Raw genomic sequence first — 55,632 nt, 5'->3', positions numbered from 1 at the left:
TAGACCGCGGCGATGTTGTTCTTGCCGATCTGGCCGATCGCCTTGGCCATGTTGGCCTCGGCGTTCTCCGGCTTCCAGTCGGTGGTGTCGTACGACGCGGCGATCGTCACCTTGCCGTTGAGCTCGGAGAGCGCGCCCTGCTTGAACTGCTTGGCGTTCGGGTCGGTGGGCGAGCCGTTCACCATGACGATCTTGTCGGAGGTGTCGGCGTGCGAGCCCAGCGCCTCCAGCAGGCTGCGGCCCTGCACCTCGCCGACCAGTTCGTTGTCGAAGGAGACGTACGCCTCGATCGGGCCCTCGGCGAGCCGGTCGTAGGCGATGACCGGGATGCCCGCGTCCTTGGCCTTCTGCACCTCGGGGGCGATCGCGTGCGCGTCGACCGCGTCGAGCAGGACGACGTCGACCTTGTCGTCGATCATCGTCTGGAGCTGCTGGGCCTGTCTGGACGCGTCCGCGCCGGCGTTGGCGTACTCGACCTTGCCCCGCTTGTTGGTGAGCTCGGCGACCTGGGACTTGATGATGGGGTAGTCGAACTTGTCGTAGCGGGTGTTCGTCGTCTCCGGCAGCAGCAGGCCCACGGTCAGGTCGTTGCCCTTGCTCGGGCTCGCGCTCGCCCCGCCCCCCGTCGCGTTCAGCATGCCGCAGCCGGCAAGCGAGAGGGTCATCGTGGACGCGGCCACGGTTATGGCGATACGGCGCATGCGAGGGCTCACTTCAGGTGCGTTTGAGGTGTCTGAAAAGACAACGCGGAGGGCATACCCGGCGTCAAGAAGAACTACTTAACGAGTGCGCAACACCACGCTCCGCTGCACCTGTGAAGGAGCAGCGGAATCACCTTCAAACGCCCTTTACGGACCCTCCATCCAAGGGGAGTTCATGAGAGGGCAAAGAAAGGGGCCCGGAATCCGGGCCCCTTTCGGAGATGTCTGCGTGCGGACGCGTCAGTCGTTGCGCTGCCGCTTCGGCCGCCACACCACCAGCGCGCTGGTCTGCTGCACCTCCTGGTACGGCACCAGGTCGCGGCGGTAGGAGGCGTGGACGGCGGCCTCGCGCTGCTGCATCGCGGCCGCCGCGCCGTCCAGGGCCGCCTCCAGCTCCGCGACGCGGGACTGGAGCGCGACGACCTGGTTCTCCAGTTCGATGATGCGCTTGATTCCGGCCAGGTTGATGCCCTCGTCCTGCGACAACGCCTGCACCTGGCGGAGCAGTTCGATGTCGCGGGCCGAGTAGCGGCGGCCCCGGCCCGCGGTGCGGTCCGGGGAGACCAGGCCGAGCCGGTCGTACTGGCGCAGCGTCTGCGGGTGGAGTCCGGAGAGCTGGGCCGCCACCGAGATGACGTAGACCGGGGTCTCCTCGGTCAGTTCATACGGGTTACGTCGACGGCCGTCCATCTCTCTCAGTCTCCCTTCGCCGCCTCGAACAGCTCCGCCCGCGGATCCTCGCCCGCGGTCGCCTCGCGATACGCCTCCAGCGCATCACGAGCCTTCCCCGACACGTCCTTCGGGACACGCACCTCGACGGTGACCAGCAGATCGCCGCGGGTGCCGTCCTTGCGGACCGCGCCCTTGCCGCGGGCGCGCATCGTCCGGCCGTTGGGCGTGCCGGGCGGCAGTTTCAGGGTGACGGCCGGGCCGCCGAGGGTCGGCACCCGGACCTCGCCGCCGAGGGCGGCCTCGGCGAACGTGACCGGCACGGTGACCGTGAGGTTGTCGTCCCTGCGCCCGAACACCGGGTGCTCGCCGACGTGCACGACCACGTAGAGGTCGCCCGCCGGTCCGCCCCGCTCGCCGGGCGCGCCCTTGCCGCGCAGCCGGATCCGCTGCCCGTCGGTGACACCCGCCGGGATGCGGACCTGCATCGTGCGGGACGACTTCGCCCGCCCGCTGCCCTTGCAATCCGCGCAGGGGTGCTCGGCGATCAGACCGCGGCCCTTGCAGTCGGGGCAGGGGTCGGTGAGCGAGAAGCCGCCGCCCGAGCCCCGCGCGACCTGGCCGGTGCCGACGCAGGTCGGGCACACGCGCGGTGTGCCGTTCTTGTCGCCGGTGCCCGAACAGGCCTTGCAGGGCGCCTGGGAGGACATCCGCAGCGGCACCGTGGCGCCCTCGATGGCCTCCGTGAAGCTGAGCGTCACCTCGGTGTCGATGTCCTGGCCGCGGCGCGGCTGAGTGCGGGTCGCACCGGTGCCGCCGCGGTTGAACAGGCCCCCGAAGACGTCACCGAGCCCGCCGCCGAAGCCTCCGCCCTGGGTGGTGGTGCTGCCCGCGCCTCCGAAGAGGTCGCCCAGGTCGAAGTTGAAGGAGCCGCCGGCGCCCGGCCCGGGGCGGAAGCCGCCGTTGCCGAACAGGGCGCGCGCGTCGTCGTACTCCTTGCGCTTCTTCGGGTCGCCGAGCACGTCGTTCGCCTCGGAGATCTCCTTGAAGCGCTCCTCGGCCTTGGCGTTGCCCTTGTTGGCGTCCGGGTGGAACTCGCGGGCGAGCTTCCGGTACGCCTTCTTGATCTCGGCCTCGGTGGCGTCCTTGGGGACGCCGAGGACCTTGTAGAAGTCCTTCTCGATGAAGTCCTTGGTGCTCATCCCCGACGTCCCTCCTTCCTGTCTGCGGTGATGACGTCAGCCCTCCTCCGGGCCACCGTTCTCCTTGTCGTCGCCGGCACCGGCCTTCTTCGCCTCGGACGTGTCCTCGGCTCCGTCGGCCTTGACGGTCTGCGCGCCGGGCTGCGGCTCGGCGACGGCCACCCGCGCGGGGCGGATGGTGCGCTCGCCGATGCGATACCCGGGCTGGAGAATCGCGACGCAGGTCGTCTCGGTGACGTCCGGCGCGTAGGAGTGCATCAGGGCCTCGTGGATCGTCGGGTCGAAGGGCTCGCCCTCCTTGCCGAACTGCTGGAGGCCCAGCTTGGCCGCCACGGTCTCCAGCGACTCGCCGACCGACTTGAAGCCGCCGACCAGTTCGCCGTGTTCCCGCGCGCGGCCGATGTCGTCGAGCACGGGCAGAAGCTCGGTCAGGAGGTTCGCGACGGCGATCTCCTTGACCGTGATCCGGTCCCGCTCGACCCGGCGGCGGTAGTTCTGGTACTCGGCCTGGAGGCGCTGGAGGTCCGCCGTGCGCTCGCCGAGCGCCGTGCGCACCTGGTCCAGCTGGGCCACCAGGCCCACGTCTGCGGTTCCGTCCCCGGCCGGGGCCGCCCCCTTCTCGGGGGCGGCCTTCGGCTCGGCGTCGTCGGGGGTCGCGCCGGAGGGGACGTCGGGCTTCTCCTCGAAGCCCGGGGTCTCCTCCGACATCACGCGGCACCCTTCGGCTTCTCGTCGTCCACGATCTCGGCGTCGACGACATCGTCCTCGGCCTTGGCCTGCTGGGCGCCCTCGGCACCCGCAGCGCCCTGCGCGGCCTGGGCGTCGGCGTACATGGCCTGGCCCAGCTTCTGCGAGACGGCCGCGACCTTCTCGGTGGCCGTGCGGATCTCGGCGGTGTCGTCGCCCTTGAGCTTCTCCTTCAGCTCGGCGACGGCGGCCTCGACCTCGGTCTTGATCTCGCCCGGGACCTTGTCCTCGTTGTCCTTGAGGAACTTCTCGGTCTGGTAGACGAGCTGCTCGCCCTGGTTGCGGGACTCGGCGGCCTCGCGGCGGCGGTGGTCCTCCTCCGCGTACTGCTCGGCCTCCTGGCGCATCCGGTCGACCTCGTCCTTCGGCAGCGAGGAGCCGCCGGTGACGGTCATCTTCTGCTCCTTGCCCGTGCCCAGGTCCTTGGCGGTCACGTGCATGATCCCGTTGGCGTCGATGTCGAAGGACACCTCGATCTGCGGGACACCGCGCGGGGCCGGCGGCAGACCGGTCAGCTCGAACATGCCGAGCTTCTTGTTGTACGCCGCGATCTCGCGCTCGCCCTGGTAGACCTGGATCTGCACCGACGGCTGGTTGTCCTCGGCCGTCGTGAAGATCTCCGAACGCTTCGTCGGGATCGTGGTGTTGCGCTCGATCAACTTGGTCATGATGCCGCCCTTGGTCTCGATGCCGAGGGACAGCGGGGTCACGTCGAGGAGCAGGACGTCCTTGACCTCACCCTTGAGGACACCGGCCTGGAGCGAGGCGCCGATGGCGACGACCTCGTCCGGGTTCACACCCTTGTTGGCCTCCTTGCCGCCGGTCAGCTCCTTGACGAGCTCGGCGACGGCGGGCATACGGGTGGAGCCACCGACGAGGACGACGTGGTCGATCTCGTTGATGGAGATGCCGGCGTCCTTGATGACGTTGTGGAACGGCGTCTTGCAGCGCTCCAGCAGGTCGGCCGTCAGCTGCTGGAACTGGGCGCGGGTGAGCTTCTCGTCCAGGTGCAGCGGGCCCTCGGCGGACGCCGTGATGTAGGGCAGGTTGATCGAGGTCTCGGTGGACGAGGACAGCTCGATCTTGGCCTTCTCGGCGGCCTCACGCAGGCGCTGGAGGGCCATCTTGTCCTTGGACAGGTCCACGCCGTGGCCGGACTGGAACTGCTTGACCAGGTAGTCGACGACGCGCTGGTCCCAGTCGTCACCACCGAGGTGGTTGTCGCCGTTGGTGGCCTTCACCTCGACGACGCCGTCGCCGATCTCCAGCAGGGACACGTCGAAGGTGCCGCCGCCGAGGTCGAACACGAGGATCGTCTGGTCGTCCTTGTCGAGGCCGTACGCCAGCGCGGCGGCGGTCGGCTCGTTGACGATGCGCAGGACGTTCAGGCCCGCGATCTCGCCGGCCTCCTTGGTCGCCTGACGCTCGGAGTCGTTGAAGTACGCCGGGACGGTGATGACCGCGTCGGTCACCTTCTCGCCCAGGTAGGCCTCGGCGTCGCGCTTCAGCTTCTGCAGGATGAAGGCGCTCATCTGCTGCGGGTTGAACTGCTTGCCGTCGAGCTCGATCTTCCAGTCCGTGCCCATGTGGCGCTTCACGGAGCGGATGGTCCGGTCCACGTTCGTGACCGCCTGACGCTTGGCGACCTCGCCGACGAGCACCTCGCCGTTCTTGGCGAAGGCGACGACGGACGGCGTGGTCCTGGCGCCCTCGGCGTTGGTGATGACGGTGGGCTCGCCGCCCTCCAGAACGCTGACGACGGAGTTAGTCGTGCCCAGGTCGATGCCGACCGCACGTGCCATGGTTGATTCCTCCAGCTGACTTGAGTGGAACGGACTCAAGTGTGCACGACTCCCCGCGCACGGTCAACAGACCTGAGTCGAGAGGGCTCAAGTCTTATCCGTTCCTTACACGCAACTGGCCGCTGACCTGCATGGTTTCCGTCCCCCGGGACCGCTGGACAGGGATACGAAGGAGTACGCCGACGACGAGCAACGCCCCTCCGGCCACCCACAGCGCGGCCTCCTCCCCCGTCCACCCGGTGTGCACGAGCACCCCCACGAGCACCGTGGAGAAGGAACCGGCGCCCAGCAGCACGACGGAGCCCGCCGGGGTGAGCCCGAGCCGGCGCAGCCGGTGTGCGAGATGGTCGGGGCCGCGCCGCAGCAGCGGCCGGCGGGCCAGCAGCCGGGCGAGCGCGACGAGCAGCGCGTCGGCGACGGCGACGGCGCCGAAGCACGCCGTCACGGCCGAGCTCGCCGCGAGGCCGTAGCCCGCGCGCGTGAGGACGAGCGACGACGCCAGCAGGAAGCCGGTGAACAGCGCGCCGCAGGAGCCGAGCCCGATCCGCGCGGGCGGCCAGTTGTGCATCAGGAAGCCGGTCAGGGCGGCGGCGAACACGCTCAGCAGCGCGGCGAGCCCGTCCAGCACCTCGGCGGCGGCACAGGCCCCGGCCCCGAAGGCGGTGATGACCCCGACGGTCCCCGCCAGCCCGTCCACGTGGTCGAGGCCCTTGAAGGCGAGGGAGGCGGCGACGATCCAGCCGATGGCGAGGAGCCCGCCCGCCGCGCCCGTCTCCTCGTACGGCACGACACAGACCGCCGCCACGGCCGTACCGGCGACGAGCACGCGCGCGCGTAGCCGCCACACGTCGGCGAACAGGCCGAGCGCGGCGAGCGCGGCGGCGACGACCAGCAGCCGGCCGACCCCGTCCCCGAGCGGGGCGATCCGGGTCGACTCCCCGACCCAGGCGACGAGACACGTGACGGTCACCACGGCGAGCCCGCCGAGCAGCGGCATCCGGCGCTGCATACGCCGGTCGACAATGCCCGCCCGCAGCGCGACCCCCCGCAGCAGCGCCGTGAGCACGGCGGTCAGCAGGAGGGCGGCGGTGGCGGCGGCGATCCCGTAGAGCACTGCACCACGGTAGGGGCGAAAGTATCAAATCGGTATGAATAACACGATCCGATTGCTGCTCGGCGACCCAGATCACCCCGTGCTGTACTGCATCCCGGCGGAAGATGGAGGTAGTCTCGGACGGACTCCATAAGTTACCGCTTAGTAATGTTGCCCAGCTGACTCAGGCCGCCTCAGGAGCCCCAATGCAACTCGCCGCGATCATCGTGTCGCTGGTCCTGATCGTGGTCGGCGTGGCACTGTTCGGCCGCGCCCTCCTCCAGATCTACAACTTCATGCGGCTCGGCCAGCCGGTGCCGGCCGGGACGCGGACCGACGACCCCGCTCAGCGCACCCTCACCGTGGCCCGGGAGTTCGTCGGCCACACCCGGATGAACCGCTGGGGCGTCATCGGCGTGGCGCACTGGTTCGTGGCGATCGGCTTCTACACGCTGCTGCTGACGATCGTCAACGCCATCGGCCAGCTCTTCAAGGCCGACTGGATCCTGCCGGTCATCGGCGACTGGGCGCCGTACAACGTCTTCGTCGAGTTCATCGGCACGACGACGATCCTCGGCATCGCGATCCTGGTCGTGGTCCGCCAGCTGAGCAAGGCGAACAAGCCGGGCCGCAAGTCCCGCTTCGCCGGCTCCAACACCGGCCAGGCGTACTTCGTCGAGACCGTCATCCTCATCGTGGGCGTCTGCATCTTCATGCTGCACGCCCTCGAAGGCGCCCAGCACCACGTCGACGGCTACGAGGCCTCCTTCTTCGTCTCGTACCCGGTCGTGGCGTGGCTGAAGGGCATGGACGCCGCCACGCTCCAGAACCTCACCTACTTCTTCGCCGGCCTGAAGATCGCGACCTCCTTCATCTGGATGATCGTGGTCGGCCTGAAGACCGACATGGGTGTCGCCTGGCACCGCTTCCTCGCGTTCCCGAACATCTGGTTCAAGCGCAACGCCACCGGCGAGACCTCGCTGGGCGCCCTGCTCCCGATGACCTCCGGCGGCAAGCCGATCAACTTCGAGGACCCGGGCGAGGACGACGTCTTCGGCGTCTCCCAGATAGAGCACTTCTCCTGGAAGGGCCTGCTGGACTTCTCCACCTGCACCGAGTGCGGCCGCTGCCAGTCGCAGTGCCCCGCCTGGAACACCGGCAAGCCGCTCTCCCCCAAGCTGCTGATCATGTCCCTGCGGGACCACGCCCACGCCAAGGCGCCGTACCTGCTGGCCGGCGGCGGCAAGAACGCGGAGGGCGAGGAGAAGGCGTCCGAGGAGCAGCTCAAGGACGTCCCCGCGTCGGCGCTCGCCGAGGCCGAGCGCCCGCTGATCGGCACCGCCGAGGAGAACGGCGTCATCGACCCGGACGTCCTGTGGTCCTGCACCACCTGCGGCGCCTGCGTCGAGCAGTGCCCCGTCGACATCGAGCACGTCGACCACATCGTCGACATGCGCCGCTACCAGGTCATGATCGAGTCCGCGTTCCCGTCCGAGGCGGGCACGATGCTCAAGAACCTGGAGAAGAAGGGCAACCCCTGGGGCCTGGCGAAGAAGCAGCGCCTGGAGTGGACCAAGGAGGTCGACTTCGAGATCCCGGTCGTCGGCAAGGACATCGAGGACCTCACCGAGGTCGAGTACCTGTACTGGGTCGGCTGCGCCGGTGCCCTGGAGGACCGCGCGAAGAAGACCACCAAGGCCTTCGCCGAGCTGCTGCACATCGCGGGCGTCAAGTTCGCGATCATGGGCGGGGACGAGAAGTGCACCGGTGACTCCGCCCGCCGCCTCGGCAACGAGCCCCTCTTCCAGGAGCTCGGCATGGAGAACGTGATGGCCCTCAACACCGCGTTCGGCGAGGAGCTGGACGACGAGGGCAAGGTCACCGCCGAGTCGAGGAAGCCGAAGTCGGCGAAGAAGATCGTCGCCACCTGCCCGCACTGCCTGAACACCATCGGCAACGAGTACCCGCAGCTCGGCGGCGACTACGAGGTCATCCACCACACCCAGCTGCTCCAGCACCTGGTCGACGAGGGCAAGCTCGTCCCCGTCACCCCGGTCGAGGGCATCATCACCTACCACGACCCCTGCTACCTGGGCCGCCACAACAAGATCTACACGCCCCCGCGCGAGATCATCGGCAAGGTCCCGGGCCTGCGGAACGAGGAGATGCACCGCCACAAGGAGCGCGGCTTCTGCTGCGGCGCCGGCGGCGCCCGGATGTGGATGGAGGAGCGCATCGGCAAGCGCATCAACAACGAGCGCGTCGACGAGGCCCTCTCCCTCAACCCGGACATCGTCTCCACCGCCTGCCCGTTCTGCCTCGTCATGCTGACCGACTCGGTCAACGGCAAGAAGAACGAGGGCAAGGCCAAGGAGTCCATCCAGGTCGTGGACGTCGCCCAGCTCCTCCTCGACTCCGTCAGGACGCCGGTCGACCCGGCGGGCGAGCCGGAGAGCGAGAACGAGCCGGAGCCCGAGCCGGTCAAGTAACAGCGGCTCGCTGACGTACGGCGCCCCCTGCCCGCACGGGCAGGGGGCGCCCTGTTTCACTCGCGCGGTGTGCCGTTCAGGTAGGCCAGGACGGCCAGCACCCGGCGGTTGGTCTCGTCCGAGGCGGTGATGCCGAGCTTGGCGAAGATGCTCGCCGAGTGCTTGCCGACGGCACTCTCGCTGACGAACAGCCGGGCGGCGACGGCCGCGTTGGAGTAGCCCTCGGCCATCAGCGCCAGCACCTCCCGCTCGCGCGGGGTGAGTGTGGCCAGCGGATCGTCGCGGCGCCGGCCGCCCAGCAGCTTGGCCACGACCTCCGGGTCCATCGCCGTACCACCGTCCGCGACGCGCCGTACGGCCTCCACGAACTCGGCGGCGCCGAGCACCCGGTCCTTGAGCAGATAGCCGACCCCGCCGGTGCCGTCCGCCAGCAACTCGCGCGCGTACAACTGCTCCACGTGCTGCGACAGCACGAGGACGGGCAGCCCCGGGCGGCTGCGCCGGGCCTCCAGCGCGGCCTGGAGGCCCTCGTCGGTGAAGGTGGGCGGCAGGCGTACGTCCACCACCGCGACGTCCGGCTCCTCCTCGGCCAGCGCCCGCCGCAGCTCCGGCCCGCTGGCCACGGCGGCGGCGACGGTGAACCCATGGGCCGTCAGGAGGGTGCAGAGCCCTTCCCTCAGGAGGAAGAGGTCTTCCGCGAGGACAACACGCACGGCAGCTCCATCGTCACCAGGGTGGGCCCTCCGTCCGGGCTGTCGATGCCGAGCGTACCGTCGAAGGCCGACAACCGGCGGCGGATGCCCCGCAGCCCGCTGCCGCCCGCCCCGAGCACGGGCCCGTCCTCCTCGTGCGCGCCCCCGCTCCCGTCGTCCCACACCGTGCAGCGCAACACCCCGCCGGTGTGGGCGAGTTCCACGCGCGCGTGCGTCGCGTCCCCGTGCCGGGCGGCGTTGGTGAGCAGTTCGGCGACGGCGAAGTACAGCGCCGCCTCGATCGGCCCCTCCGGGCGCCCCGGCAGCCCGTCGGCGTCCACCTCGGCCGCCAGCGGGGCGTCCAGGGCGAGCGCCCGCAGCGCGTCGACCAGCCCGCGCTCGGCCAGCACCGGCGGATGGATGCCCCGTACCAGCGCACGGAGTTCCGTGAGGGCGCGCGCCGAGCTCTCGCGCGTCTGCCGCACCAGCTCGCGCGCCCGCTCCGGATCGGTCTCCATCAGCGTCTCCAGCGCGCCGAGGGCGAGGCCCATCGCGACCAGCCGGGCCTGTGCGCCGTCGTGCAAGTCCCGTTCGATACGGCGTAGTTCGGCCTCACGGCTGTCCACGGCGGCCAGCCGGGTCTCGGTCAGCTCCGCGACCCGCTCGGCCAGCCGGCGCCGTTCCGCCTCGGCGGCGACCTCGGCGGCGACGGAGGGGGCCGGGCCGAGCAGCACGGGCAGCCAGCGGTCCGCGTGCAGCCGGGAGGCCGGACCGGACAGCCGCAGCGCCGCGTAGTACAGCAGCAGGCCGCCGGGGATCCCCACGGCCGGCCGGCTGGGCACGGGCCCGTCGAACAGGCCGCGATGGCTGTCGAAGAGCGCGGCGATGCCCGGGGCGAGCAGGCCGAACAGGCCGTACCAGGCCATCGCGGAGGGCACGAGCAGCAGCACCAGCGCGACCCAGGGCTCCAGCGCGAGGAAGACCAGGTCGCGGCGGTTCGCGGGGTCCTCGCGCGGCGGGCGGCCGGGGAGATAGGGGCTCGGCACCGCCGTACCGCCCCACCGTCCGGGCATCCTGCGGTAGTTGACGGTGAGCTTGCGCACGGCGCGCAGCGGCCCGCGCTCCGGGTCGTCTCCGCCGAGGAGCCGGACCGGCAGGGCGACACAGGCCACCGCGAGGGCCGCCAGGCCGCACCAGCCGATCGTCCAGCAGTACCCGAGCTGCCGGTGACGTCCGCCGAGGCGGCGCAGAGCGGCGGCACCGACGCGTCCGGCTGTGGTGGTCATGGGCCCAGTGTGGCGTGCCCGGCGGGCGGACGGGGTGTGCCCGGGCCCAGCGGGGGGTGGGCCTGGCCCCACCCCCGTTCGGCAGTTGGACACAAGGTCCGCGCGCCTCCTGCTCCGTAGCGTCGAAGACATCAAAACGCGAACGCGGAACTCGCAGGAGAGGGGAAGGACATGAGCGCGACGGACATGAACGCGGCGGAGGCGGCGGTGAACGAGCACGCGGGTTCCACGGGGGCGGGGTCCATCGGTGCGGGGTCGCCGAACAGGCTGCTGGTGCAGAGTCTGCTGCTGAACGTCGCCGCGCCGCTCGCCCTGTTCTACGGCCTGCGCGCGGCCGGCGTCGGCCTGTGGTGGGCGGTGGTGGCGAGCGCCGTACCGCCCACGGCGGAGGCGCTGCTGACCGTGGCGCGCGAGCGGCGCGTGGGGATGCTGGGCATCCTGGTGCTCAGCATGGTGGCCCTGGGCGCGGTGCTGTCGGCGGTGACGGGAAGCCCGCGGTTCATGTTCGCGAAGGACGGCTGGATGACGGGCGTCGTCGGGCTGGTGTTCCTGGGCACGCTGCTGCGCGGACAGCCGGTCATCTTCCGGCTCCTGTCATCCGTGGCACGCGGGGACCGGCGCGCCGAGCTGGAACGCAACTGGCGGACGTCACCGACCTTCCGCCGTCTGATGCGGCTGCTGACGGCGGTCTGGGGCGTGGGCCTGCTGCTGGACTCCGTCGTCCGGGTGGCGCTCGCCTACACCCTGCCGATCGACTCGGTGATGCTGGTCACCACGCTCCAGTACGTGGCGCTGTTCGTGGGCCTGGAGATCTTCAGCAGGCGCTACGGCCGGGCACCGTCCCGCATCGCCGCCATCCGCGACGAGGCCGCCACGGCGGCAGCGGCGTGAGCGGGGTGAGCGGGGTGAGCGGCAACCGACGAGAGAGGTCCGCGGACATGGCACAGGTGGTGGTGGTCACCGGGGCGGCGAGCGGGATCGGCGCGGCGGTCGCCCGGCACTTCGGCGGGCTGGGCGCGCGCGTGGTCGTCGCGGACGTCGACGAGGCGGGCGGCAGGGCCGTGGCTCGTGAGGTGGACGGCCTGTTCGTCCGCACCGACACCACGCGGGAGGCCGACAACCTCGCGCTGATCGACGCCGCCGTGGCGGCCTACGGCGGGCTGGACCTGGTGCACCTGAACGCCGGGATCGGCGACGGCGGCGGTTTCGGCGAGGACGACTACGACCCGGCACGCCAGCACCGGGTGCTGGCGGTCAACCTGCACGGCGTGATGTACGGCCTGCACGCGGCGCTGCCCGCGCTGGCCGCGCACGGCGGGGGCTCGCTGCTGGTGACCTCCAGCATGGCCGGGCTCGGGGCGGCACCCTTCGACCCGGTCTACGCGGCGACCAAGTACGGCGTGATCGGGCTGGTGCGCTCGCTCGCCCCGGCCTGGCAGGACAGGGGCGTGCGGATCAACGCGATCTGCCCGGGCCTGGTCCGCACGCCGATCCTGCGTCCGGAGGCCGTCGCATACGTCACCGGCCAGGGTCTCGCCCTGGCCGAGCCCGCCGAGATCGCGGCGTCGGTCGCCGGGATCACGGCGGGCGAGGAGACGGGACGGGCCTACGTCCTGCAAGCGGGCCGGTCTCCCGAGCCGGTGACCTTCCCGAAGCTGGAGCTGGCACGCGCCGACGACTGACCCGGGCCCCGGCCGGTCGCTTACGGCCTGTCGCTTACGACTGGTCGCGTGCGGCTAGTCCTGCTTGGGCCCCGCCTGCTGCACCACCTCGAAGGACCACAGGGTGGAACCGGAAGCAGCCGGCCGGGGCCGCTCGGCGCCCTCGCCGCCGCCCTGGTGCGCGGCCTTCATCGGCCCCTCCATCCAGGCCTGGAACGACGCGTCGTCCCGCCAGCGCGTGTACACGAGGTAGGTGTCGGTGCCCTCGACGGGCCGCAGCAGCTCGAACCACTCGAAGCCGTCGGAGTTCTCCACCGCGTGGGCGCGCGAGGCGAACCGCTTCTCCAGCACCTCCCGCTGCTCGGCGGGCACGGTCAGCACGTTGATCTTCACTACGCTCATGGCACCATCCTGGCCCAGTCCGCCCCGCCCGGCCCGGCCGGGGCGCCCTTCTCGGCCCCCGCCGGCCCGCCCCGCGGCGGTCCGGGGCCGGGCAAAACCGGGGGAACCCCTGATGAACCCCGGGACCGGTCCGCTGACGGCCCCTTAGGGGATGTCACAGGTCGGCCGCAAAGGCGGGCCCGGACGCCCGGGCCGGGCACGTCACTCTCCGGGACCAGGTACGTTCGATGACGTGGCTGGATTCAGGATCGGACGCGGGGGCCGGGACAACCGCACCCCCCAAGGACAGCAGGTACCGCAGGCACCGCAGGGGGCGCCGCACGGCCGCCCGGGACCGCGGTACGGGCAGCCGTCGGGGCCGTCGTACGGCTACCCGTCGGCGCCGCAGCCGCCGTACCCGCAGGCGCAGCAGTACGGCCGCCCGGGCCCGTCCCACGGCTACGCCGGCCCGGGCGAGGACGGCCCGGAGTACTTCGGCGACGGCGGCTACCAGAGCCCGCCCGGTGCCGGCCGCAGGGCGCCGCACGATCCGTACGCGGCCGACAACCCGGGCCACACCCAGGCGTTCTCGGTCGACGAGGCCGCCGACTACACCCGGGGCTCGACCTACCAGGCCGGCTCGGCCGCCGCGCCCGCGGCCCCGCTCGGCCCGCCCCTGCACTGGAAGGAACTGCTGAAGGGGATCATCACCTCCCCCAACCAGACCTTCCTGCGCATGCGGGACTACACGATGTGGGCGCCGGCCCTCATCACGACGTTCCTCTACGGCCTGCTCGCCGTCTTCGGCTTCGACACCGCCCGCAAGGACGCGATCGACTCCCCGTTCTCCACCACGGTGCCGATCGTCCTGATCACGGCGGTCGTGATGGTGCTGGGCCTGTTCGTCCTGGGCGTGGTCACCCACACCCTGGCCCGCCAGCTCGGCGGCGACGGCGCCTGGCAGCCGACGGTCGGCCTGTCCATGCTGATCACGGCCGTCACGGACGCGCCCCGCCTGCTGGTCGCGATGTTCGTCGGCGGCGACGCGAGCTTCGTCCAACTCCTCGGCTGGGCCACCTGGATCGGCGCGGGCGCCCTGCTGACCCTGATGGTCTCCCGCTCCCACGACCTGCCCTGGCCGAAGGCACTGGGCGCGTCGGCGATCCAGCTGATCGCCCTGCTGTCGATCGTGAAGCTGGGCACGTTCTAGATCCCGGGAACGGCATGCGAAAGGGCCCCCGGCACTGCCGCCGGAGGCCCTTTTCCGTACCCGGAACCGAACGGGTCAGGCGTCGAGAACCTGCCCGGCCCGCTTCACGACGGGCGGCAGGACACTCCACGGGAAGTTGATCCAGTCATCCGTCCGCTTCCACACGTACTCGCACTTCACGAGGGAGTGGGACTTCTCATAGATCACCGCGGAGCGCACCTCGGCGACGGTGTCGAGGCAGAAGTCGCGCACGAGCTTCAGGGTCTTGCCGGTGTCCGCGACGTCGTCGGTGATCAGCACCTTCTTGTCGGAGAAGTCGATCACGTTGGGGACGGGCGCGAGCATGACCGGCATTTCCAGGGTGGTCCCCACCCCGGTGTAGAACTCGACGTTCACGAGGTGGATGTTCTTGCAGTCCAGCGCGTAGGCCAGCCCACCGGCGACGAACACCCCGCCCCGGGCGATGCTGAGCACGATGTCGGGCTCGTACCCGTCGTCGGCGATGGTCTGCGCCAGTTCGCGCACGGCGCCGCCGAACGCGTCGTACGTCAGGTTCTCCCGCACGCCCCGGGTCTCCACGCCCTGCGTCTCACTCATGCTTCTGCTGCCCTCACACCTGGGTCCGATGGAAATTGACGTAGGACCGCGAGGCGGTCGGCCCGCGCTGCCCCTGGTAGCGGGAGCCGTAGCGCTCGCTGCCGTACGGGAACTCGGCGGGCGAGGTCAGCCGGAACATGCACAGCTGGCCGATCTTCATCCCCGGCCAGAGCTTGATCGGCAGCGTGGCGAGGTTGGAGAGCTCAAGCGTGACGTGACCGCTGAAGCCGGGGTCGATGAACCCGGCGGTGGAGTGCGTGACCAGCCCGAGCCGCCCCAGCGAGGACTTCCCCTCAAGTCGCGACGCGAGATCGTCGGGCAGGGAGATGACCTCGTACGTCGAGGCGAGCACGAACTCCCCGGGATGCAGGATGAACGGCTCGTCGCCCTCCGGCTCGACCAGCCGGGTCAGATCGGGCTGCTCGACCGAGGGGTCGATGTGCGGGTACCGGTGGTTCTCGAACACCCGGAAGTACCGGTCCAGCCGCACGTCAACGCTCGACGGCTGCACCATGGATTGGTCGTAGGGATCGATCCGTACCCGCCCGGCGTCGATCTCGGCCCGGATGTCCTTGTCTGAGAGAAGCACGTAGCGAGGATACGCAAGGCGCGCGGAGCCGTGACAATCGTGACGACTCCGCGCGCCAGGGTTACCGCCCGCGCCGCCTCCACGACGGCGCCCCTGCCTCTTCTGTCGCTTTCCTTCGCTACCGCTGCTTCTCCAGGGCGACCGGCACCACACTGCGGAGCCGGGTGCACCGGGGACACCTCATGAGCCGACCGGGGCCGAGCCGCTCGGCCTGCTGCATCGGGAACGAAGCGGCGCTGAAGACGTGCCCGTCCGCACAACGGACGACGGTGCGTTCCATCAAGTCCCTTAAGTCCCTTCCCCAAGAGCCCCGTCGGGCGTGACCGACCCGACGACAAAAGGCACATTACGGGATCAAAGAGACGACTCTCCAGGCGGCGCTCCGGCCCCGCCCGCGCCCTCCTCCAAGCCTCCACGGTACGCCCCAACTCCGGCCACCCGCAGCCGGATCCCACCCCTGAAACAGACTCAGACCCCTGGGCCCGGGCACCAGGGGTCTGCGATGTTGTACAGTGAGCATCGTCCGGACCTCGACTCCCCGAGCCGACCCGTCCGTACTTACGCGGGTGTAGTTTAATGGTAGAACATCAGCTTCCCAAGCTGAGAGCGCGAGTTCGATTCTCGTCACCCGCTCCACGCAAAACCCCCAGGTCAGAGACCCGGGGGTTCTTTGTTGTCTAGACCGGTGGGCGGGGGTTGCACCATTAGCCCGCCGATGACTCCGGCTTGTGGTGCAGGCCGTTGCCCTTGTGGTGCTTCGCACGCTCGGTGCGGACCATGCCGTCGAGGCCGGCGCGGACGATCGTGTCTTTCAGGGTGGCGCCCGATCGAGTCGAGAGCGTGTGTCCGGTGTGACGAAGGTCGTAGAAGCGGAAGCCGTCCGGCAGGCCGACGGCTAGACGCGCCCGCCGCCACTTCCGTCCGAAGGAGGTACGGCGGAAGGGCGCCCCCTCACCGACGAACAGAAGGCCGGCCGGTCCCTTCTCAGCGAACCAGTCGAGGTGCCGCCTCACGTCCTTGTGGAGGAAGGCCGGGAGGACGACGGTACGCACGCCTGCATCGGACTTGGTCTCGCCAGGAGCCCGCTTGCCGTTGGTGCGTTCCGGCTCGGCGACGCGGACGCGCATCACCAGATTGTCGAGGTCGACATCCCGACGGCGGAGGCCCGCCAGTTCCTCCGGGCGCATCGGGCCGTACGCGCCGAGGTGGGCCATGAGCCGCCGGCGGATCCCGGTCGCATCGGCGAGCGCATCAACCTGGGCGACGGCGGCGATACGGCGTTCGGTAGCCGACTCCTTGCCCGCGCCCTTGATCCGGCGCGGGTTGCGGCTGATCAACTCGTCACCGACGGCCGTCTCCATTTCAGCGGGCGATCGAGAGCGCCCGTCGCGGTCTCGGAACCCTTTCTGGCGTACTTGGCGATGTACGCCGCCACGGCTCGCGCGGTCAGCTCCTGGCCGTCGCTGAACTCGGCGGACCGGATGGTACGGACGTCGAGTTGGTGGCCGAAGGCGAAGGTGCGGGGTCGGCTGTCGATCACCGGGCCCTCGACGTGAACCTTGGCGGCAGCGGCCTTGATGAGCATGGTCAGCACGATCGCTCACCGGGTCGTGGTCCACGACAGCGACGGCGGCCACACGGTCACCGCGGAACTCTTTGCGCAGCCGGGCCCAGAGGGACGGCCATGCTGACGTCGGCCCTTGCTGAGGGCCTACCTGCGGGCGGGCAGTACGGCTCGTATCAGTGCTGGGCCGCCGCCTACCCCTTGCCCGAAGTCCGCTCCATCACGCTGGGGTCGCACGCGGCCGTGTCCGTAGTGGCGTACGGGATGGGAGCCGGGGGGCGTGGTGGGCTAGGGGGGCGACGCGGAGTTCTGCGCGGCTACTCCGTCCACTCCGTCAGGGTCCCGCCGGTCGCGGCGACCGTCCGGAAGTTGCTGCCATCCGCGTTGACCGCGTAGATGCCCTGTACACCGGCGTTCGGGTCGTAGCCGGAGAAGGCGATCTGGCTGCCGTCCGGGGAGAAGACGGGGGTCTGGACGTCCGTGAGCCCGGTGGGCCAGGTTGTGGGGTCGACGAGGTTCGTCACCTGTCCGGTGGCGACGTCGATGGCGTTCAGGCCGTTCTGCGTGGCGTACACGATGCGCGTACCGTCCGGGGACCAGGTGAGCGGTGTCGACCATGCCTGGTGATCGGTGGTGACCTGGACGACGGCCCGGGTGGCCAGGTCCATGACGTACACGTCGGGGCCGTACTGCGTGCTGCCGTCCGCTGCCACGTACGAGGTGTCGCGGATGAACGCGATCTCACCGCCGGCGGGCGAGAATTTTCCATCCCCGCCGTCGGTCAGCGTCTGGAGTCCGGTGCCGTCGGTGTTGACCATGCCGAGGCCGTGGGGGGAGTCGAAGATGATCTGCTTGCCGTTCGGCGACCAGTCCGGATGGATGACGTAGTCGTCTGTGGCGTCGCCCTCGCCCTGGATTGCGTGGACCAGGAGCTGCTGGTTGGTGCCGTCCGCGTTGGATGTCATCAGATCGGGTTGCCACACGCAGCCGCCTTCGGGCTGCTGGACGCATGGGCCGTTGTCGTAGAGGTAGGCGATCTGTTTGCCGTCGGAGGAGTAGACGGCTTGCTGGCCGTTCGCCACGGTGCCGGTCACCGAACCGCCGGCAGGGTTGATCGCGACGGTCGTCTGTCCGGCCGACACGATGAGACTGCCGTTGGTTGTCGAGTCGAGCGTTGCCGCCGATGCGCTGCCGATGACGGGCAGGCTCAGAGCGATTGCCAGGCTGATCGACAGCCCAGGGCGTGAAAGCCGCATGTGCGCTCTTTCTCTGAAGAGGCCCGGAGGCCTCCGGGTCTGGAGGGCCGATGTTTCGAACCCTCATACGATGAGCGCGACGGGACTCGCTGACGTCACACCATTCGCACAGGCCGCCGCTCCGACCCACTCCAACAGTGGCTATGTCTGCTTTGGTGTCCGTCCTCAAGGGGTGGTCAGCGATGGTGCTGTACAGCAGCGGAGTACAGCAACCACGGCAACCATCCATGGCCGGCAGTGATTTTGAGGGACCTCACAGCGACCTGCAGGGCCCGGTCGACCGATCTCTGTAGAGCTACGGATCAGATGGCGCTCGCGCCCTGCCCACCCGTTGCATCGCCCCCGGTCTTCGACCATCCGAGGAATTCGGCTCATCGGTTCGGGTGACTATCTGCGGCTCCTTCACCTCTCAGGCATATGCCGCGCGTGAACTGAGCCCTGTAACACGATGAGGCGGTCAGCCGGTCACCACAGCCGACCGACCGCCCCCACGCGGCGCCTGTCGGCGCCGGAAGAGAAAGGGAGACCGGATGCGCGTACTGCGCGCTTTCGTGGGGAGCGTCCTCGCTTCGCTCCTCCTGCTGGTCGGCATCTCACCGGCCACGGCCCACGCAGACCACCTCCGGGCGGGGAACGAATCCCACTGCCCGACGACGCACCGCAGCCGCGGGAACAACTCCGCGCCGACGACGGCGTACCAGCGCTACTACCTCAACGACTGGCGGCTGGGGCCGACTTACCTCCCCCGGACAGGCGCCCTCGGCAAGATGCTGAGGGGCTATCACCGCACGGACGGCACCTCCGCCTACTGGTTCCTCGGATGCTACTGGCAGACGGATCCCCAGACAGGGAAGTCGGGCTGGTGGTATCCCGACAACAACGGGTTCGTGCTGAAGAACGGCAAGCCGGTGAAGCACTCCGTGACGCTGCGCAAGGGCCAGCTGGTCGACCTCTTCGGCAGCGGCTTCGGCAACTTTCTCGCCCCCGCAGGCACGCCGTACGCCAAGCGCGCGATCCCGCCAAGCAATCTCGACACCTACGTCAACACGTACCCGTTCAGCTACCACCTCTACAAGGTCCTCCAGCCGTTCACCGTCGACGCCGGCCCGATCAGGCCCTGGTTCGGCCAGCCCGGCCTGGGCCTCCAGTACGTGACAAAGCCGACTATCCCCATGCTCATCAACGCGTACAAACTGGAAGAACTGCATGTGACCTGACGAGACCAGGCCCGGGGTGGCCGCGGATCTACCCGGTCGGTGGCCACCTCTGAGGCAGACGATGGGACGGACCTGATGGACAGCGCAGAACTCGTTGAAAGGCTCCGCGAGGCTGACGTTCCAGAGGCGTTCTACGACATCCCTGGTGTCCACGACGCGCCCATCCAGCTGGATGCCTACTACTTCCTGTGTCGTGAGGTCGATGGCTGGACCGTGGGGCTGCGCCAACGCTCACAGGACAGCGTCATGCGGAGTTTCGCCACCGAGACCGAGGCATGCGCGTACCTCTACGACACGCTCGTCCAGTTGCCGCCTCCCCCCTCCGGGCCGGCGCAGCCCCTGGAGGAACTCCTTGCGAACTCCGAAGAGATCCAGCGGCAGGCGTGGGAAGACTTCGATCGTCACCGTGGGGCAGCTGACGACGGTTGAATCCTGAGCCGTCGAGAAGCGGCGCAGCACGAGCCACGGCCCGGCTGGCGGGCTTCCATGATGGACCTGCCGGAGAGGCCGGACACCGACACCGCTCCACCCCAGGTCAGCAGAGCGATCGGCCCCGGATCACCTGAGCTTCCCAAGCTCAGGTCTCGTTGTCTTGCTCAGGGCGAGGGCGTGAAGCCGGCAGACAGGTCCAGGCAGAACGGTGCGCCAGGCTCAGTTGGGGTCTATCCCTCGCGAAGGGCGAGGTCGACGGCGTGGGCGACGTCGGAGGGCAGCACGGGCTTGGCCTCACGTCTCAACCAGCCACTCGGATGCGGCTGGTTGGTGATGACCACGAGTGTCGTCCCCTGGACCTCTGGAAGCTCGACCGCGAACGTGCAGCAGACCCTCCGTCCCGTTCAGCACGTCCACGGCCGTTCAACAGTGGCCCCTCAGTGGATCACAAAGGCACAAGCCGGGACATAGTGAGGGACACGAGGACACAAGCGGGGACACGTGTGTGGGGACAAACATGCCAACAAGCAGCCACACATGCCGCCGAGCAGGGAGAACGCAGGAGGCCACCCGCGTGTCCGTAGGAAGAGGCGCGGGTGGTTGATGGCCCAACCTCTCGGTGGCCAGAATGACCGCCGCTGACCGATCTCTGTAGAGCTACGGATCAGATGTTGCCCGTGCCCGATGGCACAAGAAGCCACGAGGAGCATCGGGCAGTCGCGGCAGCGGATCACGAGAATGGCCCTCGGCCAAATACCCAGGTCAGGGGCCATTCTCCAGGTTCAACTCCGCTGAGCAAACGACTACGAGACGCGTATCCGACTGTCACTGAGGACGTCCGAAGCCGCAGCGCGGAGGCCTTTCAAGGCCTGGTACAGCAGGTGTTCGCGCTCAGCGGCGGGCGCGGTGTCCGCAGCCTTGCGGGATGTGTCGGCCGCATGGGCGTCACGCACCATCCGCCGCATGACCTCGGCTAGGTGGTCGGCTGCATGCACCGCACGGTAGAGCGCTCCACCACGGACGGCGGACCTTCGAGGATCACGAACTCGGCAGCCCGGTGAACGCCGCGGACCTGGGCGTCGAAGCGCTCCATCTTCTGGACGCGTACGGAACTTTGTGTAAGTCCTCGGATTTCACTTGGTGTTGAGCCGGTCCTCGAAGAAGAGTGAGAACTGGTTCAGTGCCTTCTTCCAGTGTGCCGCGACGTGGTTGACATCGCGTGCTCTGGGGGTGATCTGCTCGCGGACGGCGAGGTAGAGCACCTTCAGCGCGGCTTGTTCCGAGGGGAAGTGGCCGCGGTTGCGGGTGGCCTTCCGCAGCCGTGCGTTGATCGATTCGATCAGGTTCGTCGAGTAGACGACCTTCCTTATCTCCGGCGGGAAGGCGAGGTAGGGGGTGAATTCGCTCCACGCGGCCTGCCAGGTCCTCACGATCGCGGGATACCTCTGGCCCAGCTCGCCCGCGGCGAAGTCGGCGAGGGCCTGCTCGGCCGCCTGCTCGGTCGGGGCGGCATAGATGGCCTTCAGCTCCGAGACGAGCTTGGTGTGGTGCTGCTTGGAGGCGAACCTCAGCGAGGCACGGATCAAGTGGATCACACATGTCTGGACGGTGGCTTTGGGCCAGGTCGCGGTGACCGCGTCGGGCAGGCCCTTCAGCCCGTCGCAGGCCACGATGCACACGTCCTCGACGCCGCGGTTGCGGAGCTCGGACAACACGGTCATCCAGGTCGTGGCGCCTTCGCCCTCGTCGCCGGCCCACAGGCCGAGCACGTCCTTGCAGCCGTCCATGTCCACCCCGACGGCCAGGTAGACCGGCCGGGAGGCCACGGACCCGGAGCGGATCTTCACCCACAGCGCGTCGATGTAGATGATCGGCCAGACGGCGTCCAGCGGTCTGTTCTGCCATGCGTCGAGCTCGTCGGTGACGGCGTCGGTGACCTTGCTGACCAGGTCCGGTGAGACCTGGACGCCGTACAGGCCGGCCAGGTGCGAGCGGATGTCGCGCACCGACATGCCGCGGGCATACAGCGACAGGACCTGCTCGTTGAAGCCCGCAAGTCGCCTGGCGTGCTTGGGTACCAGCTGAGGCGCGAAGGACCCGTCACGATCCCTCGGAACGGCCAGCGTGACCGCGCCGGCATCGGTCAGCACCGTCTTCAGCGATGTGCCGTTGCGGCTGTTGCCCGAGCCGCGGCCCGCGGGATCGTGCTTCTCGTATCCGAGGTGATCGGTCATCTCCGCGTCCAGGGCCCGCTCCAGCACGGCCCGGGTCACCTCTGTCAGCAGCCCGCCGTCACCCAGCAGGGCTGCGCCCGAGGCGTCGGCGCGGTCCAGCAGCCGCTCGACGACCTCATCCACGAGCTTGTCCTCGGCCGGTTCGACGGCCGGGATCTCGTTGTCGTTCATGTCCGTCCGTCCCGGCTGGCCAAAGGCCCCAGGTCAGAGCCCTGACCAGCCTGTCACATCACGGACTTACACGATCTTTCAGACACGCCCCATCTTCTCGTCGACTTGGGGAATGCGGCGAGAGGGGCCGTTTCTCATGTGGTTCACATGGTCAGGCGCCGGGCCCTTCCCGGGGCGCGGGTCGGGGCCGGCTCGGTGAGGGTGGCACGCAGGGCCTGGGCCGGGAGTTTCGGTTCGACCCGGAGCAGGCTGAGGCTGCCGACGAGGACGCCTGCGGCGAGCAGGCTCCAGGTCAGGGTCGCCGAGTGGGCGAGGAGTGCCGTGAAGAGGGCCGGGGCGGCGGACTTGGCGACCGACCAGGACAGGAAGTACGTCGACAGATAGCGGCCACGCGTTTCCTCGGGTGCGGCGTCGGCGGCGAGGGCGCCGGAGGTGGTGCTGTGCAGCAGTTCACCGCACGTGTAGAGGAGGGTGGCCACCGTCAGGCCGACGTACAGCCAGGGGCCCGTGCCGGCCTGGCCGAGCAGGGCGAAGCAGCCGAAGGCGGCGGCGAAGACGGCTCCGCCCGCGGCCGCGGCGCGGGTCCTGCGGGTGCGGACGAGTGCCTTGGTGACCAGGACCTGGGCGAGGGCGACGACCACAGTGTTGAGGGTGAACAGCAGCCCGGGGACCGAAGGCGACGCGTGCAGGGACTGGGTGACGTAGACGGGCAGGATGACGCTCAGCGAGGAGTAGCACAGGGCGAGGGGGACATTGGCCGCCGTCAGCCGCAGATAGGCGCGGTCGCGCAGGACGGTGCGGTAACCGGAGGGGGTGGGCGCCGTGCGGTCCTGCCCGGTGTGGCGCTGCCGGTGCGGCAGCCGCAGGGTGGCGATCAGCAAGGCTGCCACGGTCAGACCGATGCCACTGCCGAGGACCACGCTCTGGTAGGCCCAGTCGGCGCCGGCGCCGAGGACCAGACCAGCCAGCAGACCGCCGGTGCCCATCCCCGCGTTGCGCACGCTGTACTGGGCGGCGCGCAGCCGGTCCCGTTCCGCGCCCTGGGCCATCTCCGCGACCAGCGCCTGCACGCAAGCCTGGAAGGAGCGGTCGCCGATCGCGACCAGGGTGGCGGCGAGCAGGACCTGCCAGAAGGTGTGGACGAGCGGGTAGCACAGAAAGCCGACCGCGCGGACGAGGAAGCCCGTGACCACTGCGGTGCGGGCCCCGAAGCGGTCGATCGCCGTACCGGCCAGCAGGCTGACGGCGAGACCGAGGAGGGCGGCGACCGTCATTGCGGTGCCGATACGCGGCATCGACATATGAGTGACGTGGTGGAAGTAGAGCAGCGAGACGGGTACGTACAGGCCGCTGCCGACAGCCTCCGCGGAGATCGCCGCGAGATAGCGGTACCGGCTGACCGGGCCCGGGGTGGGAACTTCGTGGGGCAAGGCTTCTCCTCGGCTCTACGAGTGGCGAATTTTCGACGTCTCGCAGACTGCCGTGCCGGGCTCCTGTTCATGTCCCGCGTTCATACCGTAACGCTGAGTGATCGGTTAGGATCCCTGCTGCAAGCCTCTTACCTGGGGTTTTGAAATTGGGCAGGGGGCTGGCGATGTCCGGAGCCGCGCCGCACACGGTGCACTTCAACATCCTCGGTTCGCTGGAGATCTGGGCCGGACGACACCGGCTGCGTCTCGGTGGGCCGATTCAGGAGCGGATTCTGGCCGCTCTGCTGCTGGAACCGGGCCGGGTGATACCGATGACCCGGCTGATGGAGGCGGCCTGGGACGAGGACCCGCCCGCCACGGCCGTCCATCAGGTTCGCAAGGCCGTCGCGGATCTGCGTCGCCGGGTGCCGGACGGCAGCTCGCTGTTTCTCACCGAGGGCCGCGGCTACCGTGCGGTGGTCGCCGAGGATCAGATCGACGTGGGCCGGTTCGCCCGGCTCACCGCGCAGGCGCGCCGGGAGCTGGCGGCCGGGGCCTCGGCCGGGGCGGCGGAGCTGCTGCGGACCGCGCTCGCGCTGTGGCGAGGCCCCGTCCTGGCGGATCAGGCGAGCCGCACGATCACGGCGGCCGCGCTTGCACTGGAGGAGCGTCGGCTGGCCGCGGCCGAGCAGCTCTTCCAGCTCCGGCTCGACGGGGGCGAGGCCGGCGAGCTGGTCGGTGATCTGCGGGAGGTGATCGCCGACCATCCACTGCGGGAGACGCTGCGCGAGCAGTTGATGCTGGCGCTGTACCGGTCCGGCCGGGCGGCTGAGGCGGTGGAGGAGTACGGCAGGGTGAGGGACCTGCTCGCGGAGGAGCTGGGCATCGACCCCGGGCCGCAGCTGGTCAGGCTGTATGAGGCGATCCTGCGCGACAGCGTCGAGCCAGCCGTACCCGAGCCGGAACCGGAGCCCGAGGCGGAGGCGGCACCGGCGTTGTCGCCGTGCACGCTGCCGTACGACCTGTCGGACTTCACCGGCCGTGAGGAGGAGTTGCAGCAGCTCCTCGCGTATGCGGCCGAGCCCGCCGACGGCACCCGGATCGTGGCCATCGACGGCATGGGTGGCAGCGGGAAGACGTCCCTGGCGGTGCGGGGCGCGCACCAGTTGGTGGACCGGTATCCGGACGGGCAGCTCTACTACAACCTGCGTGGTTATTCGCCCGGTGAGAATCCGCTGGCACCGTCCGCGGTGCTCGGTGCGCTGCTGCGCTCGCTGGGTGTGCCGGACCAGCGGATCCCGGAGGACGAGGGCGGCCGGTCGGCGCTGTGGCGGGCGACGGCCGCGGGCCGCAGGCTCCTTCTGCTGTTGGACAACGCGCTGGACTCGGCGCAGGTCCTGCCGCTGCTGCCGGCCTCGCCGGGCTGTCTGGTCGTGGTGACGAGCCGGGCCCGGCTGGTCGATGTGGACGGTGCGGACTGGATCTCGCTGCGGGTCATGTCGCCGCAGGACAGCACGGCGCTGCTCATGGAGACGCTCGGTGAGCAGAGGATGGCGACCGAGCCGGAGGCGGTCGCGGAGCTGGCCGAACTGTGCGGCCGACTGCCGCTGGCCATGCGGATCGCCAGCGCGCGGCTGCGCAACCGGCCCCGCTGGACGGTGCAGTACCTGGTGGACCGGCTGTGCGACGAGACCCGGCGGCTGGACGAGCTCAGCAGCGGCGAGCGCAGTGTCGCGGCGACCATCCAGCTGTCGTACCAGGCGATGGAGGAGCGGCACCGGGTCGCGTTCCGGCTGCTCGGTGTGATGCCGGGCAAGGAGATCGACGCCCACGCGGGTGCGGCGCTGTTCGGCACGGACACCCGTACGGCGGAGGACATCCTGGAGCGGCTGCTGGATGTACACCTGGTGCTCCAGCAGAAGCTGGGCCGGTACTGCCAGCACGACCTGGTACGCGGGTTCACGCAGAGCCTGCGCTCGGCCGACACGGAGGCGGCCGACCGGGCCGCGGTGGAGCGGCTGCTGGACTACTACGTGGCCGCGTCCGAGCAGGCGTGCGCCCTGCTGTTCCCGAGCCGGTCGGGCCGTGCGGCACAGCTTCCCGCGAGTGCGGCAACATTGCCGCCGGTGCGGGACGCGGGGCAGGCGCAGGAGTGGCTCGGCCGGGAGCACCGGGCGCTGCTGTCGGCGGTGGGGCTCGCCCATGAGCGGGGGCTGGACCGGCATGCGGTGCATCTCGCCCGTGATGTGATCTTCTATCTGAATCTGCGGGGGTACTTCGAGGAGTACGAGCAGGTCGCCCAGCTCGCAGTGGACTCGGCGCGGCGGCAGGGCGATCCGTCGGTGCTGCGTTCGAGTCTGTCGAATCTGACGTCCTCGCACTGGAAGCTCGGCCGGTTCCGGGACGGTCTGAAGTCGGCCGAGGAGTCGCTGCAGATCGCCTGTGCGCTGGGCGACCGGCACGGTCAGGCCGTCAGCTTCGACCAGCTCGGGCTGCTGCACAGCTATCTCGGCAATCTCCGGGAGGGCAGCGATCATCTGGCACGCAGTATCGACCTGCACGAGAACGTGATGCGCAAGGCGATGGCTTTGTCCAACCTCAGCACGGTGTGCTGCTGGCTCGGTGAGTACCGGAGGGCGGCGGAGGCGGCCGAGGAGGCAGTCGCGCTGCATGGCCGCGGGGGCGAGCACGTCAGCCAGATACCGGCGCTGAACGATCTGGCCATCGCCCGGCTCGCGCTGGGTGAGCCGGAGCAGGCGAAGGCTTGTCTGGAACGGGCGCTGGCCGTGGGCGACGAGTCGTCGATGCCCGAGGACGTGGCGCTCGCGCTGGCGCTGTCCGCCGACGCCGAGCAGCGGACCGGCCGGCGGGTTCCGGCGTCCGCGCACGGGCGGGAGGCGAAGGCCCTGGAACTGGTGCGGGCTCGCGGCACGACGGTGCGGTGCTGCGAGGTGGAGAACATCGTCGGCCGGCTGCACCAGCGCCGTGGCGCGTACGCCGAGGCGCTGCGGCTGCATGAGAGCGCCCTGCTGCGGGCGGACTCGATCGAGTACCGGGTGGCGCTCGCGCACGCCCACGACGGGATCGCGCGCGCCGCGCTGGCGCTCGGTGACACGTGCTTGGCGCTGAGGCATCGCAGCGAGGCGGACGGGCTGTTCGACGCCATGGGGATGCCGGCCGACGTGCACTGAACCACGGACGACGGTGCTCCGCACCAGGGCCGGGTACGGAGCACCGTCGTCGCGGCCACGGCGTCAACCGGCCTACTCGGGGCCGCCGTCGCTGTATGCGACCGCCGACGGGGCGGCGGCCAGGTTCCCGGACTCCGGCCCGCCGTCGGACGCCGTCGTGACCTTCGGTGCCCAGGCGTGTCCGGTGTGGCTGGTTCCGGCTGCCCCGAGGACGAGTGCGGTGATCGCGATGATGATGCCGATCGGCCGGGCTGCCTTGCTGCGCATGATGTCTCTCCCCGTGATGTTGTGTCACTGTCGTGATGTCGTCGCGCCCTGCCGGGTACCGCGGCCGACGTCACTCATCGTGGAGACCACCGCTACCGAACTCATCCTGCGGAGATACCTCGGCCGCGGGAACAGGTGCCGCATCCGCCGTCGGCCCGTTCCGCCCGGTCCCACAGCGCCCGTACGGCTGTGATGCGGCGGCCCGCCTCATCGGGAGAGCCGGCCTCGACGGCGACCCGGCCAGGCTGCCCGGTGCCCGGCCGAGGAGTGCGGAAGTACCGTACGTACGGCACGGATGCGAGGTCTGCCGTCCCGATCCCGGCAGGCGGTGGAACCTCCGTCGCGGCGGCCGCCCGCTGCGGCACCGGACGCGGAACCGGCTCTCCGGCCAGCGCCCGGAAGAGCCACAGCTCGGGGTCGTATCCGGCGCCGATGCGCAGCAGGTCGGGCCCGGCACCCCGGAGGCCGTCCTCGGCCGCCACGACGCGTGCACCGTGCGGGGTGAGCACCATACGGGTGCAGGTGACGCCGAAGCGGTAGTCGGCCAGGTCGAGCAGGGCCGTGGCGACCGCGCGCAGCTCGGCCCGCTCCCGACTGTCGAGCGGTGCCGGGTAGACCTCGGTGACGGTGCCTCCGTCGTCCTGATGAGCGGTGATGGCCAGGACATGGTGCATGCTGTCGGCCGTCAGCGTGTGCACTGCGAAGACCGGTCCGGTGAGGAACTCCTCCAGCAGGTACGGTCCGACGGCGGGGTCCGCCTGCCGTCGGGCCGTCCAGGCCGTCAGCTCGGCCGGGGTGCGGATCGGTGTGACGCCGGCACCGCCGTCGGCGCCGGTGTGCTTGACGACCAGTGGCAGCGGCCAGTGCTCCGCCAGTTCCAGGACCTCGGTGACGGTGCGGGCGTGCCGGGCGCGGACTACCGAGCGGCCGCTCTCGTTGAGCAGACGGCGCATCGCGGTGGGGTCAGTGATCCGGTGCACGGACCGGGCGCTGGTCAGCGACAGGCCGGCCGCGTCGACGGCGGCCAGGGCGGCGGACCGGCCAGGCCGCTCGCCCAGATACAGCGTCAGGCTGAGTCCCGCACTGCGGGCGGCGTCACGGAGCAGCGCGGCCAGGCCCGCCGGTTCACGGGTGTCGGTCAACAGCAGCCGCTGCGAGAGCCGTTCGGCCTCGGCGAGACAGAGCGGGTCGTCGTCCGTGTCCCGGTCGCGGACCGACCAGACGTGGAAACCGGCCGCCACGGCCTTTCGCACGGACTCGTGACAGGGCTGGACGAGCAGCAGCCGCCGAGTGCCGTCGGAAGGGGACATGAGAGGGCTCCTCCGGGCCCGGGCCGTCAGGTACCGGTTCCCGGCTGCCGCTGCGCGAGGATGTCGTCGGCGAGGATGCCTCCGCTGCCCCAGTGGTCGTGCGCCACGTCCCGGACGAGGACGGTCACGGCCTCCTTGGGGCAGCCGGCGACGCGCGCGGCGGTGTCAGTGAGTTCGGCGACCAGTTCGGCGCGGGCGGCACGGTCGTTTCCCTGCCACCAGTCCACGGTGATCACAGGCATGTTCTTCTCCTTGCACGACAGTTGTGTACGAGCGATGTGTACGAGGGGGTGTCAGTTCTGCGTGTTGTGGTGCCACAGGCTCATGTAGCGCTCGCCGGAGTCGGGCAGCACCGTGACGACGACCTTGCCCGCGTACTCGGGCTTGGCGGCGAGTTCGGTGCAGGCGTGCACAGCGGCCCCGGAGGACACCCCGGCGAGGATGCCCTGGTTCCGGGCGAGGGCCCGTGCCGTGGCCATGGCGTCCTCGTCGGAGACGGTGACGACCTGGTCGATGAGGGAGACGTCGGTGGTCTCGGCGACGAAGCCCCCGTTGAGGCCGGGGATGCGGTGCAGGCCGGCGGTGCCGCGCGAGAGGACCGGGGAGTTCTCCGGCTCCACCGCGACGACGTGCACCGAGGGCTTCTGCTCCTTCAGGTACCGGGCAATGCCGGTGAGCGTGCCACCGGTGCCGACACCGCAGACCAGGACGTCGACGGCGCCTGCGGTGTCCCGCCAGATCTCCGGGCCGGTGGTCGCGTAGTGCGCCCGAACGTTGTCGGGGTTCTGGTGCTGGCGGGGAAACCAGGAGCCGGGGGTGGCCGCGTGGATCTCCTCGGCCTTGGCGATCGCGCCCTGGTAGCCCGCGTCGCGCGGGGTCCGGACGACCTCGGCGCCGAGTGCCTGAAGCAGCGTCACCCGCTCACTGGTGGCGCTGTCGGGCAGCACGATCACGCAGCGGTGGCCGCGCGCGGCGGCGAACGCGGCCAGCGCGATGCCGGTGTTGCCCGAGGTCGCCTCGACCACGGTGCCGCCGGGGCGCAGTTCGCCGCGCTCCTCGGCGGACCGCAGCATGAACAGCGCCGCCCGGTCCTTGACGCTGGACAGCGGGTTGGCGGACTCCAGCTTGGCGAGCACCCGGACGCCCTCGGCGGCGCCGTCCGTACCCAGGCGGACGAGCGGGGTGGCGCCGACCAGGTCGGCGATGCTGTCGGCGGGAACAGGGCTGGTCATGGCGGTGTCCTTCACTGGGCGGGGGCGGGCGGCAGATCCTTGAGCACCAGCTCGCCGAGGAACCAGGACTCGACCCGGCGCAGCCGTTCCTCGACCTCCGCGCGGCTGCGGCCCGAGACCAGCACGGTGCACAGGAAGTCGGAGGAGGTCCGGGCGGCTTCCATCGTCCGGCCAGGTCCGGTGAAGACCCGGAACCGCTCGATCCACGGCCAGTCCGGCGGGGCCTGTGGTACCGCCACCACCCGGCCGGGGCGCTTCATCAGCACCATCTGCCCGGTCATGGTGCGCGGCCGGGGCAGCCCTGAACCGGCCGGCTCGGGCAGGGACACCGGCAGGCCCAGTTCTGCGCGCAGCCAGCTGCGGGTCGGATCGGCGCCGAACAGCAGCGTCATCACGTCACGGATCGCGGCTCCGCCCGTGCGGCAGGCGATCTCGCACAGCACCAGTTCGTCGTCCGGCGTGTGGAAGACCTCCGCGTGGAAGGCGAAGTTCTCCGGGCCGGGCAGCGCCTCCAGCAGCAGCCGGGTGAACTCCAGCAGCCGCCCGGCCAGTGGGTCGGAGGGGTCGAGCGTGAGGTCGATGCGGGGCCCGGTGTCGGTGGCGTAGGTGGCAAGTGCGTACTGGTACTGCGACGGCCAGGCGAACACGGTCCGCCCGCCCAGGACGAGCCCGTCGACATGGCACAGGGGTCCGGGCACGAACTCCTCGGCGATCAGGTTCGGCCGGCCGCCGTCGTACAGGTCGAAGTCGTCGGCGAGGTGGGCGTCGAGGTCCTCGGGTCCGCGCAGGATCCGCAGTCCCACCGAGCCCGCGCTGTCGCGGGGCTTGAGGACGACCGGGTAGCCGTACTCGGCAGCGAAGTCCACGATGTCGGTGGCGGTCTCGATCTCGCGGTGGGCCGCCACCCGCACCCCGGCCGCCGCAGCGAGCCGCTTCATCAGCGCCTTGTCCCGGAACGGCAGGACACTGTCCGGCCGTTGCCCGGGCAGGCCGAGCACCTCCCGCAGCACGGCGGCCCGTTCGAGATCGCGCTCATGGCTGGCGACGACGTACCGGACACCGTGCTCCCGGGCCAGCTCCAGCGCGCGGGCCTCCAGCCCGCCACCGGTGTCGTAGCCGTCGAGCGCCTCCGTGCGGGCGTATCCCGCGCCGGCCGGCGGGAGATCCTCACCGACCCGGTCGAGGTTGTCCCGGGAGGTGAGCAGCAGGATGTCGCCGGGATGGTCGGCGAACCACTCGTCGTACGGCACAGCGTGCACCGAACCGACCTGATGCAGCACGAGAACACTCACTCAGACCGCCTCCATGCTCTCGCGGTGCGGCAGTTCGGCAGGCAGTCCCGCCTGTGCGCGCACCCGTTCCCGGCCAGGGCCCAGGTGGCCCTCATAGCGGACGCTGTCCACGCGCCACACGCCCCGCTCGTCGCGTACGGCGGCGACACCGAGCGGATGGCCCGGCCCGCCCGGCAGCACGGCGAGCGCGGCGTCGGTGGCCGGGGTGCCCAGGCCGTGGTGCCGTGGCCCGGCGGTCAGCGGTTCGACGGTGAGCCCGGCAGTGGCCGTCGGATGCCCGGTGGCGAGGCCGTCCCGGGCGAAGACGCGCAGGTCGTCCTCGTCGGAGAGTTCGGCCACGACGGGCCGCTCGGCACCCCGTAGCGGCCGTATCACCAGCGGGTATCCCCAGCTGTGCGCAGCCCGGTACAGGTCGGGGACCCGGCCGGCCGCTGCCCGGCGTACGACGGGTACGCCGGCGCTGCTCAGCAGTTCGTCTGCGCGGAGCGTGTCGGCACCGACCAGCGCCTCGTCGCGGCTCTGTCCGGGCAGGCCCAGATGGCTGCGGAGCGAGCCGGCCCGGACCTGGTCGCCGGGGTGGAGGGCGACGACCGCCGACACCTGGCGGCGCACGGCCACGGCGAGCACGGTCCGTTCCGCCTCGGCGGTGACGGCGAACCGCGGGACGACATGCGTCTCGGCCCATGCGCCGCGCTGCCCTCCGAGCAGGTCCACTGCCTCCGGCTCGGTGACCAGGACCAGGTCCCGGCCGGCGTCGGCGAGCCAGCGCCCGTACGGCAGGGCACCGAGCGCGGCGCGGTGCAGCACGATCAGCGTCATGACCGGTCCTCGCCCTCGGCCGGCCACCAGCTGAGGTAGCGCTCGCCGGTGTCCGGGAAGACGGTCACGACGGTGGCGCCGGACAGGTCGTGGCGGCGGGCCAGTTCCGCGCAGCCGTACGCAGCTGCGCCCGCGGAGATGCCGACGAGCAGCCCGTGGCGGGCGGCGATCGCGCGGGTGGCGGCGGCCGCGTCGGCGTCGGGGGCCACGATCACCTCGTCGATCAGGGCGACGTCGGTGACGGGGCTGATGAACCCTCCGTTGAGGCCCGGGATGCGGTGCGGTCCGGGCTCGCCGCCGGACAGCAGCGCGGAACCGGCCGGCTCGACCGCGACCACCTTGAGGTCCGGGTTGTGTTCGCGCAGGTAGCGGGCGGTGCCGGTGAGCGTGCCGCCGGTGCCGACGCCGCACACCAGGTAGTCGACCCGGCCCTGACAGGCACGCCATATCTCGGGGCCCGTGGTCGCGTAGTGGGCCCGGACGTTGTCGGGGTTGGTGTGCTGGCTCGCATACCAGGAGCCGGGGATGTCAGCGTGCAGCTTCTCCGCGCGCTCCACGCAGCCGGCGAAGCCGAGGCTGTGGTCGGTGAACTCGACCTCGGCACCGAGCATGCGCAGGGTCAGGACGCGTTCGGCGGTGGCATTGTCGGGCAGCACGATCACACAGCGGTAGCCGCGGACGACGGCGAGGGCGGCCAGCGCGATACCGGTGTTGCCCGAGGTCGACTCGACCACGGTGCCGCCGGGGCGCAGTTCGCCGCGCTCCTCGGCGGACCGCAGCATGAACAGCGCCGCCCGGTCCTTGACGCTGGACAGCGGGTTGGCGGACTCCAGCTTGGCGAGCACCCGGGCGTCGTCGGGGGCGTCGTCCGGGCGCAGCCGCAGAAGCGGGGTCGAGCCGACCAGGTCGGTGATGCTGTCGACTATGGCAAGGGGCATGGGCTGTCCTCGTCGGGAGCGTTCGGGAATGGTTCGTCATGCGGGCGGTCACCGGGAACAGGCGGGCGGGGTCACCAGGACCCGGCCGAAGCGGTCACCGCGAACAGGTCTTCCATCAGCCGCGGTTGCTGTCCCTCGCCGCGGATCACCGCAGTGGGCGCGAGGACCTTCGCGTAGGCGGGCACGTCCTTGTTCACCAGCGCCTGGGCCCCGATGACGGCGTGGTCGGCGATGGTCACGGGGCCGAGCACGGTGGCGTTGGTGCCGAGGACGACCCCGTTGCCGACCCGCGGGTGCCGGCGTTCGCCCTCGGGACGCTTGACGTCGTTCCACCAGCCGACCGCACCGAGCGTCACCTGGTGATAGATCGTCACATCGTCCCCGACCTGCGCGGTCTCGCCGATCACGACGGCCGCGCCGTGGTCGATGAAGACCCGCCTGCCCAGTTCGGCACCGGGATGGATCTCCACGCCGGTGACGGTACGGGCGGCGAGAGCGAGCAGCCGGGCGGTCAGCCGCCGTCCGCGGCGGTGCAGCCGGTGCGCGATCCGGTGGGTCCACAACGCGGGCAGCGCGGGGTGCAGCAGCGCCTCACGGCGGTTGCGGATGGACGGGTCGCGCTCGATGACCACGTGCAGGTCTTCACGGAGGGTGCTGAGGATGCCTGTCTGTGCCGGCATGGGCGGTGTCCCCTGTCTGTCACATCGGTGTGGCGGAGGTCGGCCGCGGGTGAGCCCGCCGCGCGGGGCGTTCGCGCGTTCAGGCGTGCGCGGCGGCGGGCCGGGCCGGCAGTGCCGCGAGGGTGGCGTCGACGAGGCCGGTGAGGGCCAGGAGGACGTCGGAGTCGGTGAAGACACCGTTCGCGGTGCTCAGTTGGTAGGCCTTGCCGACGGCGACCGGATCGTGGGCCACCACCTGGGCACCGCAGCGGGTCAGTACGCCGGCCAGCGCGGCCTGTGCGTCCACCGCGCCGCGCGCTCCGGGCGAGGCGCTCGCCAGCGCGACCGTCTTGCCGGTGAGCGGGCTGTTTCCGCCCGGGCGCGAGAGCCAGTCCAGGGCGTTCTTGAGGACGCCCGGCATCTCTCCGTTGTACGAGGGGGTGCTGATGAAGAGCGCGTCCGCGTCCCGCACCAGCTCCTTGGCCGCGTGCACCGCGTCGGTGCCGCCGGCCTGCTCGACATCCCCGTCGTAGAAGGGGAGGTGCCCCACCGACAGGGTGTCGATGTCGTACTCGTCCCCGTCCGGCCGCTCGGCCAGCAGCCGACGCACGGTAGCGAGGACGGAGGCGTTGAGCGAGTCCCGACGGATGCTTCCGGGGACGAGGACGATCTTGGTCACAGTGGCCAGCCTTCATGGTGTCACGGGTGTCGCGCTGTGCCTCTCAAGCGGACGGCGCGAGGTGCTACGGATCCCGATCGTGTCGGCCGCCGTTCCCGAACACCTCCCGCGAACGTCCCGTGCCGGGCCCGTACCAGCCCGGGAGATCTTCAGGAGCCCGCCGCCCGAGGCTGGCCGTCGCCACCCACCGAGCACAACCACGCGGGGACGATGCAATGAAGACTGCGAGCGCACTGATATCCGGCACACCCCTCACGGGCCTGTGTCTGCCCGATCTGCTGGCCCGGCAGGCCGCTTTGCGTCCAGAGGCCACGGCGGTCACCTTCCGCGACGAACGGCTCAGCTACCGTGAACTCGACCGGCAGAGCCGGCACCTCGGTGCCCGTCTCGCCCGGCTCGGCGTCGGCCCCGACACCTGCGTCGGTCTGTTCACCGAGCCGTCCCTGGACCTGATGACCGGCGTGTGGGGCATCCTCGGCGCAGGCGCCGCCTATCTGCCGCTGTCCCCGGACTACCCCGAGGACCGGCTGCGCTACATGATCGAGGACTCCGGGGCGCAGGTCATCGTGACCCAGGAACACCTGCGCGAGCGTCTGGCCGCCCTCGCACCGAGGGACGTCCTGATACTCACGCCGACGGAAGCGACGCCGGGCCCGGGCGACCGCATCTCCGTACCCGGGCGGCAGCCCGGCCATCTCGCGTATGTCATCTACACCTCGGGCAGCACGGGCCGGCCCAAGGGGGTGGGGATCGAGAACCGGGCCGTCGAGAGCCAGCTTCGCTGGCTCGCCTCCCGCGGCTATCTGGGACCGCAGGTCACCATGCTGCAGAAGACGCCCATGAGTTTCGACGCCGCCCAGTGGGAGATCCTCGCCCCGGCCGCCGGTGCCCATGTCGTCATGGGCACCCCGGGCATCCACCGGGACCCGCAGGCCATCGCCGAGGCCGTGCGCGCCCACGGTGTCACCCACCTGCAGTGCGTGCCGACGCTGCTCCAGGCCCTCCTGGACACCGAGGAGTTCGCCTCCTGCACCTCGCTGCGGCGTGTCTTCTCCGGCGGCGAGGCGCTCACCCACAAACTGGCCCGCGACTTCTTCCACGGGCTGCCGGGCGCGTGTCTGGTCAACCTCTACGGGCCGACCGAGACCACCATCAACGCCACCTTCCACGAGGTGGACCCCGCGGCCATCGACGGCGGCACGTCCTGCACGGTGCCCATCGGCGTACCGGTGACCGGCGTTACGGCGTATGTCCTGGACGAGAACCTGGCACCGGTCGACATCGCTGTGGCCGGCGAGCTGTATCTGGGCGGCGCGCAGCTGGCCCGTGGCTATCTGGGCCGCCCTGGGCAGACGCTGGAGCGCTTCGTCGCCTCGCCGTTCGAGCCGGGCGAGCGCCTGTACCGCACGGGGGATGTGTGCCTGTGGAACCCGGACGGCACCCTGCAGTTCGCGGGCCGCGCCGACAACCAGGTCAAGCTGCGCGGCTATCGCGTGGAGCTGGAGGAGGTGGCCTCGCGCATCGAGGAGCACACCTGGGTGCGCCGCGCCGCCGCGATCGTCACCGACGAGGTGCGCACCGGCCATCCGGCGCTGGTCGCGTGTGTCGAGCTGAACCCCCGTACGGCTGCCGTCATGGACCAGGGCTCGCACGGCGCCCACCACCAGTCCAAGGCGTCCAAACTCCAGGTCAAGGCACAGCTGTCCAACCCGGGCCTGCGCGAGCCGGCCCAGCTGGCGGGCCGCCCGGCCATCGCCCTGCCGGGCCGTGCGGAGACCGCCGTGCAGCGCCGGGAGACCTTCGCCCGCAAGACGTACCGCTTCTACGACGGCGGCCCGGTCACCCGTGAGGACCTCCTCGCCGTGCTCGCACCGCGCCCGGTTCCGGAGTCCTCCCGGCCGCTGAGCGAGCTGAGCCCGGCCGAACTGGGCCGGATCCTGCGCTGGTTCGGCCAGTTCCACAGCGAGGAACGGCTGCTGCCGAAGTACTCCTACGCCTCACCGGGCGCCCTGTACGCCACCCAGCTGTACGTCGAGTCCGGCGGCGTCGCGGGCCTCGCGCCCGGCGTGTACTACTACCACCCGGTCGACCACAGCCTGGTCCGCGTCGGTGACGGCACCGGCCGCTGCCCGGACGGCGGGCTGCTGGTGCACTTCCTCGGCAAGCGGCAAGCGATCGAACCCGTCTACCGGACCAACATCCAGGAAGTGCTGGAATTCGAGACCGGCCACATGCTCGGCGTGTTCGAACGGGTGCTGCCCGCCCACGGCCTGACCATCGCCCCGCTCGGCCACTTCCCGCCGGTCAAGGACGTCCTGGACGTCGCCGAGGAGGACCACTACCTCGGCACCTTCGAGATCACCGCGAACGACGGCCGGCCCCGCCAGGACCCCACCGAGCTGTATGTCCAGGCCCACCCGGGCCGCATCCAGGGCCTGCCCGGCGGTCAGTACCGCTACCGCGACGGGGCGCTGGAGCGCATCGGCGACGAGCTGATCGAGGCCCGGCACGTCATCGCCATCAACCAGGGCGTGTACGCCCGCGCGAGCTTCGCCATCAGCGCGGTCAGCCGGGCCGCCGAACCCTGGCTGGAGTACATCGCCCTCGGCACCCGACTGCACCACTTCCAGCGCACGCCGGGCTTCGGCTTCATGTCCTCGGGCTACTCCTCCAAGTCCGGGCACCCGCTGCCCGCCGCCCGCCGCCTCGACGACATCCTCGGCTCGGCCGGCATCCCCGCCGGCCCGTCGTACTTCTTCCTCGGCGGCCGCGTCAGCGACGAGCAGGTGGCCGGCGAGGACATGTACGAGGACGCGGTCCACACCCAGGGGCCCGCGGAGATGATCCGCGACGAACTGGCCCGCTCCCTGCCCGACTTCATGCTCCCGAACCGGGTCCTCGTCCTCGACGCACTGCCGCTGACGGCCAACGGCAAGGTCGACACCAAAGCCCTGGCCGCCTCCCCCGAGGTGACCGCCGCCCGGCAGCCCGGCGTGTGCGTGGCACCGGCCACACCGACCGAGCAATGGCTGGCCGAGGTCTGGGGCACGGCGCTGAAGTACGAGGACGTCTCCAGCGAGGACGACTTCTTCGCCTGCGGCGGCAACTCACTGATCGCCGTGGCCCTCGTCAACCGCATCAACAAGCACTTCGGCACCCGCCTCCCGCTCCAAGTCCTCTTCGAGACACCGAAGCTGCGCGACCTGGCCGCCCGCGTCGACGACAACGCGACCGCAGCGGCCTCCCGGATGATCCCGCTCGCCCGGGACGGCGGCTTCGCCCCGGTCTTCTGCTGGCCCGGCCTCGGCGGCTACCCGATGAACCTGCGCCTGCTGGGCCAGCAGGCCAACCTGGACCGCCCCTTCTACGGCATCCAGGCGCACGGCATCAACGCCGGAGAGATCCCGTACGACACCATCCGCGAGACGGCCGCCGCGGACCTCGCGGAGATCCGCCGCATCCAGCCCAGCGGCCCCTACACCCTGTGGGGCTACTCCTTCGGTGCCCGCATCGCCTTCGAGACGGCCTGGCAGCTGGAACAGGCCGGGGAGAAGGTCGAGCGCCTGTTCCTGATCTGCCCCGGCAACCCCAAGGTCCGCCAGGAGAACGGCAACACCCACGGCCGGGAGGCGTCCTACGACAACCCGGCGTACGTCACGATCCTCTTCTCCGTCTTCACCGGCACGATCCACGGCCCCGCCCTGGACGCCTGCCTGGAACGGACCCACGACGAGGACAGCTTCGTCACCTGCATCCACGATCAGCTGCCGTCCCTGGACGAGGACACGATCCGCCGCATCACCCGCATCGTCACCATCACCTACGAGTTCGACTACACCTTCCGCGAACTGACCGAACGCACGGTGCAGGCGCCCATCACCCTCTTCAAGGCCCAGGGAGACGACTACTCCTTCATCGAGTCCCACACCGCATACTCGGCCACGCCGCCCACCGTCGTCCCACTGCAGGGCGACCATTACAGCGTCCTGAAGTCCCACGGCCTGCCGGAACTGCTCACCGCGACACGAACGGCAATGAGCCACTAGCCCCACCCCAAACCCCCCTCTGCCCAGCGTCCCCCACGGGGCAGGCAGAGGGGATCCACGGGCGTGCGGACCGGTGGCCGCTCGGACCGCCTACGCTGCCGCTGGAGTGTGCATCTGCAAGCCGACGCGTCGGGGACATCCCGCACCCGCAGGTGCAGCACCGCGACAGAGCGGTAGAGCCCCGCACGGCATCCCCGCGTGGCTTCGTGCCCAAAGCGTGCCCATAACACCGGACAACCACGGTAAACAGCGGGGCGAAGCCAGCTCCCGACGCCACGCTGGAGGGGACGTATCCCCAGGTCAGCGACCTTCGGTTTAGCTGTTGCCGGAGAATCTCCACCGAAACGCGCCTCTGGCCTGTCAAGCCGAGTCACGTGCCCCTCCACCTGAAGGCTACGGCTGCCCAGGTCCCTTCTACGGCTGGCGACTTCAGCGACCGGACGTTCGCGTCGAAGCGGCAGACCGGTGGGCAGTTCCCGGAACGCCTTGTAGCGGCCCAGGGGGCGCGCGGCCCGGAAGTCGCGCCGGTCCAGGTCTCGACCGCTGTATCGGATACGGACGGGCTGCGCAGCGCCCAGATGGCCCTCCGTGATCTCCGGCACGGCGACGCGCCGCCGGCTCATCCGGCGGCGGAGGCCGTCGATCGCGCTGCGCCTGTCCGAAGCCGAAGCCGAAGCCGAAGCCGAAGCCGAAGCGACGAGTACGGTGCTCACGTCCCCGGAACCAGCACCAGAACCCGGAACGGGCCGGGCGGCACAGCCGTGAGGGTGTCGTCCCCGGCGCTCCGCCACCCCCAGGACCGCAACGCCTCGACCGCCCTGTGGTCCCGGGCGTCCACCAGCGTGACGCCGAGTACGGCGCCGTGGTCGGCGAGCAGTCGCCGCTGGAAGCGCCGGGCGAGATTCCAGGCACGGTCCGGCTGCTCCCGGCGCACACGGGGAGGGACGACGATCCCGGAGACGACGAAGAGCCGCCCGGAGGCGGCGCGGCGGAACAGGCTCTCTGGCAGATGTCCGTCGAAGCCCTCCCACCACGGACCGGCACCGCCCGCGGGAAAGCCGTAGGCGCATCCGGTCAGGGCGGTGGTCTCCGCGATCAGCAGCGAGAACCCCGGTCGTCGCACGTCGGCCGCGAGATGCCGCAGGAAGGCGCCGCGCGCCTGGTTCCACGCCCATGGGCCGTCACCGGACACCTTCGCGTACAGATCGCCCAGCTCTTGCAGGCGATCCTCGACCTGCCCGCGGGTCAGCGGGCGGAGGCGTTCTCCCTCGTACGGTGAGGCTCCCCGCTCCCACCGCGGTCGGCCCGGCGTGCGCGAGTACGGGTGCGGGTGCGGCTTGGCCGGTGCGGGCCGGGCCGCGGGGACGTTCCACGGCGTCGGGGTCGTCGGGGCGAACATGTGCGCGGTCATGGGGCGACCCTGCTCCGGGCGCGGACGAGGACCGCCCCCGTGTCGTCGATCACCGAGGGCGGCGCCGGTGTCGGAGCCGGTGCGCGGATTGCCCTCGGTCTCTCCACCGTACTCCCGGCCGGACCGCCGGTCGGGCGCGGTACGCACGGCCGCCCTTGCCCGGCATACCCTTCAGAAGAGGGGTGCCACGGAAACACGGCGCAGCCCCGTCACCCCGTCACCGCCGCTCGGCGGCTCGGGCAGCGACCGCGTTCTTGGTGTGTACCCGTCGCCCGCCAGGAGGTCCGTATGAATCACGAGTCCTTGCCCTCCGAGAGTCACGCCGAGGTCCGCATCGTGGCCGCGACCCCGGAGGTCGCCCGGCGCGTGGCCGACGTCCTCCGCCGTTGCTTCGCCTCGACCGAGCAGCGCAGCTACCCCGCCGGCCGCGAAGGAGGGACCCGGCTCCACCTCACCCTCGACACCGCGAACGCCGCGGAACCCGCACGGTCCTGGCTCTCGACCAGTACATCGACGCAGCAGGCACAAGCACACGTCGACGAGGTGTGATCCGGGTCCCTGAGGCCACGCAGATCCACCGTCGCGTCCGTCCCCGCGCGGCCGTCAACACCTCGGAGAACGACAGCCATGACGAAACTCCGCGAACGCAAGAACATCCGGAAGACGATCCTGGAATCCCTGTACGGGGCCGTCGAACACAATCGCCCCGAGGTCAGCGGATCGGTGCTCCGTGCCGAGCTGGACCTGCCCGACGAGGACCTCTCCGCCGCGTGCGTCTACCTGGCGGACGAGGGCCTGATCAACGTGGAGTGGACCTCGCACCGGACCCCGGCCGCCGTCTCGCTGACACACGTCGGCGTCTGCCTGATGGAAGAGCTGGAGGAGGAGCAGGAGGAGCAGGACGACCGGGGGAGGACAGAGCGGTCGCAGTCGGGCGACTGACCCGGCCGCCTCTCGTCGGCCAGGAGTAGCCTGACCGTACCGAGAGCTCTTCGCGCAGCGCTTCCGGCGGTGCCGTTCCCGGCGAGTGACCAGACGGGCAGTCGCCCCACGGCTCCCGGGACGGGACCGCACGATGGAACCGAGCAGTACGCCGGCCGGAGGCGCGCCCGCGGCCGGCGCGCACACGTACCGTATGCCCCCGCCGCGCCTGGCCCTCACCCCGGAGGCCGGCCACGGCCCGCTGGACGGGGCCTGGTGGCCGCGCTGCGCCGCGCTGGAACTCGAACTGCCCTCGTTGGTCGGCTCGTTGGAGCCGGACCCGGACACCACGGTGCGGGTCACCGTGGACCCCGCCGAATGGCCCGACGCGCCGCACACGGTCATGTCACCCGGCCGGGAGATCGCCGTGGAGCCGGCCGGCGCCGGAAGTGCCGCGCACGTCATCACCCTGGACTGCGGCACCGTGGGGCGCTGGGTGCTGCTGGTCGTCCCGCCCGAGGCGCCCGCCGGAACAGCCGCCTGGCTGCTGGCCGCGGCAGCCGATCCCGAGAACCCGCTGACCGCCGGGCGCATGCTGACGCTCGCCGAGACCGGGCTCCTCGGGCGCACGACAGGGGAGACACCATGAGGCACGCCTCCCCGTGGGCACCTTGGGCAGCGAACGTCGGCCGGCCTCACGTGCCGTCCTCCGTGAGCCGTTGACCAGGCAGGGCGAAGTGCCCGAGCTCTTCGAGGAGTGCCGTATCGTCCGCGCCCACGGCGAGCTGGACGCGCAGACCGTGGCGCCGCTGGTCCGCGCCCTGGCCGAGGCCCGCGCCGCCCGGCCCGGACGGCTCCGCCTCATCGTGGACCTGAGCCGGGTGACTTTCTCCGACGGCAGCATCCTGGCGCCTCTGTGCGAGGCGTGGTCCGACTGCCGTGGCCGGGGCGGCTGGATACGCGTCGTCTACGACAACCACACAACCGACCTGGTCTTCCGCTGCACCGGTCTCCTCGACCGCTTCCCCGCCTACGCCAGCGCGCAGGACGCCTGGGAGGGCCGCACGGCCGGCACCGGCGCGCCACAGGCACCCGGACGGCACAGCTGACCGCGGCGATCCGGGCCACTGCGTCCTCCGCCTGCGCTCTCCCGGCGGCCGAGGCACACCGTGCGGCCGGGACCCGACGTACCGCGCCGAACCACTCGACAGGACACCTCATGACGAGCGACCGGCTACGGCCCCCGCCGCCCGCCCCGCCTCTCCTGCGCCTGTGCCTCGCGCCCGAGAGCACCGTGCCACGCCGTATCGACGGGGCCTGGTGGCCGCGCACCTTCGATCTCCCGGCGGAACTTCCGCCGCTGCTCTCCGGTCTGCCCCGTGTCTGGGGGCAGACCGTCGGCGTCCTGGCGAACGGCACGGCGGGGACCGGGGCACCGGGCCTCATCTCGTCCGCGGCCAGGTCGTCCGGCTGCGCGGGGCCACCACGGCGCACGCGCCGGGCACCGTCGTCCTGATGGCACCCGGCCAGGGGGGCAGGGGCCTGCTGGTCGTCCCGAGGGGATGTCTGTTACGGCGGGACCACATGTCCGTGCCCGCCGGAGTTAGGGTTGTCGCACGAGGCGGATGGCGCGAGGGCGGATGGCGCCGAATCCTTCGCAGCACGGGGTGCCACGCACGCCCGGGTCCCTCGCCGCGCCCCCGAAACGAAGGTGCCATGCCCGCTGAGAACACCCCTGTCGCCGGCAACCTCGACGACGACGACTATCCCGCCTACACCATGGGGCGGGCCGCCGATGTTCTCGGCACCACCCCCGCCTTCCTCCGGGCCGTCGGCGAAGCCGGGCTGATCACCCCGCTGCGTTCGGAAGGCGGCCACCGCCGGTACTCCCGCCGCCAGTTGCGCATCGCCGCCCGCGCCCGGGAACTGGTCGGCCAGGGCACCCCCGTCGAGGCCGCGTGCCGCATCATCACCCTGGAGGACCAGCTCGACGACGCCCTCCGGCTGAACCGGGAAATGCGCCGGAAGCTGGACGAGCCCGGTGCGGATACCTAGTCCCGCCGATATAGAAATGCACACTCCAGCGGGACGACAATTACCGGACCGGTCCGAAAACTCATGGCTGCTGCCACTCGCTCTGTGTTAACGTGATAGCTGTTGCGGTTTTGGTTGCCAGAGATTTTTTCTTTGCAGAGCTTTCCGGGATCTTTCCGGAGGTGTGATCATCGCGGCGACTCGGCTCCGCAAAGTGCGGAGTCCGACACTGCCCCTCCAAAGGAGATTCAATATGGCATCTGGCACCGTGAAGTGGTTCAACGCGGAAAAGGGCTTCGGCTTCATCGAGCAGGAGGGTGGCGGCGCTGACGTGTTCGCCCACTACTCGAACATCATCAGCAACGGTGGCTTCCGCGAGCTTCAGGAAGGCCAGAAGGTCAGCTTCGACGTCACGCAGGGCCAGAAGGGCCCGCAGGCCGAGAACATCGTTCCCGCCTGACGCTGACGCGAACCGTCGCGAGCCACTGGTTCGCGCATCATGTGGCTGGGGCCCGCGCTCTCGGGGTGCGGGCCCCAGCCCATTTCTTTTCTGCTCCCGCAAGGCCGTAAGGAACGTAAGGAACGTCAACCCAAGGTCTTCGGATTTCACTCGGCTCAGTCCTGTGATTCCTCCTCAAGGAATTCCTCGATACGTGCCGCATCGAGGAAGGCCCCGTCGTGGACCGAACCCGTTCCGCTCGTTCCAGTAGCTCCAGTCGTTCCAGCCGCTTCCGGGCGCAGGAACCGCACCGTCGAAATTCCGGTCCCGGCCCCCGGCACAAGAACGGTCAACGAGCACGCCCCACCGCACGCCGACAGGAGTTCGCCCTGCCGGTCACCCTCACCGAGCCGCTCCCCGCGGTCGAGTCGTTCGCCGAACTGGACATGCCCGTACGGCTGCTGGCCGCACTCCGCGCCGAGGGCGTGACCGTTCCCTTCCCGATCCAGGCGGCCACCCTGCCGAACGCGCTGGCGGGCCGGGACGTCCTGGGCCGGGGCCGGACGGGCTCGGGCAAGACGCTCGCCTTCGGCCTGCCGGTCCTGGCCCGCCTCGACGGGCAGCGGGCCCAGCCCAAACAGCCGCTCGCCCTCGTCCTCGTCCCCACCCGGGAACTGGCCCAGCAGGTCACCGACGCGCTCACCCCGTACGCCCGTGCGCTGCGCCTGCGGCTCGCCACCGTGGTGGGCGGCATGTCGATCGGCCGGCAGGCGAGTGCGCTGCGCGGCGGCGCCGAGGTCGTCGTCGCCACGCCCGGCCGCCTCAAGGACCTCATCGAGCGAGGAGCCTGCCGGCTGGACCAGGTCGCCGTCACCGTCCTGGACGAGGCCGACCAGATGGCCGACATGGGCTTCATGCCGCAGGTGACCGCGCTGCTCGGCCAAGTCCCCGCCCGCGGCCAGCGGTTGCTGTTCTCGGCCACCCTGGACCGCAACATCGACCTCCTGGTACGCCGCTACCTCCACGACCCCGTCGTGCACTCGGTCGACCCGTCCGCGGGAGCCGTCACCACCATGGAGCACCATCTGCTGCACGTGCGCGACGCCGACAAGGACACCGCCGCGACCGAGATCGCCGCCCGCGACGGGCGCGTGATCATGTTCCTGGACACCAAGCACGCGGTGGACCGGCTCGCCACGCACCTGCTGTCCGTCGGGGTGCGCGCCTCCGCCCTGCACGGCGGCAAGTCCCAGCAGCAGCGCAACCGGACGCTCGCCCAGTTCAAGGACGGCCACGTCACGGCGCTGGTGGCCACCAACGTCGCCGCCCGCGGCATCCACGTCGCGGGCCTCGACCTCGTCGTGAACGTCGACCCTCCCGGCGACCACAAGGACTACCTGCACCGCGGCGGCCGTACGGCACGCGCCGGCGAGTCCGGCACCGTCGTCACCCTCGTCCTGCCGCACCAGCGGCGCGCCGTGGACCGTCTGATGGCCGACGCCGGCATCACTCCGGGCACCGCCCGGATCCGTCCCGGCGAGGCCGAACTGCAGCGCATCACCGGCGCCCGGACCCCCTCCGGCACGCCCGTCACCCTCACCGCCCCGGTCGACGGACGAACCGGGGGCGGGCGCGAGGGCAAGGGATCCGCCGGCCGGAATCGCAGGGGCCGGGCCGCCGCCCGCGCCCGTCGCCCCGCCCCGGGGAACACCCCGTAGCCCCCGTACGGGGATGCACTCCCAGCAGTCAGGCAGATCCGTCGCCCGTCCCGCCCGCCCCGACGAAGAGGAGAAGCCCTTGACGCAGTACCCGTCCCGAACACAGCAGGCCGGCAGCGCCGACGGCGTCGGTCTGACCGCCTGCGACGCCATGCACGCTCCCGGGCCCCAGGTCGACGACCACATGACGGTCGACGTGGCCCTGTCCGTGCTCATCGGTGCCCGCGTCCCGCACCTGCTCCTCCGGGACGAGGACGGGCGGTGCGCGGGACTGGTCACCCGGGCCCAGCTCGCCGCGCACCGCGGCGGCTCGTGGTACAGCGACCGGACCCGGCTGCGGGACATCCCGCTCGACCGCGGACCGTTCACCTCGTCCGTCGCCGCACTCGGCGAGGCGGAGGCCGCCATGCGGGACCGGACCCTGGACGTGTCCCCCGTGATCGACGAACACGGCTACGCCCTGGGCATCCTCGCCCTCACGTCCTGAGCCATCACTCCCTGACCGCCCTGTGGAGGCATCCATGCGCTGTGTCATCGCCCGGTTCCCCTTCGACCTGACCAAGTTCGAGGTCGAGCAGTCGATGAGCGGCATCACTCCCGAACCCGCCACCGGCGTGTGCGTGACCATCGAACGCCGCGTCTACCCCGTGATGCAGGTCGGGGAAGTGATCACCAGGCAGAACCGCCGCGACTTCACCTCGGTCGAGATGCACCGGGCGCTGACGCGTCTCGGCTTCACCTGCCGCGAAGCGCGTCCGGTCACGCCGGACCGGGACGCGCGAGCCGACGAGCGTGCGTTCGACTGGTGACGTCTTCCAGTTGGACGGCAGCGGCGTCACGAAGGACCGACAGCACCTCGGCGGGTCTTGCCGGCGCCTCACACTGCCCATACCGATGACTCCGTGCCCTCCGCGCACCCTGAGTGGCAGGCAGGTTGTGGCCCAGCCGGCGGGAACGCGTCCGAGCGGTCGCGGGTTCTGCCTCACCGGCCCGGACGGCTCGGCAGCGGCACGTTCATGATCCTCGGGTTCCTGGACGGGCGGGCCTGGCTGGACACCCTCGACGCCGCCCTGACCGCGCTGCCGAACGTCATCCGGACCGGCCCCGGCGCCCTGAGCGCCCCGCTCCGCGGCGGCCGGGAGGCGGCGGGCCGGGCGGTCAGGGCGCAAAAAGAAATCTGTGGCTCTTCGCGGCAACCTTTTCGGCCTCTCGGACCACTCAGTGTTGTCCGGCCAAGTGGTCCGGTCAGATACGACGGCTGAAAGAGAGCACCGACATGTCCCTTGAACGAGAGCACAGACATGTCCCCAGCCCACCCACGTCATCGGTGGCGGCCCGCGCCGACGGCCACGCCCGCGGTGGTCGCCCGAAGCATCGTGGCCGTCGGTTGCTCGCGCGTCGGGGTTTCTGGGCGGGCCTCGTCATGGTGGTCGTGGCCGGCTCCGCCGTTGTGGTCAGCCAGGCTTCGGCCCAGCAAACCCTGGACCTGAAGAAGTGGTACGTGCTGGTCAACCGCAACAGCGGCAAGGTGCTGGACGACCGCGCCTACGCCACGAACGACGGCGCGGCGGTGGTGCAGTGGGCGCGCCACGGCGGGGCCAACCAGCAGTGGCGGTTCATCGACGCGGGTGACGGGTACTACCGGCTGCAGAACCGGAACTCCGGCAAGGTGCTGGACGACCTCGGCTGGTCGAAGACCGCCGGCTCCGCCCTCGTGCAGTGGAAAGACCTGAACGGCACCAACCAGCAGTTCAAACTGGCCAAGTCGCCGGACGGCTACGTGCGTTTGGTCAATCGCTTCAGTGGCATGGCCGTCGATGTCCACAACGCCGCCAAGGCCAACGGGGGCGACGTCGTCCAGAACCGCGACCGGGGCGGCGCCGATCAGCAGTGGCAACTCGTCCCGGCCGGGAGCGTCGGCACGCAGCCGTCGTCGGCGCCGTCTCCGGCGGCCGGTGGCGGCAGTTCGACGACACGTTTCATGGGCAGCAGCACGGTGCTCGTCGGCGGCTCGATGTCCGACGCCTCGGCGGCCGCCGCACCGTTCGACGTGCGCTACGCCTACGTGCACAGCCAGCCCGCGCCCTCGTCGGACTACTACTCGGCAGCCCGCTGCCACGACGGGTGGTCGGGCTGGTGGGGCTGCTGGACCGGCAGCACCACGGCGCCCGGCACCTACGTGACCTATCGGGACACCGTGGCGGCCCAGGCGACGTACAAGGGCAGCCCGCGTCCGCAGAAGATGCTCTGGACCTGGTACTCCTTGCGCGACCTCGGGGATGCGGCAGGCCAGGGCGACGGTCCGGGCGAGGTCAAGGCCATCAACCGGACCGACCTGCTCACCCGGTACCTGAACGACTACCGCTTCTTCCTCCAGAAGATCGGCACGTCGCACGACGCGATCGACCTCGAACCCGACTTCTGGGGCTACGTCCGCTCGCTCGGCAATCCGCACCAGGTTCCCGCGCAGGTCACGGCCTCGAATCCGACGGACTGCGGATCGCAGGAGAACAGCGCCACCGGCCTGGCCCAGTGCCTGATCTCGATGGCGCACACGTACGCGCCGAACACCGCCGTGGGGCTGCACCTTTCCTGCTTCGACTGGCAGACCAACACCCAGGCATGCGTCAAGGACTACGCGAACCTCGGGGCGAAGAACGCCGACTTCCTGGTCACCGATGTGTCGGACCGCGACGCGGGCTGGTACGCACAGCCGGCCCACGGCGGCAGTGACCACTTCTGGACCGACCAGAAGGCCGCCGCCGCGCTGAACTTCTACAAGACGATGGCCGAGTCCGTGGGCAAGCCGGTGGTCCTCTGGCAGATCCCCGTGGGCAACATGGCGCAGAACAACACCCTCAACCATTACAAGGACGACAAGGTGGACTGGTTCTTCGGACACATGGACCAGGTGGCGAACGCCCATGTCGCCGGGCTGCTGTTCGGTCCAGGGCAGCAGGAACAGACCACGGCCGAGACCGACGGCGGAAACCTGATCAACAAGACGATCGCCTACCACAACTCGGGCGGTACAGCGCTCAAGTAGGCGGAGGTACGAATGCGCCCCCATCTCTTCGATGGGGGCGCATTTCGTCATCTTCGTCGGGCTGCGGACCTCTCGGCCAGGCGCCGGCGCCCACGCCGTAGACCGCTCGTCTACGCGCCGGCGCACCGCACCCGATCGCGATCACCGTGGATCAGGCGGGTCAGCGCTGCAGGGTGAGGAGACCCGGCCGCCAGGGCAGTCGGTCGTAGGGGCCGCTCGCGGTGGGTGACTTGCCCTGGTAGAGGAGCTGCAGGTGGCAGGGGTCGACGGTCATGGTCTGGTCGGGGTTGTTGCGGACCAGGTCACCGTGGCTGATGTCGTTGGTCCAGGTGGCACCGCTGTTGGCCTTGCCGGCGAAGGGGTTGCTCTCGCCGGCGGCCTGCGGGGTCCAGGAACCACTCAGGCTGGTGGCGGTGAACGAGCGGAAGTACCGCTGCTCGTTCGCGCCCCGAGCCTCGACGATCATGAGGTATTGGTTCTGGCCCTGCACCTTGTAGACCTGCGGCGCCTCGAACAGGTTCTTCACCGTGTCGCTCATGACCGTCGTGTACGACGAGCCGAAGCTGCCCGGGAAGTTCCCGATCGGCATGCTCGCCCGGTAGATCTTGCCGTTGTCACCGGCGAAGAACAGGTACATGTTCTGGTCGTCGGCGATCAGGGTCTGGTCGATCGGGGCGGCGCCGGGGATGCTGCCGGTGAACAGCGTCTGCGGCGCGGACCAGCCGTCGGGGTTGGTGGGGTCGCTCGACGTACGGTAGACGAAGGGCGACGCACCCCACTGGGACGCCAGCACCCAGATCTTCTTGGGCGCGAAGTAGAACAGCGTGGGCGCCACCGCGGACTGGCGCATCCCGGTCTGGCCGGCCGACGCCATGTCCGACCAGTTCGTGAAGGGCTTGAACATCATCGAGCCGTACGACGAGCCCGACACGCTCGACGCGTACACCAGGTGCTTGCCGTTGTACACCACGTCGGTGAAGTCCTTCACCGCGTCCCACCCGTTCGCCGGCTGCGCCAGCGCACCCGTCGACGTCCACCGGTATGTCGACGGAAGAGCACACGTGCTGCCCGTCGGCGCGGGCGTTGACGGGGTCGACGCCCTGAAGTTCCAGTGCTGGTTGGCGCCGCCGCCCGAGTCCCGGATCTGGACGGGAGTGCCGTTGGCGGTCTGGCCACCGGGGATCTCCAGCGCGCGGCCGCTGGCGACGTTGGTCAGCGTGTAGGACCCGTCGCCGTTCCGGCCGGCCCGCCAGTGCTGGTTGGCGCCGCCGCCCGAGTCCCAGACCTGCGTCCTCGTCCCGTTGCCCGTCTGGTTGCCCGGCTCGTCCAGTACCCGGCCGCTGGCGACGTTGGTCAGCGTGTAGGAGCCGTCGCTGTTCCGGCCGGCCCGCCACTGCTGGTTGGAGGCACCGCTGGCGTCCCACACCTGGAGCGGGGTGCCATTGCCGTTGTATCCCGCGGGCTCGTCGAGAACGCGTCCGGCGGCCACGTCGGAGAGCGTGTAGACCGTGCCGGAGGTGATGCCCCCGCCCGGCGTGCTGCCACTGGTGCCGCCCAGGGCGGTGAGTACCGCGCTGTAGGCGGGCTTCTTGTTGCCGCTCCCGTCGAACAGCAGCGGGTTCTCACCGGTGCGCCAGGAGTCGCTGTCGCGGATGCCCCACACCGTGATGCCCGTGCAGCGGGCGACGTTCATGCACGCCTTGACGGCGTTGGTGTACGCGGCGGCGGACGCCTGGGCGATGTCGAGCTCGGTGATCTGGACGTCCACGCCGAGCGCGGCGAACTTGGACAGAGTGGTCTGGAAGCCGGCCGGCGGGCCGCCGGCGCCGAAGTGGCTCTGGAAACCGACGCAGTCGATGGGCACGCCGCGGGACTTGAAGTCCTTGACCATCGCGTAGACGCCCTGCGTCTTGGCGTCGGTCCAGTTCTCGATGTTGTAGTCGTTGTAGCAGAGCTTGGCCGAGGGGTCGGCGGCCCGGGCCGTGCGGAACGCCTCCTCGATGAAGCCGTTGCCCAGCACGTCCTGGAAGACCGAGCTGCGGTGCTGACCGCTGCCGCCGTCGGCGAACGCCTCGTTGACCACGTCCCAGGCGTAGATCTTGCCCTTGTAGTGGGTCATCTCGGTGGTGATGTGGTGGTCCATCACGCTGCGCAGGGTGTTGGCGTCGGTGATGGACTTGACCCAGCCGGGCAGTTGGGAGTGCCAGACCAGGGTGTGGCCACGCATGCGCTGCCCGTGCCCGGTGGCGTGGCCGACGATCGAGTCGGCGGGGGCGAAGTTGAACGACCCGCGGGAGGGTTCGGTGGTGTCCCACTTCATCTCGTTCTCCGGGGTGATCATGTTGAATTCCCGGTCGAGAACGCTGGAGTACGTCGAGTCGCCGAGCCTGCCCGAGGACACTGCCGTACCGAAGTAGCGGCCACTGCCGGCCGCCGCACCGGCCAGGGTCGGCGTGCGGGCGTTCGGCGTGTGTGCGGCCTGGGCGACCAGGGGTACGGCAGCACCCGCGGCGGCGAGGACCACGGCGGCGGCGAGCACGCGGCGGGTAGCCGGACGGCGGCGATGGGAGCGGTTCTGATCTGACAACGGCATGCCCTTCTGGCACAACGGGCCTTGATCCGGCCTTGGTTACCCGCCAGTTGCCGCCACGCACACAAAGGTTGCCGCGATCGGGGGAAGAATTTTCACGGCATCGAGCGGTGCGGCAGGGGGACTCGTCCCCCTGCCGCACCGCGGCGTTCACCGGGTCGGGACGAACCCTCCCCGGACCGACGCGGGGCCGCCCGAACCCTGCGCGTCGACGCGGTAGCCGTCGCCCGCGGCACTGCGCACGCCGGTGGCGTGGTTGAACTGGGCGGCGAATTCATAGCTCCCGGCCGGCACGGTCAGGCCCGGCTTGAGGACCCAGCGGTAGACCAGCGTGCCGTCGGCCTCCTGGGCGGTGACGGTGAAGTCAGTGCTCGGCAGGGTCTGCCAGGTGCCGGTGATCTTCACCCCGCCGCTCTGCGCGATCCGCATCTCGATCGTGAGCGAGGTGAGCGGCTGGGTCGTCTTGAGGGCGAGGTTGCTCTGCGTCCAGTAGACGGTGCTGTGCGGGTCCACCGAGCCGGCCGACCACAGCGGCCCGTTCTGGCTCTCGCCGGCGGTCGGCGACGGGCTGGTGGCCGGCGGAGTCGGGCGGGCGCTGCCCGGGGTGGTGGCCGGGGCCGGCGCGACAGGGGCGGGACGGCCCGATGCCGGGTGCGGGGAACTGACGGTCGGGGACGGGGTGGCAGGCGTGGTCACGGTGGCCGACGGCGACGAGTGCGCGACGATGGCGGCGACGGCGAGGCCGCCGGTCGCCAGGATGCCGGTGGCGGCGAGCCCGGCGAGCGCGACCCTGGTCCCGGACCTCGCGAACGGCCGCGCGCGGTGACGGACGGCGGGACCGGCCATGCCGCGTTGAACCTGGGCCAGCATCCTCGCACGGTCGGGCCGGTGGGCCTCGGCGGCCTCGCGCAGCCGACGGGCGATCTCCTCGTTCACCGGTTCCTCCTCCCTGCCACCAGGTCCCCGACCGCTCGCGCGCCAAGAATCCTTTCCAGCTCGGCCATTCCCTTCGAGGTCTGGCTCTTCACCGTACCGACCGATATGCCCAGCGCCACCGCCGTGTCCTTCTCCGACAGGTCGAAGGCGTGCCGCAGCACCACACAGGCGCGCTTGCGGAACGGCAGCCGGGCGAGCGCCGCGCGGACGTCCAGCACGGCCGCCATGTCCGGCCCCTCCACCTTCTCGGGGCTGCGGGACCAGAACAGCGTGATCCGGCGTCGCTCGCGCACCGCGCTGCGGATCCGTCCGCGCGCCAGGTTGGCCACCACACCGCGGGCGTAGGCGAGCGGGTGGTCGGCCTGCCGCAACCGGTCCCAGCGCTGCCACAGGGCGACCAGGGCGTCCGCCGCGAGGTCGTCCGCCGCGTCGGTCTCGCCGGTCAGGAGGTGTGCCAGACGGGCGAGTTCGGCATAGTGGCGTTCGAAGAATTCGTGGAACTCCGCGGACGCGTCATCGAGGAGCATCCCCCGCCCTCTCCTGACAATGATGTGCGCGTTAGTTGCGCGTTTAACAATGGGGGCGCAGCCTAACAGTGCCCAGCCCGGGATTCGAACAGCGGTCGTGCTCGGTTGCGGGCCGGTGAAGGCTGACCGGCGGGCTGGTCAATGCCGGGCGAACTGGACGCAGGTCGGCTGCGCGCGGTCCGGCCGCACGGCGATGCCGCCGACGGTCAGCCGCTCCCGTAGATGTCGGTGATCCTGAGCGGCCCGCCGCAGCCGGTGCCATCGGCGGACAGGAAGTAGTGGTATTCGGTGCAGGACAGCCGCCGCCGGCCGCCGGCGGCCCGCACCTCCAGCGCGGCCACCGGGTTCCGGTGGCCGGCCCACCGGCAGGTCGGCGAGCTCGGCGAACGCCTGTCGACTGAGGTCGAGTTGCCCGCCCCGTACCGGTTCCGCTCCCGGTGAGGACGGTCAGGGCCGGGCACGCCGGCACATCGACGACCAGCAGCCCCAAGGGAATGCCCGTGACCAGTCCGCGCCTGCGCCGCCGTTGCGGCGCGGGTTGCGGCGCGGCGTGCTTCCTTGCCCTCATGCCCGTCCATCCGGTAGTTCGACTCGGCCTTCCGGCTCCCAGTCGCCGCAGGAGCCGAGAAGGTTGCCGCCCCGACGCCGATTTCCCGGCGACCGGTGCACGGCACGAAAGGGATCTTCAGTGCAGTCACTCCCCTCGCTGCCCACGGCCGCCCGGATCCGGGCGTCCTCCTACTCGGTACCGGCCCTGCTCGGTACCGGCCCTGCTCGCCCGCTTCGGGAGGCCCGGCTGCCGTGGCCGGGAGGTCGCCGCATCGGCCATCGGCGGACGGCGAAGCCGAGGAGCGCCGCGATGGTCATGGCCTGACGCACGACACCCATCCCACCCCGGTCGCCGCTCGTTCCTGCTCTCGCCGACCCGGGCTGCTACTCGCTCATGGACGCCGCGGAAGGACGCCACCTTCTGCGCCCGCTCCGGCTCCGCCGACGGGTCGCTCTCCCTGGAGTCGTACAACTGCCCGGGCCGCCACCTCCGTCACCGGGACAACCCCGAGCTCCGGCTCGACCTCTCCGAGAGCAGCGCCGCGTACCGGGCCGGCCGCTCCTTCGCCGTCGTCGCACCCCGTACCTGACCGTAGGCCGGGCCGGAATACTCCGCCCATGGCACCGCGGTCTTCCGGCAACCCGCGCGTCGGCGAAGCAGAAACCACCGAGGGTCTCAGGCCAGCTTGCGGATCACCGGGGTAAGCCATCGGCGGTACGCCGCCGTGTCCTCCCGCAGAGCCCGGCTCACCACCACACGCTTCTCCGAGACACACCAGCCGACCGCGCCGGCGACTGGCAACTCCAACACGTGCAGCTCGAACGGGCGGGCCTTGCGCCCCAACTCCGTCTCCACCGCACGGACGAGGTCTCCTTCATGGCCACGGCGACCACCGCGCATCATGGCCTCCGCGTACTCGCGGCCCCGGGCAGAACTCCACCGCACGGCGTCATCGAAGCACTCGCGCACCAGCACCCCGAGTTCCTCGCCGTCCCCGAACCTGGACTCCGGCGCAGGGAACCCGCGATCGGGCCCCTCGTGCCGCGTCAATGCGCGATCCCACCATCGAGCCCACTGCGCCGACGCCTCCGGGACCGCGAGAGGCACGAGGCTCGCCCGCGTCTCGACCGCCGGCACCAGCGGCGGCACGTCGATGCCGGCGCGCGGACGCAGACCAGCCGCGTCCCGCACGAACAACCCGATCACGAGCTCCTGCGAGGTCCCGCTTCGGACCTGCCAGCTGGGCGACCCTGCATATCGCATGACGGACATCCTCCGCCGCTGACGCCGCCCAGACCAGCGGATCCGGTCGGGCAGCCCGAGGGTGGGACTCCCCCGGGGCACCCGTCCACCCCGCTGACGCAAACGAACTCGCCACGCGGACACCCTCGGGCACGCCTCGGCCCCCGGTAACACAAACGGACTCGGGCGCGCTGGTTAACGCGCGTAGCGCGGGCCCGCACGCATGCCGTGCGCAGGGTCAAGTTTCAGCCAGACAACACCCATCCCCCACCCATTGATCAGTAAGCGCCCAACCCCCTTGAGCAATGCGGCGGTCAGGATTCCGCAAGGCTTCTTGTTGTTGCGTACTCAACAAAGCGATGGTCGTCGCGGGCCGCCGCCCCCACCGGTCACCCCATCGGTGGACCCCCACACCCGCAGGCCTCTGTCCACCACTTCCAGGAGGCTGTACCTTGCGTACGACCACCCCCAGCTCCCCCCACATACGCGGCAGATGGCGCCGCGTGGGCTCGGCGGCAGCGGCCACCGCCGCGCTCGTCATCGCCGGACTCGGCACCGCCGGCCACGCAAGCGCAGCCACCGCCACCACGAGCCACAAGGTGAGCTCCAAGGCGATCGCCGCCCAGGTCGCCAAGGCCCACGTGCAGTACACACGGGCATGCGGCGCCACCCCGAAGAAGGGCTACGCCGCCTGCAACGCCCTGCGCGTCACCGGCGGCACCACCGCCTTCATGGAGAAGCAGGCCGCCCTGAAGGGCATCACGCCCAAGACCATCAGGCCGAACGCCGCCTCCGATTCCCCCACCGGATTCGGCCCGTCGGACCTCCAGTCCGCCTACGGCCTGACCTCCGCGGCCTCCGCCAACGGCTCGGGCGAGACCGTCGCCATCGTCGACGCCTTCGACGACCCGAACGCCGAGTCGGACCTCGCGACCTACCGCTCGCAGTACGGCCTGCCGGCCTGCACCAGCGACAGCGGCTGCTTCAGCAAGGTCGGCCAGGACGGCTCGTCGTCCAACCTCCCCACCGCCGACAGCGGCTGGGCCGGCGAGATCTCCCTTGACCTCGACATGGTCAGCGCGGTCTGCCCGAACTGCAACATCCTCCTCGTCGAGGCCAAGTCGGCGTCCGAAGCCGACCTCGGCACCGCGGTGAACGAGGCCGTCTCCCTCGGCGCGAAGTTCGTCTCCAACAGCTACGGCGGCTCGGAGTCCTCCTCCGACACGACGTACGACTCCTCGTACTACAACCACCCGGGCGTCGCCATCACCGCCAGCGCGGGTGACAGCGCCTACGGCGCCGAGTACCCGGCCGCCTCGCAGTACGTGACCGCCGTCGGCGGCACCGCCCTCAAGACCGCCTCCAACAGCCGCGGCTGGACCGAGTCCGTCTGGCACACCTCCAGCACCGAGGGCACCGGCTCCGGCTGCTCCGCCAACGACCCCAAGCCCAGCTGGCAGACCGACAGCGGCTGCTCCACCCGCATGATCGCCGACGTGTCCGCCGTGGCCGACCCCGCCACCGGCGTCTCGGTCTACGACACCTACCAGGCGAGCGGCTGGAACACCTACGGCGGCACCAGCGCCTCCTCGCCGATCATCGCCTCGGTCTACGCCCTCGCCGGCACCCCGGGCAGCAGTGACTACCCGGCGCAGTACCCGTACGCCAAGGCCGGCACCGCCGCCCTCAACGACGTGACCAGCGGCAGCAACGGCTCCTGCTCCACGTCGTACTTCTGCACCGCAGGGCCCGGCTACGACGGCCCGACCGGCTGGGGCACCCCGGAAGGCACGTCCGCCTTCAGCGCGAGCTGAGTGACACCAGCACACATCACGCATGCAAGGACCGCCCCGTCGGGTCACGGGGAGCCGCCGGCGTGAGGGGGACGTGGGGTCTCCTCGGCGGCACGGAGAAGGAAAACGGGCCACGGCAGCCGGCCGCGGCCCGTTTTCCCTGTACTGCTTCGGTTCGGCTCGGGTTGAGGGACGCTGATCGCCACCGCCGACGCCCTGCTGGCCATCGCCGCCGGCTGCGTGCTGGTACGTCGCGTACGCCGCAGCAGGACTTCCCACCACTGACAGTTCCGTCGGCCCCGTTCGACTTGCCGGCGACACTCAGCGGGCGGCCAGCACCAGCGCCAGTCCGATCAGCGCGGGAACAGTCTGCACGAAGACGATCTTTCGGCTGGCCGTGGCGCCACCGTACGCGCCGGCCACGGCCACGCACACCAGGAAGAACACCTTCACCTGGAAACCCACCGGATCGGATGCCACCGCACCCCACACCAGACCGGCGGCGAGGAAGCCGTTGTACAGCCCTTGATTGGCCGCGAGTGCCTTCGTCCCGGAGGCGAACTCGGCACTGGTCCCGAAGGCTGCCCGAG

The 55,632-nt window shown here is 70.6% G+C and carries 52 protein-coding genes, 1 tRNA gene and 3 pseudogenes (2 of these 56 running past the window's edge); 23 read left to right on the top strand and 33 right to left on the bottom strand.

Translation table 11 applies throughout. The features are described 5' to 3' along the window. The 6 genes from AC4OXY_RS27020 to AC4OXY_RS26995 all read right to left on the bottom strand — a co-directional run. On the bottom strand, positions 1–701 hold the 5' portion of the coding sequence (locus AC4OXY_RS27020; protein WP_356029827.1) for a sugar ABC transporter substrate-binding protein. 406 nt of this gene lie to the left of the window's left edge; the window shows 701 of its 1,107 coding nt (coding positions 1–701); its start codon is at positions 699–701; its stop codon lies off the left edge, out of view. A 240-nt stretch (positions 702–941) separates the two neighbouring features. Further along, a complete protein-coding gene (locus tag AC4OXY_RS27015) occupies positions 942–1,391 on the bottom strand; it encodes a heat shock protein transcriptional repressor HspR (protein ID WP_362822377.1) in 450 nt (149 codons plus the stop codon). Between the two features lie 5 nt (positions 1,392–1,396). Beyond that, positions 1,397–2,572, bottom strand: a complete 1,176-nt coding sequence (gene dnaJ / locus AC4OXY_RS27010) for a molecular chaperone DnaJ (protein ID WP_362822378.1) — start codon at positions 2,570–2,572, stop codon at positions 1,397–1,399. A 36-nt stretch (positions 2,573–2,608) separates the two neighbouring features. Then, positions 2,609–3,280, bottom strand: a complete 672-nt coding sequence (gene grpE / locus AC4OXY_RS27005) for a nucleotide exchange factor GrpE (RefSeq protein WP_356029831.1) — start codon at positions 3,278–3,280, stop codon at positions 2,609–2,611. Next, a complete protein-coding gene (gene dnaK, locus AC4OXY_RS27000; RefSeq protein ID WP_356029833.1) occupies positions 3,280–5,121 on the bottom strand; it encodes a molecular chaperone DnaK in 1,842 nt (613 codons plus the stop codon). The genes grpE and dnaK overlap by 1 nt, the downstream gene beginning before the upstream one ends. 94 nt (positions 5,122–5,215) lie before the next feature. Further along, positions 5,216–6,235 (bottom strand): MraY family glycosyltransferase, encoded by a 1,020-nt coding sequence (locus tag AC4OXY_RS26995; protein WP_356029834.1) that lies wholly within the window; start codon positions 6,233–6,235, stop codon positions 5,216–5,218. A 185-nt stretch (positions 6,236–6,420) separates the two neighbouring features. Here AC4OXY_RS26995 and AC4OXY_RS26990 point away from each other — a divergent pair, with 185 nt between their 5' ends. Continuing rightward, the gene (locus AC4OXY_RS26990) at positions 6,421–8,703 is read left to right on the top strand and encodes a (Fe-S)-binding protein (RefSeq protein WP_491991206.1); all 2,283 of its coding nucleotides are present in this window, start codon (positions 6,421–6,423) and stop codon (positions 8,701–8,703) included. A 56-nt stretch (positions 8,704–8,759) separates the two neighbouring features. Here the strand turns inward: AC4OXY_RS26990 and AC4OXY_RS26985 are convergent, their stop codons facing one another. Both AC4OXY_RS26985 and AC4OXY_RS26980 read right to left on the bottom strand, forming a co-directional pair. Continuing rightward, positions 8,760–9,416, bottom strand: coding sequence for a response regulator transcription factor (locus AC4OXY_RS26985; RefSeq protein WP_376288000.1), 657 nt, complete (start codon positions 9,414–9,416; stop codon positions 8,760–8,762). Beyond that, entirely contained in the window at positions 9,380–10,681 is a 1,302-nt protein-coding gene (locus AC4OXY_RS26980) for a sensor histidine kinase (protein WP_356029838.1), read from the bottom strand. Before AC4OXY_RS26980 ends, AC4OXY_RS26985 begins: the two co-directional genes overlap by 37 nt. 171 nt (positions 10,682–10,852) lie before the next feature. Between AC4OXY_RS26980 and AC4OXY_RS26975 the strand changes: the two genes are divergently transcribed. Both AC4OXY_RS26975 and AC4OXY_RS26970 read left to right on the top strand, forming a co-directional pair. Then, on the top strand, positions 10,853–11,572 hold the full coding sequence (locus tag AC4OXY_RS26975) for a VC0807 family protein (protein ID WP_362822381.1): 720 nt from the start codon (positions 10,853–10,855) through the stop codon (positions 11,570–11,572). Between the two features lie 47 nt (positions 11,573–11,619). Next, positions 11,620–12,363 carry an SDR family NAD(P)-dependent oxidoreductase gene (locus AC4OXY_RS26970; protein WP_356029841.1) on the top strand — a complete coding sequence of 248 codons (744 nt, stop codon included), beginning with the start codon at positions 11,620–11,622 and terminating at the stop codon, positions 12,361–12,363. 54 nt (positions 12,364–12,417) lie between these two features. Here the strand turns inward: AC4OXY_RS26970 and AC4OXY_RS26965 are convergent, their stop codons facing one another. After that, positions 12,418–12,744, bottom strand: a complete 327-nt coding sequence (locus AC4OXY_RS26965) for an antibiotic biosynthesis monooxygenase family protein (RefSeq protein ID WP_356029843.1) — start codon at positions 12,742–12,744, stop codon at positions 12,418–12,420. A 151-nt stretch (positions 12,745–12,895) separates the two neighbouring features. Here AC4OXY_RS26965 and AC4OXY_RS26960 point away from each other — a divergent pair, with 151 nt between their 5' ends. Further along, positions 12,896–13,933, top strand: a complete 1,038-nt coding sequence (locus AC4OXY_RS26960; protein WP_356029845.1) for a YIP1 family protein — start codon at positions 12,896–12,898, stop codon at positions 13,931–13,933. A gap of 75 nt (positions 13,934–14,008) precedes the next feature. Here AC4OXY_RS26960 and AC4OXY_RS26955 read toward each other — a convergent pair whose 3' ends face one another. Next, positions 14,009–14,530, bottom strand: a complete 522-nt coding sequence (locus tag AC4OXY_RS26955) for a phosphoribosyltransferase (protein WP_356029846.1) — start codon at positions 14,528–14,530, stop codon at positions 14,009–14,011. Between the two features lie 13 nt (positions 14,531–14,543). Further along, the gene (gene dcd / locus AC4OXY_RS26950) at positions 14,544–15,119 is read right to left on the bottom strand and encodes a dCTP deaminase (RefSeq protein WP_071375215.1); all 576 of its coding nucleotides are present in this window, start codon (positions 15,117–15,119) and stop codon (positions 14,544–14,546) included. A 562-nt stretch (positions 15,120–15,681) separates the two neighbouring features. Here dcd and AC4OXY_RS26945 point away from each other — a divergent pair. Continuing rightward, positions 15,682–15,755, top strand: a tRNA-Gly gene (locus AC4OXY_RS26945). 68 nt (positions 15,756–15,823) lie between these two features. Here AC4OXY_RS26945 and AC4OXY_RS26940 read toward each other — a convergent pair. The 3 genes and pseudogenes from AC4OXY_RS26940 to AC4OXY_RS26930 all read right to left on the bottom strand — a co-directional run. Next, a pseudogene (locus tag AC4OXY_RS26940) lies at positions 15,824–16,486 on the bottom strand (tyrosine-type recombinase/integrase); the annotation flags it as partial. Then, positions 16,477–16,719 (bottom strand): annotated as a pseudogene (locus AC4OXY_RS26935) (replication initiator); the annotation flags it as partial. The pseudogenes AC4OXY_RS26940 and AC4OXY_RS26935, both read right to left, overlap by 10 nt. Before the next feature lie 281 nt (positions 16,720–17,000). Beyond that, positions 17,001–17,939, bottom strand: a complete 939-nt coding sequence (locus AC4OXY_RS26930) for a TolB family protein (RefSeq protein ID WP_362822382.1) — start codon at positions 17,937–17,939, stop codon at positions 17,001–17,003. A gap of 530 nt (positions 17,940–18,469) precedes the next feature. Here AC4OXY_RS26930 and AC4OXY_RS26925 point away from each other — a divergent pair. Both AC4OXY_RS26925 and AC4OXY_RS26920 read left to right on the top strand, forming a co-directional pair. Beyond that, on the top strand, positions 18,470–19,156 hold the full coding sequence (locus AC4OXY_RS26925) for a TNT domain-containing protein (RefSeq protein WP_356029849.1): 687 nt from the start codon (positions 18,470–18,472) through the stop codon (positions 19,154–19,156). 39 nt (positions 19,157–19,195) lie between these two features. Beyond that, positions 19,196–19,585 carry a hypothetical protein gene (locus AC4OXY_RS26920; protein WP_491991205.1) on the top strand — a complete coding sequence of 130 codons (390 nt, stop codon included), beginning with the start codon at positions 19,196–19,198 and terminating at the stop codon, positions 19,583–19,585. A 1,136-nt stretch (positions 19,586–20,721) separates the two neighbouring features. On the opposite strand, the gene AC4OXY_RS26915 is transcribed toward AC4OXY_RS26920, so the two are convergent. Continuing rightward, a complete protein-coding gene (locus AC4OXY_RS26915; protein WP_491991204.1) occupies positions 20,722–21,993 on the bottom strand; it encodes an IS256 family transposase in 1,272 nt (423 codons plus the stop codon). Between the two features lie 143 nt (positions 21,994–22,136). Beyond that, positions 22,137–23,423: an MFS transporter gene (locus AC4OXY_RS26910; protein ID WP_491991203.1), complete on the bottom strand. Its 1,287-nt coding sequence runs from the start codon at positions 23,421–23,423 to the stop codon at positions 22,137–22,139. 164 nt (positions 23,424–23,587) lie between these two features. Here AC4OXY_RS26910 and AC4OXY_RS26905 point away from each other — a divergent pair, with 164 nt between their 5' ends. Further along, positions 23,588–26,593, top strand: coding sequence for an AfsR/SARP family transcriptional regulator (locus AC4OXY_RS26905; protein WP_491991202.1), 3,006 nt, complete (start codon positions 23,588–23,590; stop codon positions 26,591–26,593). Between the two features lie 72 nt (positions 26,594–26,665). Here AC4OXY_RS26905 and AC4OXY_RS26900 read toward each other — a convergent pair whose 3' ends face one another. The 9 genes from AC4OXY_RS26900 to AC4OXY_RS26860 all read right to left on the bottom strand — a co-directional run bounded on the left by AC4OXY_RS26900 (position 26,666) and on the right by AC4OXY_RS26860 (position 33,789). Beyond that, complete coding sequence (locus AC4OXY_RS26900; protein WP_356029854.1) at positions 26,666–26,860, bottom strand: hypothetical protein; 195 nt, start codon at positions 26,858–26,860, stop codon at positions 26,666–26,668. A 101-nt stretch (positions 26,861–26,961) separates the two neighbouring features. After that, positions 26,962–28,170, bottom strand: a complete 1,209-nt coding sequence (locus AC4OXY_RS26895; protein ID WP_491991201.1) for an ATP-grasp domain-containing protein — start codon at positions 28,168–28,170, stop codon at positions 26,962–26,964. A gap of 26 nt (positions 28,171–28,196) precedes the next feature. Continuing rightward, a complete protein-coding gene (locus AC4OXY_RS26890; RefSeq protein ID WP_356029856.1) occupies positions 28,197–28,412 on the bottom strand; it encodes a tautomerase family protein in 216 nt (71 codons plus the stop codon). A 51-nt stretch (positions 28,413–28,463) separates the two neighbouring features. Continuing rightward, positions 28,464–29,402, bottom strand: coding sequence for a cysteine synthase A (cysK, locus tag AC4OXY_RS26885; RefSeq protein ID WP_362822387.1), 939 nt, complete (start codon positions 29,400–29,402; stop codon positions 28,464–28,466). A gap of 11 nt (positions 29,403–29,413) precedes the next feature. Next, the gene (locus AC4OXY_RS26880) at positions 29,414–30,694 is read right to left on the bottom strand and encodes an ATP-grasp domain-containing protein (RefSeq protein WP_356029858.1); all 1,281 of its coding nucleotides are present in this window, start codon (positions 30,692–30,694) and stop codon (positions 29,414–29,416) included. Continuing rightward, entirely contained in the window at positions 30,695–31,513 is an 819-nt protein-coding gene (locus AC4OXY_RS26875) for an ATP-grasp domain-containing protein (protein WP_356029859.1), read from the bottom strand. After that, positions 31,510–32,451 (bottom strand): PLP-dependent cysteine synthase family protein, encoded by a 942-nt coding sequence (locus tag AC4OXY_RS26870; RefSeq protein ID WP_491991200.1) that lies wholly within the window; start codon positions 32,449–32,451, stop codon positions 31,510–31,512. The genes AC4OXY_RS26875 and AC4OXY_RS26870 overlap by 4 nt, the downstream gene beginning before the upstream one ends. Before the next feature lie 71 nt (positions 32,452–32,522). Next, complete coding sequence (epsC, locus tag AC4OXY_RS26865; RefSeq protein ID WP_356029861.1) at positions 32,523–33,131, bottom strand: serine O-acetyltransferase EpsC; 609 nt, start codon at positions 33,129–33,131, stop codon at positions 32,523–32,525. A 79-nt stretch (positions 33,132–33,210) separates the two neighbouring features. Then, positions 33,211–33,789: an NADPH-dependent FMN reductase gene (locus tag AC4OXY_RS26860; RefSeq protein ID WP_491991199.1), complete on the bottom strand. Its 579-nt coding sequence runs from the start codon at positions 33,787–33,789 to the stop codon at positions 33,211–33,213. A gap of 215 nt (positions 33,790–34,004) precedes the next feature. Here AC4OXY_RS26860 and AC4OXY_RS26855 point away from each other — a divergent pair, with 215 nt between their 5' ends. Beyond that, a complete protein-coding gene (locus tag AC4OXY_RS26855; RefSeq protein ID WP_491991198.1) occupies positions 34,005–37,835 on the top strand; it encodes an amino acid adenylation domain-containing protein in 3,831 nt (1,276 codons plus the stop codon). 452 nt (positions 37,836–38,287) lie between these two features. Here AC4OXY_RS26855 and AC4OXY_RS26850 read toward each other — a convergent pair. Further along, a pseudogene (locus AC4OXY_RS26850) lies at positions 38,288–38,632 on the bottom strand (VapC toxin family PIN domain ribonuclease); the annotation flags it as partial. Next, positions 38,545–39,246 carry a hypothetical protein gene (locus AC4OXY_RS26845; RefSeq protein ID WP_356039769.1) on the bottom strand — a complete coding sequence of 234 codons (702 nt, stop codon included), beginning with the start codon at positions 39,244–39,246 and terminating at the stop codon, positions 38,545–38,547. The pseudogene AC4OXY_RS26850 and the gene AC4OXY_RS26845, both read right to left, overlap by 88 nt. 288 nt (positions 39,247–39,534) lie before the next feature. On the opposite strand from AC4OXY_RS26845, the gene AC4OXY_RS26840 reads away from it, so the two are divergent. The 11 genes from AC4OXY_RS26840 to AC4OXY_RS26790 all read left to right on the top strand — a co-directional run bounded on the left by AC4OXY_RS26840 (position 39,535) and on the right by AC4OXY_RS26790 (position 47,404). Next, on the top strand, positions 39,535–39,795 hold the full coding sequence (locus AC4OXY_RS26840; RefSeq protein ID WP_376287997.1) for a hypothetical protein: 261 nt from the start codon (positions 39,535–39,537) through the stop codon (positions 39,793–39,795). A gap of 78 nt (positions 39,796–39,873) precedes the next feature. Then, the gene (locus tag AC4OXY_RS26835) at positions 39,874–40,188 is read left to right on the top strand and encodes a hypothetical protein (protein ID WP_491991197.1); all 315 of its coding nucleotides are present in this window, start codon (positions 39,874–39,876) and stop codon (positions 40,186–40,188) included. A 193-nt stretch (positions 40,189–40,381) separates the two neighbouring features. Further along, a complete protein-coding gene (locus tag AC4OXY_RS26830) occupies positions 40,382–40,816 on the top strand; it encodes a DUF5994 family protein (RefSeq protein ID WP_491991196.1) in 435 nt (144 codons plus the stop codon). An 88-nt stretch (positions 40,817–40,904) separates the two neighbouring features. Next, the gene (locus AC4OXY_RS26825) at positions 40,905–41,276 is read left to right on the top strand and encodes an STAS domain-containing protein (protein WP_356039780.1); all 372 of its coding nucleotides are present in this window, start codon (positions 40,905–40,907) and stop codon (positions 41,274–41,276) included. 110 nt (positions 41,277–41,386) lie between these two features. Continuing rightward, positions 41,387–41,683, top strand: a complete 297-nt coding sequence (locus AC4OXY_RS26820; protein ID WP_491991195.1) for a DUF5994 family protein — start codon at positions 41,387–41,389, stop codon at positions 41,681–41,683. A gap of 200 nt (positions 41,684–41,883) precedes the next feature. Next, positions 41,884–42,222, top strand: a complete 339-nt coding sequence (locus tag AC4OXY_RS26815; RefSeq protein ID WP_356039786.1) for a MerR family transcriptional regulator — start codon at positions 41,884–41,886, stop codon at positions 42,220–42,222. A gap of 232 nt (positions 42,223–42,454) precedes the next feature. Continuing rightward, complete coding sequence (locus tag AC4OXY_RS26810) at positions 42,455–42,661, top strand: cold-shock protein (RefSeq protein WP_020943091.1); 207 nt, start codon at positions 42,455–42,457, stop codon at positions 42,659–42,661. A 218-nt stretch (positions 42,662–42,879) separates the two neighbouring features. Then, a complete protein-coding gene (locus tag AC4OXY_RS26805) occupies positions 42,880–44,358 on the top strand; it encodes a DEAD/DEAH box helicase (protein ID WP_356039789.1) in 1,479 nt (492 codons plus the stop codon). Positions 44,359–44,509: 151 nt separating this feature from the next. After that, entirely contained in the window at positions 44,510–44,845 is a 336-nt protein-coding gene (locus AC4OXY_RS26800) for a CBS domain-containing protein (RefSeq protein WP_356039800.1), read from the top strand. Between the two features lie 34 nt (positions 44,846–44,879). Beyond that, positions 44,880–45,167 carry an SCO5918 family protein gene (locus tag AC4OXY_RS26795; protein ID WP_491991194.1) on the top strand — a complete coding sequence of 96 codons (288 nt, stop codon included), beginning with the start codon at positions 44,880–44,882 and terminating at the stop codon, positions 45,165–45,167. Positions 45,168–45,745: 578 nt separating this feature from the next. Next, positions 45,746–47,404 (top strand): RICIN domain-containing protein, encoded by a 1,659-nt coding sequence (locus tag AC4OXY_RS26790; RefSeq protein WP_491991193.1) that lies wholly within the window; start codon positions 45,746–45,748, stop codon positions 47,402–47,404. A gap of 160 nt (positions 47,405–47,564) precedes the next feature. Here the strand turns inward: AC4OXY_RS26790 and AC4OXY_RS26785 are convergent, their stop codons facing one another. From AC4OXY_RS26785 to AC4OXY_RS26770, 4 genes are all read right to left on the bottom strand, one after another. Then, positions 47,565–49,997, bottom strand: a complete 2,433-nt coding sequence (locus AC4OXY_RS26785) for a non-reducing end alpha-L-arabinofuranosidase family hydrolase (RefSeq protein ID WP_491991192.1) — start codon at positions 49,995–49,997, stop codon at positions 47,565–47,567. A gap of 147 nt (positions 49,998–50,144) precedes the next feature. After that, complete coding sequence (locus tag AC4OXY_RS26780; RefSeq protein WP_491991191.1) at positions 50,145–50,930, bottom strand: hypothetical protein; 786 nt, start codon at positions 50,928–50,930, stop codon at positions 50,145–50,147. Beyond that, positions 50,927–51,457 carry a SigE family RNA polymerase sigma factor gene (locus AC4OXY_RS26775; protein WP_376287989.1) on the bottom strand — a complete coding sequence of 177 codons (531 nt, stop codon included), beginning with the start codon at positions 51,455–51,457 and terminating at the stop codon, positions 50,927–50,929. The genes AC4OXY_RS26780 and AC4OXY_RS26775 overlap by 4 nt, the downstream gene beginning before the upstream one ends. Positions 51,458–51,663: 206 nt before the next feature. Continuing rightward, entirely contained in the window at positions 51,664–51,798 is a 135-nt protein-coding gene (locus AC4OXY_RS26770) for a hypothetical protein (RefSeq protein WP_491991190.1), read from the bottom strand. A gap of 347 nt (positions 51,799–52,145) precedes the next feature. Here AC4OXY_RS26770 and AC4OXY_RS26765 point away from each other — a divergent pair, with 347 nt between their 5' ends. Further along, positions 52,146–52,331 carry a hypothetical protein gene (locus tag AC4OXY_RS26765; protein ID WP_356026215.1) on the top strand — a complete coding sequence of 62 codons (186 nt, stop codon included), beginning with the start codon at positions 52,146–52,148 and terminating at the stop codon, positions 52,329–52,331. Continuing rightward, positions 52,285–52,596 carry an AbfB domain-containing protein gene (locus AC4OXY_RS26760; RefSeq protein WP_491994647.1) on the top strand — a complete coding sequence of 104 codons (312 nt, stop codon included), beginning with the start codon at positions 52,285–52,287 and terminating at the stop codon, positions 52,594–52,596. Before AC4OXY_RS26765 ends, AC4OXY_RS26760 begins: the two co-directional genes overlap by 47 nt. An 86-nt stretch (positions 52,597–52,682) precedes the next feature. On the opposite strand, the gene AC4OXY_RS26755 is transcribed toward AC4OXY_RS26760, so the two are convergent. Beyond that, positions 52,683–53,198, bottom strand: coding sequence for a hypothetical protein (locus AC4OXY_RS26755; RefSeq protein WP_491994646.1), 516 nt, complete (start codon positions 53,196–53,198; stop codon positions 52,683–52,685). Between the two features lie 503 nt (positions 53,199–53,701). On the opposite strand from AC4OXY_RS26755, the gene AC4OXY_RS26750 reads away from it, so the two are divergent. Further along, entirely contained in the window at positions 53,702–55,063 is a 1,362-nt protein-coding gene (locus AC4OXY_RS26750; protein ID WP_491991189.1) for a S53 family peptidase, read from the top strand. Positions 55,064–55,363: 300 nt separating this feature from the next. Here AC4OXY_RS26750 and AC4OXY_RS26745 read toward each other — a convergent pair whose 3' ends face one another. Then, positions 55,364–55,632 carry the 3' portion of a DUF1304 domain-containing protein gene (locus tag AC4OXY_RS26745; protein WP_356026174.1) on the bottom strand. It continues 94 nt past the right edge of the window, so only the last 269 of its 363 coding nucleotides appear in the window; its start codon lies beyond the right edge, outside the window; the stop codon is at positions 55,364–55,366.

The organism is Streptomyces sp. HUAS MG56 (genome assembly GCF_058673395.1).
This window is presented reverse-complemented; position numbering and strand designations above follow the sequence as displayed.

Excerpts from the sequence above, each read along its gene's own strand:
- AC4OXY_RS27015 (WP_362822377.1), bottom strand. The coding sequence starts at position 1,391 with ATGGACGGCCGTCGACGTAACCCGTATGAACTGACCGAGGAGACCCCG.
- dnaJ (WP_362822378.1), bottom strand. The coding sequence starts at position 2,572 with ATGAGCACCAAGGACTTCATCGAGAAGGACTTCTACAAGGTCCTCGGC.
- grpE (WP_356029831.1), bottom strand. The coding sequence starts at position 3,280 with ATGTCGGAGGAGACCCCGGGCTTCGAGGAGAAGCCCGACGTCCCCTCC.
- dnaK (WP_356029833.1), bottom strand. The coding sequence starts at position 5,121 with ATGGCACGTGCGGTCGGCATCGACCTGGGCACGACTAACTCCGTCGTC.
- AC4OXY_RS26990 (WP_491991206.1), top strand. The coding sequence starts at position 6,421 with ATGCAACTCGCCGCGATCATCGTGTCGCTGGTCCTGATCGTGGTCGGC.
- AC4OXY_RS26980 (WP_356029838.1), bottom strand. The coding sequence starts at position 10,681 with ATGACCACCACAGCCGGACGCGTCGGTGCCGCCGCTCTGCGCCGCCTC.
- AC4OXY_RS26975 (WP_362822381.1), top strand. The coding sequence starts at position 10,853 with ATGAGCGCGACGGACATGAACGCGGCGGAGGCGGCGGTGAACGAGCAC.
- AC4OXY_RS26970 (WP_356029841.1), top strand. The coding sequence starts at position 11,620 with ATGGCACAGGTGGTGGTGGTCACCGGGGCGGCGAGCGGGATCGGCGCG.
- AC4OXY_RS26965 (WP_356029843.1), bottom strand. The coding sequence starts at position 12,744 with ATGAGCGTAGTGAAGATCAACGTGCTGACCGTGCCCGCCGAGCAGCGG.
- AC4OXY_RS26960 (WP_356029845.1), top strand. The coding sequence starts at position 12,896 with ATGTCACAGGTCGGCCGCAAAGGCGGGCCCGGACGCCCGGGCCGGGCA.
- AC4OXY_RS26955 (WP_356029846.1), bottom strand. The coding sequence starts at position 14,530 with ATGAGTGAGACGCAGGGCGTGGAGACCCGGGGCGTGCGGGAGAACCTG.
- AC4OXY_RS26930 (WP_362822382.1), bottom strand. The coding sequence starts at position 17,939 with ATGCGGCTTTCACGCCCTGGGCTGTCGATCAGCCTGGCAATCGCTCTG.
- AC4OXY_RS26925 (WP_356029849.1), top strand. The coding sequence starts at position 18,470 with ATGCGCGTACTGCGCGCTTTCGTGGGGAGCGTCCTCGCTTCGCTCCTC.
- AC4OXY_RS26915 (WP_491991204.1), bottom strand. The coding sequence starts at position 21,993 with ATGAACGACAACGAGATCCCGGCCGTCGAACCGGCCGAGGACAAGCTC.
- AC4OXY_RS26905 (WP_491991202.1), top strand. The coding sequence starts at position 23,588 with ATGTCCGGAGCCGCGCCGCACACGGTGCACTTCAACATCCTCGGTTCG.
- AC4OXY_RS26900 (WP_356029854.1), bottom strand. The coding sequence starts at position 26,860 with ATGCGCAGCAAGGCAGCCCGGCCGATCGGCATCATCATCGCGATCACC.
- AC4OXY_RS26895 (WP_491991201.1), bottom strand. The coding sequence starts at position 28,170 with ATGTCCCCTTCCGACGGCACTCGGCGGCTGCTGCTCGTCCAGCCCTGT.
- AC4OXY_RS26890 (WP_356029856.1), bottom strand. The coding sequence starts at position 28,412 with ATGCCTGTGATCACCGTGGACTGGTGGCAGGGAAACGACCGTGCCGCC.
- cysK (WP_362822387.1), bottom strand. The coding sequence starts at position 29,402 with ATGACCAGCCCTGTTCCCGCCGACAGCATCGCCGACCTGGTCGGCGCC.
- AC4OXY_RS26875 (WP_356029859.1), bottom strand. The coding sequence starts at position 31,513 with ATGACGCTGATCGTGCTGCACCGCGCCGCGCTCGGTGCCCTGCCGTAC.
- AC4OXY_RS26870 (WP_491991200.1), bottom strand. The coding sequence starts at position 32,451 with ATGCCCCTTGCCATAGTCGACAGCATCACCGACCTGGTCGGCTCGACC.
- epsC (WP_356029861.1), bottom strand. The coding sequence starts at position 33,131 with ATGCCGGCACAGACAGGCATCCTCAGCACCCTCCGTGAAGACCTGCAC.
- AC4OXY_RS26855 (WP_491991198.1), top strand. The coding sequence starts at position 34,005 with ATGAAGACTGCGAGCGCACTGATATCCGGCACACCCCTCACGGGCCTG.
- AC4OXY_RS26845 (WP_356039769.1), bottom strand. The coding sequence starts at position 39,246 with ATGACCGCGCACATGTTCGCCCCGACGACCCCGACGCCGTGGAACGTC.
- AC4OXY_RS26840 (WP_376287997.1), top strand. The coding sequence starts at position 39,535 with ATGAATCACGAGTCCTTGCCCTCCGAGAGTCACGCCGAGGTCCGCATC.
- AC4OXY_RS26835 (WP_491991197.1), top strand. The coding sequence starts at position 39,874 with ATGACGAAACTCCGCGAACGCAAGAACATCCGGAAGACGATCCTGGAA.
- AC4OXY_RS26830 (WP_491991196.1), top strand. The coding sequence starts at position 40,382 with ATGCCCCCGCCGCGCCTGGCCCTCACCCCGGAGGCCGGCCACGGCCCG.
- AC4OXY_RS26820 (WP_491991195.1), top strand. The coding sequence starts at position 41,387 with ATGACGAGCGACCGGCTACGGCCCCCGCCGCCCGCCCCGCCTCTCCTG.
- AC4OXY_RS26815 (WP_356039786.1), top strand. The coding sequence starts at position 41,884 with ATGCCCGCTGAGAACACCCCTGTCGCCGGCAACCTCGACGACGACGAC.
- AC4OXY_RS26810 (WP_020943091.1), top strand. The coding sequence starts at position 42,455 with ATGGCATCTGGCACCGTGAAGTGGTTCAACGCGGAAAAGGGCTTCGGC.
- AC4OXY_RS26800 (WP_356039800.1), top strand. The coding sequence starts at position 44,510 with ATGCACGCTCCCGGGCCCCAGGTCGACGACCACATGACGGTCGACGTG.
- AC4OXY_RS26795 (WP_491991194.1), top strand. The coding sequence starts at position 44,880 with ATGCGCTGTGTCATCGCCCGGTTCCCCTTCGACCTGACCAAGTTCGAG.
- AC4OXY_RS26785 (WP_491991192.1), bottom strand. The coding sequence starts at position 49,997 with ATGCCGTTGTCAGATCAGAACCGCTCCCATCGCCGCCGTCCGGCTACC.
- AC4OXY_RS26775 (WP_376287989.1), bottom strand. The coding sequence starts at position 51,457 with ATGCTCCTCGATGACGCGTCCGCGGAGTTCCACGAATTCTTCGAACGC.